Source organism: Arthrobacter sp. 10L424 (genome assembly GCF_056395325.1).
The window spans coordinates 1-57,671 of record NZ_JBFTJH010000014.1 but is presented as its reverse complement, the minus strand read 5'-3'; the positions used below and the strand labels follow the sequence as shown (position 1 = coordinate 57,671).

The following is a 57,671-nucleotide window of genomic DNA, read 5'->3' as shown; positions in this document are numbered from 1 at the left end:
TCCGAGGACCGTGACATCTGGCAGTACTTCGCCACCGCGTCCATGCCCTCGGAGGAAAAAGCCGGAGCTGTGCTGACGGCCCTCGCCGAAGCGGGAACCGCCGTGTCCACTGTGGCCCTGGAAGCCCGTGTGGATCTGCGCCGGACGCCGCTGGAACTGCTGCTGAAGGTCCTGGCGGTCGACGGCGCCGTGGAGCGGGTGGGCGGAGGCTGGCGTTCCACCGGCCAACCGTGGACGTACGACGCCGAGCGCTACAGCCGGATCGCGGAGGCCCGGGTGGACGAACAGGACTCCATGGTGATCTACCAGGACACCGCAGGCTGCCGGATGGAATACATCACCTCGGTCCTCGACGACGAAACCGCCCGCGCCTGCGGCCGCTGCGACAACTGCGCCGGAACGTGGTTCCCGGCCGACATTGCCGCCTCGGCCACCGAAGCCGCCGGCCAGACGCTGAGCCGCGCCGGTGTACCGCTGGAACCCCGGCTGCAGTGGCCCAGCGGCATGGACCGCCTCGGCGTGCCCGTGAAGGGCAAGATCAAGCCCGAAGAAAGCGTCGCCGGCGGCCGGGCCTTGGCACGGCTCACGGACCTGGGCTGGGGCGGCGCTCTGCGTGAAGCCTTCGCTGCCGGCGCCCCCGACCGCACGGTGGACCCGGGCATGCTGCAGGCCTGCGTCCAGGTGCTGCGCGAGTGGGGCGCCGGCGACACCAGGACTCCCGGCTGGAGCGGTGCAGGCCGCCCGGCTGCCATCATCAGCGTCCCGTCCCGCGGCAAACCCGCCCTGGTGGACTCGCTGGCCCGCGGCATCTCGGAGATCGGCCGGATCCGGTACCTGGGGCAGCTGCAGCTTGAGCACGGCGGACCGACCGGCGGGCGCGGCGGCAACAGCGCCTACCGGCTTGCCGGGGTCTGGGACCGCCTCGTGGTGGGACCCGAACTCGAAGCAGCCCTGGCCGGAATCCAGGGCCAGAGCGTGATGCTGATCGACGACCTGGTCGACAGCCGCTGGACGGTGACCGTCGCCGGCCGGGCCCTCAGGCTCGCGGGCGCCGGGGCCGTGCTGCCGCTGGTGCTTGGCCAGGCCGGCTGACCCCGGCTCCCGCGTGGCGGGGCAGCGTCAGGCTGTCCATGGCGCTCAGGAGCATGATCAGAGCAATCGCCAGGAACGCCGCCCGGTACGGCCCCGCCGGGTCCGCACCTGCGGCGCCGGCGTCGGCCAGCAGGGGGCCGCTGGCTTCGAAGACCCGGATCAGCAGCGCCCCGATCGCGATCCCGGCCGCCGTCGCGAGCTGCACCAGGGTCGCGGAAACGGCGTTGGCCGACGGCAGTTGGGCGGGATCGACGTCGGCGTACTGCACCGAGGCGTACGCCGAGAAACCGATGGACCGGAAGGCTCCGCTGGCGACGAGCAGCGCCAGGATCAGTGGTTCCGGGGTGCCGGCGTCGAGCAGGGCGCACAGCGCAAAGGTGGCCGCCGAAGCCAGGGACGCGAAGACCAGGACCGGTTTGAAACCGAAGCGGCGGATGAGCGGGGTCGTGGCCGGCTTGATCCCGATGTTGCCAACGAAGACCGCCGCCACGAGCACGCCGGCGCGCAGCGGATCCCAGCCGAATCCGTTCTGGAACATCAGCGGCAGCAGGAAGGGCACAGCGCTGATGGTCAGGCGGTAGATGAAGCCGCCTGTCGCCGTGGAGCGGAACGTCCGGGTGGAAAAGACGCCGAGATCGAACAACGGGGAGCGCGTCCGCCGCATCCACCAGGCTGCGGTGCTGAGGAACACGAGCCCCGCGGTGATGCCGATGGCCGCATAGGCGCCGGACTCACGGCCCCCGGCCAGTTCGAGGCCCACCATGACGGACCCCACGCCCAGGGTCGTGAGGGCCAGCCCCAGCCAATCCAGACGGCGTTGGCGGTCGCCCTTGGTGCTCGGGACCAACCGCAGCGCCGCGACGAACGCGGCGAGCCCCAGCGGGAGGTTGACCAGGAAGATCCAGTGCCAGGACAGGAATGTCGTGAGCGCGCCTCCCACCAGCGGGGCGAGGACCGGAGCCAGCAGGCCGGGCCACACCAGGTAGGCCGTGGCACGGAGCAGATCCTTCTTTGCCGTTCCGCGGAGCACCACGAGGGTGCCCACCGGGACCATCATGGCGCCGCCCGCACCCTGCAGCACCCGGCTTAGGGTCAGCATGGTGAGGTCCTGGCTAAGCGCGCACAGCAGCGAGGCCACCGTGAACACCGCAATGGCCAGGCAGAACACCCGCCGCGCGCCGAGACGCTCCGCCAGCCAGCCGCTGATCGGGATTCCCATCGCCACGGTCATCAGGTAAGCGGTCATCGTGATGTTGACGTCCGCCGACGGGACCGAGAAGTCCGCGGCGATACTGGGGATCGCCGTGGTCAGGACGGTGCCGTCCAGGAACTCCATAAAAAACGTGGCGGCGACGAGGAGGGCCAGGCGGGGACTCCACTTGTCCACGGATGCGCCGGCGGGCGGCGAGGGCTCACTCATGCAGGGATCACGACGCCGGGCTCAGCCCTGGGCGGCTGGCCCGGACCCGGCCGGCCCGGAGTCCAGCACGGCCATGGCCGCATTGTGCCCGCCGATGGCGCTGACGGCACCGCCGCGCCGGGCGCCCGACCCGCAGAGCAGGATCTGCGGGTCATCGGTCGCGACGCCCCAGCGCTGCGCCGGGGAGTCCCGCGGCGCGTTGTCCTCGACGAAGGGCCAGTCGAGGCCGCCGTGGAAGATGTTGCCCCGGGGCATGCCGACCGCCCGCTCGATGTCCAGGGTGGTCTTGGTTTCGATGCAGGGCTGTCCGTCCGGTCCCGTCAGCAGGAGTTCCTCAATGGGTTCGGCCAGAACCGAGTTCAGCGACTTCAGCACGGCCGCCTGCAGCTCCGCCCGGCGCTGGTCATTGTTCTCCGCCGTGATGAGCCGGTCCGGGACGTGCAGGCCGAACACGGTGAGGGTCTGCGCACCGGCGGCCTGCAGCTCCGGTGACAGGATGCTGGGGTCCGTGAGCGAATGGCAGTAGATCTCGCAGGGCAGCGGGTCGGGGACGGTTCCGGCCGCGGCGGCGAGGTAGGCGGCGTCGAGCTGCGACCAGGTCTCATTGATGTGGAACGTTCCGCCGAAGGCCGCTTCCGGGCTGACCGTCTCATCCAGGAGCCGGGGGAGCCGCTTCAGCAGCAGGTTCACCTTGACCTGGGCGCCCTCGCGGAGGTGGTTCGGGTTCCGGGTGGCGGGCTGTGTTGCCTGCTGTGCAGTGCCGCTGGAAGCGCCGGAGTTCCTGAGCCGGTCCAGCACCACCGGGGCCACGTTGGCGAGGACCCAGGAACCGGTGGCCGTGTGCTCTGCGCCGTCATGGAGGTAGCTGACCATGCCTCCCGGGCGGACCGCGGTGACGTCCGCGGACGTCAGGATGGTCGCCCCGGCCTCGCGGGCGGCACGTTCCAGCTCCCCGGACACGGCGCCCATCCCGCCGACGGGCACGTCCCAGTCGCCCGTTCCGCCGCCGACCAGGTGGTACAGGAAGCAGATGTTCTGCTGCAGGTCCTCGTCGTTTGCCCGGGCGAACGTGCCGATCAGGGCATCCGTGAGCACCACGCCGCGGACCAAATCGTGCTGGAGCGACTTCGCGATGGTGTCCCCGATGGGCCGTTCCGTCAGGGCTTCCCACTCAGCCTCCGCGCCGGCACGGGCTGCGAGGTCCCGAGCCTCGGACCGGGTCGGCAGCGGCGCGGTCATGGTGGGCCACAGGGCCTCGGTGAGCTGACGGAAGCCCGCGTAGAACTCGGTGAAGGCGTGGAACTCACTGTCGGGCGCGCCGACGGCGGCAAAGGATGCCGCGGTGGCCGCGGCATCGCCGTTGTCGACCAGCAGGGCGCGGCCGCCCGCGTGCGGGTCCGGGGTATAGGACGAGTACCGGCGCCTTGCCAGCCGGATGCGCAGGCCCAGGTCGTCAATGACCTGCTGCGGGAGGAGGCTCACGAGGTAGGAATAGCGCGAGAGGCGCGCGTCGACGCCGTCGAACGCCCGGGCGGATACCGCTGCGCCGCCGGGATGCTCAAGCTTTTCCAGCAGGAGGACCTTCCGGCCGGCCTTGGCCAGGTACGCGGCCGCGGCGAGGCCGTTGTGGCCGCCGCCGACAATGATCGCGTCAAACGCGCTGGTTTTCGACATGGGATTGCTCGGCATGAGCCCATCCTGCCATCGAGGCAGCCGGAAGGCGTCTGTTGTCCGGCCTCCGGACGCACCGTGGCGGTGGTCGGCCCCATGCCGGGGACGGGGAAGCCCGCCCCGGGTACGCAAAAGGCCCCGGTCCAGGGACCGGGGCCAAACGCGGAGACGGGGGGATTTGAACCCCCGGTGGAGTTGTGCCCCACACTTCATTAGCAGTGAAGCCCATTCGGCCGCTCTGGCACGTCTCCAATTGCTATTAACTAGCCAACCAAGGATACGCAGAAGGTGCCATGCAGTGCAAAACGGCCAACGCGGGGTCACTTCCGGCCCTTCCCGGGCCGCCGGATGGGCGCAGAGTGACCCCGCGTTGCTTTGTCCGGGGTCAGGCGCTCCGGCCTGCCAGCGCCCGCCAGAGGAAGTGCTGGCTGCGGCTCTGCAGGGCGGCGGCCTGGCGGTTGTCCGAGGCTCCCGCGTGGCCGCCCTCCAGCGCCTCGTGGAACCAGACGTTGGGGATGCCCATCGCCTGCATCCGGGCGGCCATCTTGCGCGCCTGGACCGGCCCCACCCGGTCATCCGAGGTGGCCGTCCAGATGAACGCCTCCGGGTAGTCCACCCCGTCCCGGAGCAGGTGGTAGGGCGAGAACGTCTTGATGAACTCCCACTGGTCCGGCACGTCCGGGTCCCCGTATTCGGCGATCCAGGAGTAGCCGGCGGACAGCTTGGTGTAGCGGCGCATGTCTAGCAGCGGGACCCCGCAGGAGACGGCGCCGAAGAGTTCCGGGTACTGGGTGAGCATGTTCCCCACCAGCAGGCCGCCGTTGGATCCGCCCACGCAGCCGAGCCGCGCCCGCGAGGTCACGCCGCGCGAGATCAGGTCCGCCGCCACCGCCGCGAAGTCCTCGTAGGCCCGGTGCCGCTTCTCCTGCAGGGCAGCGCGGTGCCACGAGGGCCCGTACTCGCCGCCGCCGCGGATGTTGGCCACCACGTAGACGCCGCCGCGGGTGTGCGGGGCGTCGCCCTCGTGGCCTGCGGATTCCTCGGTGCGGCGTTCCAGCCAGGCCCGGCCGATCGCGCCGCTGTAGGCGGGGGTCCGGGAGATTTCGAAGCCGCCGTAGCCGGAGAGCTGCGTGGGGTTCTGCCCGTCCAAGACCAGATCCTTGGACGCCACCTGGAAGTACGGCACCTTCGTGCCGTCCTTGGACACGGCAAAGTGCTGCTGGACCTCGTAGGCCTCTTCGTTGAAGAACGACGGCGACGTCCGGACCACCTCGTGCGTGCTGTCCACGCCGCCCCCGCCCGCCCGCCGCAGGGTGCCGCGGGTCAACGTGCTCGGCGTCGTGAAACCGGTGGCCACGAGCCAGAAGTCGTTCCCGGCTCCGGGCGCCTCGACCTCGGACACCGCTGTGGCGCCGTCGGTGCCGTCAGTGTCGAAGTCGTCATCCGAGCCGCTGGCGGTGTCCTCGTCGTCGACGGCGTAGGCATTGACGTCGTGCAGCGGCGGGCAGGCGTCCAGCACGGTCGAGGCCCAGGCGGTGTCCGTCCCGGGCTGTTGCGGATCGAGGACCCGGATCTCCGAGGAGACGTCGCGGAGCAGGTTCAGCAGCAGGAAGTCCCGCGTCCAGCTCCAGGACTGCAGGGACGTGTGCTCGTCCGGGGTGAACAGCACGGACAGGTCCCGGCTGCCGGCCAGGAAGGCCTCGAACCCCGCGGCGAGCAGGGAGCCCGCCGGGTAGGTCGTTGCGCCGACGGTCCAGTCCTTCTGGGGCCGGAAAAGCAGCCATTCGCGGTGCGAGCTGAGGTTCACGTCCACCGGGACGTCGAGCTGGACCCACTGCCCGTCGCGCAGCACCGAGGTGGTCCTCTCGAAGAAGCTGATCCAGTCCACTGCGAAGGTCCGCTCGAAGCCCGGGGTGGAGTCGTGCGCCACCAGGGCCATCATGTGGTCCTCGGGGATTTCGAACAGCCGTTCCGCCGCGGCCAGGGATTCGCCGCGGCGCAGCTTGACGCCGGTCCGGGCGTAGGAGGACGTCGTGCTGGGCAGCCCCTCGGCCGTGGAGGCGACCAGCAGAGTGTCGGCGTCGAGCCAGGAGGCGTTGCCCTTCGCTGTCGGCAGGTCGAAGCCGCCGGCCGCCGGGTCCACGAAACTGCGGGTCTCGACGTCGAACTCGCGGTAGCGGTTCGCGTCGCCGCCGTCGGGGGAGAGGGCAAGCAGCGCCAGCCGGTGCGGCTCGCCCTCGGCCGGGCGCAGGAAGCCGGCGCCGTGGAAGACCCATTCTTCGCCTTCCGCTGCGGCCAGGGCGTCTACGTCCAGCAGGACATCCCACTCCGGTGATCCGCCGCGGTAGCTGTCCCAGCTGGTCCGGCGCCACAGGCCCTTCGGGTTTTGCCGGTCCTTCCAGAAGTTGTAGTACCAGTCCCCGTGCTTGCCCACCATTGCGATCCGGTCGGTGGAGTCCAGCACCTCGAGGATGCTGCTTTCCAGTGCGGAGTACTCCGCGTCCTCCAGGAGCTCCTCGGTGCGGGCGTTCTGTTCCCGGACCCAGGCAAGCTGTTCAGCGCCGTAGATCTCCTCGAGCCAGACGTTCTCGTCGACGGGTTCGGGGGCGGTTCCATCAGTTGCGGCCCCGGCGGGACGGTCGGACGCGGGCGGGGGAGCGGCTTCAGTGGTGGTCATTTTTCCATCCAAGCAACATCGGCGCGCCGGTAGCAAGTCAAGCGGCGCCCGGCGCCCGCGGACCGCGTCCCGGGGCCGTCCGGCAGGCCGGGCACGTCAAGGCCGCGGGCCCGCAGCGGATACGCTGGATGCCGTGGGCATATCGCAGAGCATCCGGACGGCAGTGATTGGCGCCGGTCCCCGGGGCACGAGCGTGCTGGAGCGGCTGCTGGCCAACTGGGTGCCCGCCGGGCCGGACGACGCTCTGCACATCGACGTCATTGATCCATACCCCGCGGGTCCGGGGCATGTCTGGCAGCCCGGCCAGTCCCGGCTCTACCTGATGAACACCCAGTCGTTCTACCCCACGGTCATCCCCGAGGACCCGGACCTCGCGCCGCCGCTGGGCGGGCACACCTTCGACCGCTGGCGTGAACTGCAGCGGGAGCAGCCCCACCCCGCCCTCACTGCCCGGGAACGCGCCGAACTGTCCGGGCTTGCCTCGGAGGACTTCCCCAGCAGGGCCCTGTACGGCCGCTACCTCCGCTCGACCTTGGAGGAGCTGTTGTCCTGCCTCCCCGCCGGCGCCACGGTGGACTTCCACAGCACAACGGCGACGTCGGTCCGCCACACTGCCACCCTGGGGGCCGGCGACGGGGACAGCGGCCGGGTGACGTTCGACGTCGAACTCGCCGACGGCGGGGTCCTCACCGTCGATTCCGTGGTGCTGGCGCTCGGCCACCTCGAGTCGCGGCTCAGCCCCGAGCAGCGCGAACTGCAGGCGGCGGCGGAGGAGTTCGGGCTCCAGTACCTGCCTCCGGCCGCCCCGGCCGACGTCGACTGGTCGCTGGTGCCGGCCGTCAAACCGGTGCTGGTGCGCGGCATGGGCCTGAACTTCTTCGATGCCATGGGCCAGCTGACCGAAGGCCGCGGCGGCCGGTTCCTGCCCGGCGCGGACGGCCGGCTCGGCTACCTTCCCTCTGGCCGTGAACCGCTCATCATTGCGGCCTCTCGGCGCGGCACCCCGTACCGGGCCAAGGCCAACCTCGCCGGCTACTACCCCGACGCCGTGACGCTGAAGTACTGCACCGAGCACGCCCTGGCGAAATTCGCGGACGCGGGAATCCGGCCCGCCTTCGACCACGACCTCTGGCCGCTCCTGCACCGCGACGCCCTCTGGGCCTACTACTCGACGCTGGCGCGCTCGCAGCCGGGCGCCATCCTGACGGATCCGAAGGAGTTCCTGACGGCGCTGGAGGAGGCCCTCCGCCCGCATGCCCACTCCGCCGCTAAATGGGAAGACCTGGTGGACTCCGTCCTGGACGTCCACCTCCGTCCGGCCCACCGGCTGAACCTGCTCGGACTCGCGGCGCCGCTCGCCGGGCGGTCGTTCGCTTCCCGCGCGGAACTCGACGGCGCCGTCGTCGAGTATCTGCTCGACGACGCCCGGCGTTCCGCGCTGGGTGAGGACGACCCGGTGAAGATGACCATCGGCGCCCTGCACCACGGCCGGGCGGTCCTGAAGACAGCCGTCGCGGACGGCGGCATCACCGATGAATCGTGGGTTGCCGGGCTCCGCGGCTGGTTCGAATCGTTTGTGGAGGGCCTGGCCAGCGGGCCGCCCGCGCTGCGTGCCGAGCAGCTCGCGGCCCTGGTCAGCGCCGGCGTGGTCCGGTTCGTCGGGCCGGACCCGAAGTTCGGGGTGGACCGCAAAGCCCGGACGTTCACGGCGGTGTCGCCCTGGGTGGGGAACAGCGACGACGACGGCGGCGAAGTGGTGAATGCCGTGGCCATGATCGAGGCGCTGGCGCCGGCCAACAGGGTCGCGGTCAACGAGTCGCCCCTGCTGGAGCAGCTGCTTGCCGAAGGCCTGGCCCGCCCCCGGCTCATGATGACGGTGGAAGGGACTCCGGTGCCGACGTCGGGGCTGGACGTGGCCCCGCACCCGTACCGGCCGCTGGGCGCGAATGGCTCGGTGACCGAAGGCCTCTATGTCCTCGGACTGCAGTTGTCCGCCGTGCAGTGGGGAACGGCCATTGCGGCCGAGGCCCGGCAGAAGAGCGGGCCGGTGTACCGCAGCGGCCAGCGCACGCTGCGGGACGCCGACGAGATTGCCCGGGCCATCCTCGGGTCCTGACAGGCCTCGAAAGGCCCGCAAGGGTCCATGCAAAATGAGCATGCCCTCCGTCCGGGCTGCGCAGTGGACATATTGGCAATATGTCCGTTGCTGCGGCCCGGGGGAGGGCATGCTCACTGGGTCAGGGCCGGGAAACTAGCCCTTGAGGCACTTCAGGTACTGGACCCAGGCAATCGTGTACTTGATCCAGCCCTTGAAGTCGTACCACTTCGTCGGCGGAACCGGGACGGTGCACTTCGGCGGGACGGGTGTGGTGGCAGCGACCTGGACGCTCGCCTTCACCACGGTACCGGATTCGACGGCGGTGAGCACCAGCGTGCCCGTGCCGGCGGCTGCGCCGGCGGGAACCTTCAGATCCACCGTGGCGGCGCCGGCGGAAACCGGAACCGTGCCAAGGGCCGTTACGGTGCCCTTCGCATCCGTGAACTCGGCGCGCAGCGAGGCGTTGGCCGGGCTGCCCAGGGAGGTGAGGTCCAGCTTGGAGACAGCCAGGGTGATGGCTCCCCCGCCCTTGACCTCGGCTGCGGTGGTGTTCACCACGGCAACGGAGCGGCGCGCGAAGTCGGGTGCCACAGGGCTGTGTGCCTGCAGGTACTTGATCCACGCGTCGCGGTCCACCAGTCCGGAGTCCTTGGTGCCGGTGCCTTCCTTGAAGATTCGGAAGTTGTCGCCGCCCGTTGCCAGGAAGTTGAACGTTCCGATCCGGTAGGACTTCGCCGGGTCGATCAGCGCGCCGTTGACCCGGATCGAGGTGATCCGGTCACCGGCGGCGCGGGCGGCGTCGTAGGTGTAGTTGACGTTCTTGGACAGGCCCAGCTGCTGGTAGGCGCGGCTGGGAACCGTGCCGTCCGGGTTGGTCTGCCACTGCTGCTCCAGGAGCGTCTTGAACTGCCCGCCGGTCAGCGATGTGGTCCACAGGTTGTTCACGAACGGCAGGACCGCGTTGGCCTCGGCGTAGGTGACGGTCCCGTCCGGCGCGAAGTACAGCTCGTTGCGCAGGCCGCCCGGGTTGACGACGCCGATCTCGGCGCCGCCCAGTTCCGGAGCCTTGAGCGAATCCACGAGGGAATCGGCGACCAGGTTGCCCAGGGTGGACTCGTTCGCGCGGTCGTCACGCACGGCGGGGGAGCCGCCGAACGCGGTGGTGATATCCGCGGTCACCTTGCCGACAGGCTGGTTGCCCACCACTGCTGCGTCGGCCAGGGCCTTGTCAACGATGGTCTTGACGGCGGCGACCCGCGGGTAATCGCGGACCAGAACGTCGGCCGGCTGGTCAGCGGAGGTGGTCCGCTTGACGTTGCCGGCCTTGTAGCCGGTGACCGACATGGTCTTGGTGTCGATGGTGAGCTGGATCTGGCCGATGTACTCGCCGTAGTTGCCGGTCTGGACGATCGGGCGGGTCTTGCCCTCAACGCCCGGGACCGGAGCGTCCCAGGAGTACTGCTTGTGGGTGTGGCCGTTGAAGATCGCCGCAACATCCGGGGTGACCTCGGTGACCATCTTGGCGAAGGGGCCGCCGGCGGCGACTTCCTGAGCCAGGGTGGAACCTTCCGGCGCTCCGGAACCGGCGCCGTCGTGGTTCTCCACGATGATCACATCGGCGAGCTTCGCCGCCTTGATCTTCGCGGCGACGCGGTTGATCGCGTCGACGGCGTCGCCGAATTCGAGATCGGCGATGCCCGCGGGGGTGACCAGCGAGGGCACTTCCTGCGTGACAGTTCCGATCACGGCGACCTTGACGCCGTTCATGTCGAGGACCGTGTACTCCGGCAGCACCGGCTCGGTGGTGCCCTTCTTGTAGACGTTGGCGCCAAGGTACGGGAACTTGGCGTTGTTGCCGCCCGCGATGACGCGGTCGCGCAGGTCGGCCCAGCCGCCGTCGAACTCGTGGTTGCCCACGGCCGAGGTCCGCAGCTCAAGGGCGTTCAGCACATCGATGGTCGGCTGGTCCTTGGCAACGGCCGAGGCGAACAGCGAGGCGCCGATGTTGTCGCCCGCGGAGAGGAACGCCGTGGCGCCGGGGGCAGCCTGGGCCCGCAGCTTTTCGATGGTTCCCGCGAAGAACACGGTGTTGGAATCGATGCGGCCGTGGAAGTCGTTGATGCCGAGGAAGTTCAGCTCAACGCTCGCCGGGGTGACGGGAAGGTTCAGCCCGACCACCACCGGATCGTGGTCGCTCGCCCGGAACTGGTCCGCGGCGTAGTAGTCGGTCACGTTGTTGTTGTAGCGGCTGTACTCCAGGGCGACGGACTCCACGGAGTTGATGTTCCAGATGTCGGCGCCGGTGACGATGGCGTTGGCACCCGGGGAGGCGAGGATGTGGTCCAGCGAGCCCACCATGCCACCGAAGAGGTAGGAGTGCTTGGCGGAACTATCGGCGTTCTTGGCCTTGTCGTCCTGGTTGACGTATCCGGCGGCCGTGAAGACGTTGATCGGGTCTTCCTTGGCGTAGGAGTTGAAATCGCCGATCAGGAAGACCTTGTCGGTGCCCTTGGAGGCCTGCAGCTCGTTCGAGAACGCGAGCAGGGACTTGGCCTGTGCGGTGCGGGCGAGGTTTGAGGCGCCCTGGCCCTTGTCGGTGTCCTCCGGAGTGGCGGCTGAGCCCTTGGACTTGAAGTGGTTGGCGATCGCGATGAACTTCTTGTCATCGGAGGCGCCGACGGGCTTGAAGACCTGCGCCATGGGCTTGCGGGCACTGGCGAAGGCTGCGGTGTCGTTGAGGATGATCGACTCGCCCACCGGCTCCGCGACGGCCTTCTTGAAGATGAACGCGGTGCGGATCATGTCCTCGTCGGCCAGCGGAGGTGCGTTAGCCGGCGTGCGGACGTAGTCCCAGATCCCGGGGGTGGCGATGTTCAGCGCGTCAACCAGCTTGGCCAGGGCGTCGTCGCGGTTCTTGCCGAACTGCGCCGAGTTTTCAACCTCCATGAGCGTGACGACGTCGGCGCCGGACTTGGAGATGGCGGCGACGATCTTGTCCTGCTGGCGCTTGAGGTTCTCCGCGTTGGCGGCGCCGCGGACATTGCAGCCGCCGCTGACCGTGATGGGGTTGCCCGCCCGGTCGTTGTAGAACTTGCAACCGGCGATCGTGTCGCCGGTGGTCGGGAAGTAGTTCAGCACGTTGAACGAGGCGATCTTGAGGTTGCCGCCCACTGCTGCCGGAGCGTCTGTGCGGGTGGCGCCGAAGCTGACCGGCTGGACTGCCTCCGCGTTGGCGGGGGTCAGGTGGGTCAGGGGCTGGAACTTCCAGGAGTTGTTGGTGTAGCTCAGCACTACGTTGGTCTTGAAGCTCACCGGTGCACCGACGCGGACAGGATCCGCCGTGCTCAGGTACGGCAGTTCCAGGGCCTTGGTGGTGGCGTCTTTGAGGAAGTTGGTGGTGGCGCCGTCGTCGAGCTTGATGCCGCGGGAGGCATTCTCGGCGACGGTGGCGGTGTACGTGGCGGAACCGTACTCCGCGACGGCGGTGGGCTGCTCCAGCGGCGTGGTGCCGCCGGCCAGGCCGATTTCGCCGTACTGGTTCAGCGAATAGTTATCGCTCACGGTCACGGGACCCTGCGGGGCCAGCAGCATGCCCTCGAGTGATTCGCGGAAGGCTTCCTCCGCCGGGAGGGCAAAACCGGTGGCCTTGACCTCAGGGGCTGCCTCGGTGAGCTTCTTCAGGTCCGCCGCGGCGGCAACCGTCATCTGGGTCATGCCGAAGTATTCGCTGACGGTGCCGGACACCTCGACGTAGTCGCCGGCCTGGACGGAACCGGCCGTGGCCGACGAGAAGACAAAGATCGCGTCCGACGCCGTGTGGTTGGCCGGGGTCAGGTCGCCGCCGGTGCCGGGGGTCTGGATGTAGTAGCCGGCGAACCCGCCGGTGGGGAACGTGGCAGTGACCTTGCCGCGGGTGGTCACGGAGGTGCCTACGAGCGGGCTGGCGGTACCGTTGCCCTGGATCTCTGCGATGGTCTTGGTGGCCGGGGGAGTGACCGGGCCCGGATCGACCGGAGGATCAACGGGGGCGGCCGTACCGTTGACGGCCTTGGGGGTGATTGTCGCGTTCAGGGTAAAGTCCGCGGCGTTGCTGTTGCTGTCAACGCCGTTGCTGCGGTTCACGCTCTTGACGTCACCCGTGCCCGACGGCGCGGTGGCGGCCTGGGCCTCGAAGGTGTTGGACGAACCATAGCCGAGCAGGTCCGCGACGTTAGAGGGCTCGATGACCGAACCGGTTGCCAGCGGGTTCAGCGCGGCGGCCTGCTTGGCCAGCACGATGGTTCCGCCGCCGATGGCAGGGTTGAAACCGGTGGCGGTGACGTCAGCGGCGGGGAGTTCGGCGCCGGCGGCGGCGGTGCCGCCGTTGGCGCCGCCCTTAAGCAGGTAGTAGCCCTTGGCAGGGATGCTGCCGGTCAGTGGGGCGGCGAAGCTGGGCGCCGATGTACCCGTTGCGGCGCGGTACTGCAGCGACCAGCCCTCCAGGGAAACCGGGGCGTCCGAGGTGTTGTACAGCTCAACGAACTTGTTCTTGTAGGCTGCTCCGGCGCTGCCGCCGCTGAGGTATGCCTCGTTGATGATGACTGGCGAGGCGCCAGCAGCCGGGGAGACCTCCACGGCAAACGCCGGGACAGCGGCCAGCGGGGCTGCGATGAGCCCCACTGACAGCGCTGTGCCGAGCGCGGTTTTCCAAGGTATGCGTTTCATCCGCTCTAACTCTCATTAGGTGCCCGGGTAAGGGCTGGGTGGAATGTGTCCGCGTGATGCCAACGGACTGCCGGTCACTGCTCCTGGTCAAGCAGCTTCCGGCACAGCAAAACAGGGATGAATGAACACGATGTGTACGGCATGTGCATTCGGCGAGACGTCCCCCAGCGGAACGCGTCACAGCCTTCCCGGAACGGCTCGAACGCCCGGGGCAGGGTTTCTGGTGATGCCTGTGAGTGATGCCCGGGTGCCTCGGCCGGACTCTCCACAGCAGAATACCGGCCAGTAGCCCTTGGGAAAGGGGCTGGCCGGTATTTCTTACAACAATTTTGGTAATTAGGCGGGAACGGGCTGTCCGCGCTGCGCGTTTAGGCGTCCGCGGCGGCCTGGGCCCCCTGTTGGGTTTCGGCCACTATTTTGAACATTGCGCCGGTGGGGTCAGCGAGGGTGGCCAGCCGGCCGAAGGGACTGTCGTCGGGTCCGTCGATCACTTCGGCTCCCATTGCGACGGCCTTCTCGATGGCGGCGTCCGTGTCTTCGACGGCGAAGTAGATCTGCCAGCTGGCCGGGACTCCGGCGGGAAGGTAGCCCGAGGCATCCATGATTCCGGCTTTGGCGTCGTCTCCGGCTCCCAGCGTTGTGTAGCGGAATTCCGGACTGTCACTCAGGACTTCGGTTTCCCAGCCGAACACGTCCTGGTAGAACTTCACGGCCTTGGCGTAGTCCCGGGCATGGAGTTCGTGCCAGGCGGGGGTGCCCGGTTCGGCGGCGAGCTCGTAGCCCTTCATCTCGCCGGGCTGCCAGATACCAACAGACGCGCCGGTGGCGTCGCCCACCATGGCCATGCTGCCTTGTTCGGGCACGTCCATGGGTTCCATGTAGACCTGTCCGCCGTGCTCCGCCGCGCTCTTGACCGTGGCCCTGGCATCGTCAGTGCGCAGGTAGGTGGACCACACGTCCGGGAAGCCGGCCTGGGCTTCCTGCTTCTGCATCATTCCGGCGACGGACTTGCCGTTCTTCAGCGCTGTCATGTAGCCGCCGTATTTCTCCTGGTCGCCCGTCTCGAAAATCCAGCCGAAAAGCTCGCCATAGAACGCTTTGGCCTTTTCGGTATCGGAGGTCAGCAGGTCGATCCAGCAAGGCGCTCCGTTGGGGTGGTCTGGTGTTGGCATTGTGGGGTCCTGCTTTCTGTAGGAGGCAGTGAAGATGGCTCTGCCGGGCCAGTGCGTCTGGGGGTAGTGATGAAGACACAGTGAGACTATGCCCGGGGGCCGACGGTTTCAATGGCACCGCTGATCGGATCCGGCACAGCAGGGGCAGGGACTCCGCGGCCGGAAATCAGCACGCCCACGAACCCCGCCCGTAACGCAAAAATGCCCCTGGCTCGGCGGCAAAGCGCAGAACCAGGGGCATTATTCGCGGAAGGTAAGAGATTCGAACTCTTGGTACGGGGTCACCGCACACTGGTTTTCAAGACCAGCTCCATCGGCCGCTCGGACAACCTTCCCTAACGAGTAGTGTTTCATAGGCGGTCGGCAGCAACAAAAAACGCAGCTGCGCTCGCGGACAGGCGTAGCTCCTCCGCCTACTCTGGGAGAAGGCGCTTCGGACGTGGTGTGCCGCAGGCGCATCCCTGCAAAAAGGCTGCAAGAAGTCTGTTAGGAATCGGGAGTTCTCCATGAAGGCTGTCTATATCTCAGAGCCCGGCGGACCCGAGGCCCTGGAGGTCCGCGACGTCCCGGCCCCGGTGCCCGGCCCAGGCGAAGTGCTGATCGACGTCGTCGCCGCCGGGCTCAACCGCGCCGACGTCCAGCAACGCAAGGGCCACTACCCGCCCCCGCCCGGCGCTTCGGAAGTTCCCGGGCTGGAAGTCTCAGGCAGGATTGCCGGGTTCGGGCCCGGCGTGACCAAACCGTTCTCCGTGGGGGACAAGGTGGTAGCCCTGCTGGCCGGCGGCGGCTACGCCGAGCAGGTTGCCGTGCCGGCGGGACAGGTTCTGAGGATCCCCGACGGCGTCGACCTCGTCACCGCCGCAGCGTTGCCGGAAGTCGCGGCCACGGTCTACTCCAACCTGATCATGACGGCGCAGCTGCAACCGGGCGAGACCGTGCTCATCCACGGGGCAACCGGGGGCATCGGAACCATGGCCATCCAGCTCGCGAAGGCCATGGGTGCCGTGGTGGCCACCACGGCGGGCACAGCGGAGAAGGTCGGCACCGCCAAGGCCTTCCTCGGCGCGGACATCGCGATCAACTACTCCGAGGAAGACTTCCCGGCGAGCCTCCGCGCGCAAAACGGCGGTAAGGGCGCGGACGTCATCCTCGACGTCGTCGGAGCCAAATATCTCCAGCAGAACGTGGACGCACTGGCGGACTACGGGCGGCTGGTGGTGATCGGGCTGCAAGGCGGAGCCAAGGGCGAGCTGGACCTCGGCATGCTGCTGCGCAAGCGTGCCGCGATCATTGCGACGGCGTTGCGTCCACGGCCGGTGGAGGAGAAGTCCGTGATCATGGACGCCGTCCGCGACGCGGTCTGGCCGCTGCTGGCCGACGGCCGGATCCGGCCGCTTGTGGCAAAGACCTTCCCGCTGGGGCAGGTCGGTGACGCGCACCGGTACTTCGATACCGGGGACCACGTAGGAAAGATTCTGCTGGTCATGTAGCACATATGCCCGTTATGACATACACCGAATTGCTCTGTCACACCGAATGACTGTAATGTAATTCCATACGCGGTATACACGCGTCTTGGGGCGCGTGTATGCTGTCGTCCCGCTACCCTCCGGGAGCATTATGTCCATTCGTCACAGCCTCCTCGCCCTCCTGCAGGACCGCCCACGCTATGGCTACCAGCTCAGGATTGAATTCGAGGACCGCACCGGATCATCCTGGCCCCTCAACATCGGGCAGGTCTACACCACCCTCGACCGCCTGGAGCGCGACGGCCTTGTCCGCAAAGATGGTGCCGACGGTGAAGGCCACGTCATCTACAGCATCACTGCCGAGGGCCTCGCCGAGGTCCGCAACTGGTTCACGTCCCCTGTGCCGCGGGCGAGTCCTCCGCGGAACGAACTGGCCATCAAGCTCGCCCTCGCGCTGACACTTCCCGGCGTCGACGTCGGCGCCTCCATCCACGCCCAGCGCGCCGTATCGATCCGGGCGCTGCAGGACTACACCAAAGCCCGGCGTGACACGGCGTCCCAGCACCGGCCGGCGGATACCGCCCGGCTGCTGGTCCTGGATTCCCTGATCTTCCAGACCGAAGCCGAGGTGCGGTGGCTGGACCTCTGCGAGGCACGGCTGATGCAGCTGACCGGTCCGAACGCCTAGCCTCCCGGGGCCAGCGGTGCGAATATTAACGCCAGCCGGTAACACTCGCGCCGTTCAGCGCCTATGCCCAACCGTTCGCCGCCCCCACGGGGCCGCCTGGCGCAAGGGCATACCCAGGCATCCCCGCCGTTGGTAGGGTGCCTTGGGGCACATCTGTCGAGTGGATTTGCCCGGTTGGGGTTTCTCAAGGAGGAGACATGGGCACAATGCCAGATGGCACGCCAAAGAACTTACTGGTCGAGGACGGCATTACGCCGGACCCGGCACTGCCGCCCACAGCCGTGGACGCGTCCGTGCGCGAGGCGGAAGAACGCAAATGGACGCCAACCAAAATCGCGATCTGGGTGGCAATTTCCCTGCTGGGCGCCGTGGCCTGGTTCATGCTGGCGATCGTCCGCGGTGAAACGGTCAACGCCATTTGGTTCGTGTTCGCCGCGGTGTGCACCTACCTGATCGGCTACCGCTTCTACTCCAAGGTCATTGAGCGGTACCTGCTGAAGCCGAACGACCGCCGGGCCACGCCCGCGGAGTACAAGGCAGACGGCAAGGACTATGTCCGCACGGACCGCAACGTCCTCTTCGGCCACCACTTCGCCGCCATCGCCGGCGCCGGACCCCTGGTGGGCCCGATCCTCGCAGCCCAGATGGGCTACCTCCCGGGCACCATCTGGATCATCATCGGCGTCGTGTTCGCCGGTGCCGTTCAGGACTACGTCGTGATGTTCTTCTCCATGCGCCGCGGCGGACGTTCCCTGGGCCAGATGGCCCGCGAGGAACTCGGCGTCATCGGCGGCACCGCCGCGCTGATCGCCACCCTGCTGATCATGGTGATCATCGTCGCCATCCTTGCCCTCGTTGTCGTCAACGCCCTGGCCGAAAGCCCCTGGGGTGTCTTCTCCGTCGGCATGACCATCCCGATCGCCCTCTTTATGGGCGTCTACCTGCGGTTCATCCGCCCCGGCAAGATCATGGAAGTCTCCCTGATCGGCTTTGTGCTCCTCATGGCCGCCATCATCGGCGGCGGCGCCGTCGCGGCGACCGATTGGGGCCACGCCCTCTTCACGCTGGACAAGGTCACCATCGCCTGGGCCATCATCATCTACGGCTTCATCGCCGCGATCCTGCCGGTCTGGCTCCTCCTGGCTCCCCGCGACTACCTCTCCACCTTCATGAAGATCGGCGTCATCGTGATGCTGGCCCTCGCCGTCATCGTGGTCCGTCCGGAAATCTCGGTCCCGGCGTTCAGCGAATTCGCCAGCCGCGACAACGGGCCCGTCTTCCCGGGCGCGCTGTTCCCGTTCCTCTTCGTCACCATTGCCTGCGGCGCCTTGTCCGGATTCCACGCCCTGATTGCGTCCGGCACCACGCCGAAGCTGATCGAAAAGGAACGCCAGACCCGGTACATCGGCTACGGCGGCATGCTCATGGAGTCCTTCGTGGCCATCATGGCCCTGGTCGCGGCGATCTCCATCGACCGCGGGCTCTACTTCGCCATGAACGCCCCGGCTGCCCTGACCGGCGGCACGGTGGAATCCGCGGCTGCCTGGGTCAACAGCCTGGGACTGTCCGGCGTGAACATCAGCCCGAACATGCTGGCCGAGACGGCTGCCAACGTCGGCGAAGCCAGCATCGTTTCCCGCACCGGCGGCGCCCCGACCCTCGCCGTCGGGCTTGCCCACATCATGCAGCAGTTCATCGGCGGCACCGCCATGATGAGCTTCTGGTACCACTTCGCCATCATGTTCGAGGCCCTGTTTATCCTTACCGCGGTCGACGCCGGCACGCGCGTTGCCCGCTTCATGCTGCAGGACTCGATCGGCAACTTCGTCCCGAAGTTCAAGGAGCACTCCTGGCGTCCCGGCGCCTGGCTCGCCACCGCCGTCATGGTCGCTGCCTGGGGCGCCGTGCTGCTGATGGGCGTCACGGACCCGCTGGGCGGCATCAACACGCTGTTCCCGCTGTTCGGCATCGCCAACCAGCTGCTCGCCGCCATCGCCTTGTCCGTCTGCCTCGCGATCGCGGCGAAGAAGGGCTCCTTCAAGTTCCTCTGGATCGTGGCGGTCCCGATGGCTTTCGTGGCCGTCGTCACCATCACGGCGAGCTACCAGAAGATCTTCTCCTCCACCCCGGCCGTGGGCTACTTCGCCAACAACGCAGCCTTCTCCAAGGCGCTTGCGGAAGGCAAGACTTCCTTCGGTGCGGCCAAGACCGTCCCGGCCATGGAAGCCGTGATCCGCAACACCGCGATCCAGGGCTGGCTCTCGGTGATCTTCGTGGTGCTCAGCATCATCGTCATTACGGCGGCACTCATCGCCACCTACAGGGCGTTCCGAAACGCCAAGGCCGGGGTGATCAACACCGACAACGAGGATCCGGCGCTGCCGTCGCGGGTCTTCGCCCCGGCAGGACCGGCACCCACAGGGTCCGAGCGTGAGCTCATGGCCACGTGGAACCAACTGCCGGCGGACCGGCGGGCCGAAAAAGCCGGCCACCACTAAGGCGGAGTCAGACATGAACGCAATAGTTGCGGGCTTCCGGGGATTCTCCCGGTACCTGGGCGGCGTGATGGGTGCGGACGCGTACGCGAAGTACCTGGCGCACCACGCCGAAGCCGGTCACGGCTCGCCGCCGATGACCGAGCGGGAGTTCTGGCGGGACCAGACGGACCGCCAGGACGCCAACCCGCAGGGCCGGTGCTGCTGACCGGTTCCGGCCGATCAGCGTTGCCGCCCTCTGCTGTGTGTTGGGCTGTTTGCCTGGACCTTGCCCGGGCCCTTGTTGCGCCACATGATGCGCCGAAGAGTGCCGTCCGGGGCGGGGCGCCGGCGCGGCTCCGGGCTCGTGAGAGTATGAAGCCATGAGCGATCCGCACGACACTCAGCCCGCCGACGACGCCCCCATCGAAGGCGCCACTTTCCACCCCCGGCCGGCGGGCGACGACGGACCGACGTCACAGGAGCGTGACCAGCCCCGGCAGCCGGAACAGCCCGGGCAGCCCGACCAGCCACGGGGATCAGGACACCCTGGCCGGCCCGCGGTGCCCGCGCGGCCCAAACCGAGCCAGCTCCAGGATCTCGTAGACGAACCCGCGAAAGTGATGCGGATCGGCACGATGATGAAGCAGCTCCTGGACGAAGTTAAGTCCGCACCGCTTGACGACGCGGCGCGGGTGCGGCTGGCCGGCATTCACAAACGCTCCATCAAAGAACTCGAAGACGGTCTTGCGCCGGAACTGGTCGAGGAGCTGGAGCGGATCACCCTGCCCTTCCCCGCGGACGGAACGCCGTCGGACGCTGAGCTGAGAATCGCCCAGGCCCAGCTGGTCGGCTGGCTGGAGGGCCTCTTCCACGGCATCCAGACCGCACTCGCAGCCCAGCATGCGGCGCGGGACCACGCCGTCGCGCAGGCCCAGCTCCGCCAGCTGCCGCCCGGAACGGTGATCGCCCCGGGCGTCATTATTGGCGAGAACGGCGAGCCCCAGCGGGCCGCTGCGCGCAGGCCCGGCGAGGATCCCTCGCAGGCGCCCGTACCCGCGGACCCGGACCACGGCCCCGGCCAGTACCTGTAGGGCACCCTTGGGATTCTTCAGCACCGCCCGGCAGGGGCGGAAAGACGACGCCGAACTCGGCAAGGGCCTCTGGCGGCGGGCGAACGACCGCTTCACCCGTGGCCTCGACCGCTACCACCAGGTCCTTGAGGGCGTTGAGGACGAAGCCCTCTATGGCGAGCTCCTGGAGATCGCCAATGAGCTGTCCGCACTCTCCGGGCGGGTCCGGCAGGTCTGCGTGGAGGCGCAGCGCCGCGCGCCCAGCGATGGACTCGATATCCCGGGGACACTGGCCGGCGTCCACCGCGCCCTGTCCACGGCCGGTAATTCCCTGGCGACGACGGCCGAAGCAGCGGCGATGCTCCGCCTCGCCGTCGGTCCCGTCCCGGCCGGTGCGGAGTCGGTCCGCCGCCGCGCCGCATCGGTGCTGGAGCAGGTCAACGACGCCGAACGCCGGCTTGCCGAGGCGGCCGCGGCGGGCTGATGCGTCCGCGCTGTTGCTGCCTCCCGGCCGAAATTCCCGGTTAAGCGCCTAGCTTAGCTGCGCCCTTTGCGCTGGCGGTCCGGGGCTGGCGTTGGCAGGATGGCTGGATGACTTTCTCACCGGTACTGACTTTCAATGACGGCAACACCATTCCCCAGCTTGGCTACGGAGTGTGGCAGGTTGAAGACGACGTCGCCGAGAAGGTGGTGGCCCAGGCGTTCGAAGCCGGGTTCCGCCACATCGACACCGCCAAGATCTACGGCAACGAGGCAGGGGTCGGTCGTGCGATCGAGCGATCCGGCCTCACGCCCGAGGACATCTTCATCACCACCAAGCTGTGGAACGCCGACCAGGGTTACGAGTCCACGCTGAAGGCCTTCGAAGAATCCATGGAGCGCCTGGGCCTGGAAACGCTGGACCTGTACCTGATCCACTGGATGCAGCCCAAGCAGGACAAGTACGTGGACACCTGGAAGGCCCTCATCGAGCTGCAGAAGCAGGGCCGCGTCAAGACCATTGGCGTTTCCAACTTCACCAAGGAGGGCCTGCAGCGCCTCATTGACGAGACCGGCGTCGTGCCGGCCATCAACCAGGTCGAACTCCACCCCTTCTTCAACCAGGCCGAGCTGCGCGAGTTCAACGCCTCCAAGGGCATCCTCACCCAGGCCTGGTCACCGCTGGGCCAGGGCGGCGACCTGCTGGAGAGCGCCGTCATCGGCCAGATCGCGGCAAAGCACGGCGCCACCCCGGCGCAGGTGGTCATCGCCTGGCACCTGGCCATCGGTAACGTTGTCATCCCCAAGTCCGTGACCGAATCCCGCATCCGCGAGAACTACGCGGCGCTGGATGTCACCCTGGACGAGACCGATGTGCAGGCCATCAACGGCCTGGACAACTCGGCCGAGGGCGCGGGCCGCATCGGCCCGGACCCGGCAGTCTCCGACTTCGCCTAAGCCACCCGCTTAGCCGGAGCAGGGCCCTCACCCGCCAGGGTGGGGGCCTTTTTCCTGACTGGTGAAAATCGTGGATCCGGCTAGGCCGCCTGCCGGTTTTCCCGCACCGGCACCGCGTCGATGATGGCCCAGCCGTGCTCGTCGGCGGACTGGCGGCTGGCGAACCGTTCGGCATCCGCAACGTCATCGAAGGCCTCGGCGCGGATGCGGCCGCAGTCCGTGTCCAGATACGTGACTTCAAAGTACTGCTTGGTTTCCATGAATTAAGTGTGCAACCGGCCTCCGACACTATGTGCTCATGGGTCCGGCGTGTTGCCAAGCCGCAGCACCCGTTCCCTGGCACGGTCCGCGGCGCGCCTCGCCCTGTCCGCCGCCCGTGCTGCCTGCTGGGCTTCGGCAACGGCCAGTTCACGCCGTTTCCCGGCGGCTTTGAGTTCCTGTTCGCGCTGGGCCAGCTGCTCGCGCAGCCTGCGTACCGAGTCGGAGAGTTCCGCAGTCAGGGCAGTCAGCGAGGCGAGCTCCTCGTCACTCTGTCGGGCTTTCCCCGCGGCCGCGCCGGCGTCCTCTTCGGCGTCCCTGTGCAGTGTCCGTGCCCGTTCCAGGGCGGAGGGAGTGGTTCTCCGGGGTTCGGGGCGGACGGCCCGCAGGCGGGGCTGCTCAGCTTCTTTCGGGCGCGTGGTTCCGGGCGGTACCGCCCCGGATGAGCCGGGCGCGGGACCAAGAGTTGCCGGAACCACGAGGCCGGGCAGCGCAACCGCACCCGAAAGATCCACGACGTCGACGCCGTCGGCCGACAGCGCCCGGAGGAGGCGGCCGGACTGCACGGCAGCTGCGGCCCCCGCGTCGGCTGTCGCCGCACGCAGCGTTGCTTCCACTTCCGCCGCGATCGCCGCACTGATCTTCCGGCCCAGCTCTCCGGCGACTTCCTGTGCCGCCTTCACCGCGCCGCTCAGCAGCTGGCGTCGTTCCTGGCCGAGCCGGCGGAGTTCCGGGGCGTCGAGGGAGGACTGCGCGGCCCGCATCGACTGCCCCAGCCCGGCGAGTTCGCGGAGGGCCTCCGGGCGGCGGGCGGCAAGCATGTTTACCGTCCACGCGGCGACGGACGGTTTGGGGAGGGAGCGCACTTCAGCGGCGAGGGACCGCCGCTCGTTCGCGGCTGCCGCGCCTTTGGCGGCGGCAGTCCGCGCGGCGACGAAATCGTCGAACGGCAGGGCATAGAGCTGTGCCGCAACTTCCGCCAGCCCCTGCTCTCCCATGCAAGAATCATAGAAGCCTGGCCCAGGCAACGCCGCCGCCACCGGACCTTTCTCGGAGAGGAAAGGCAATCATGATCGAAATTGCCGGGCTCCCGGCCCACATCCTGCTCATCCATGCCGTTGTGGTGCTGGCGCCGATCGCCGGACTGGCCGCCATCGTGTTTGCCGCGGTGCCCCGCTGGCGTGGTCAGCTGGCCTGGCCGCTGGGGGTGCTGTCCCTGGGCCTGGTTCCCCTGTCCCTGCTCACGGCACAGGCAGGGGAGCAGCTGGAGGAGACCCGCCCCGCGTCCGCCCTGATCCGGGAACACACGGAGCAAGGGGACGTGCTCAAGGCCGTGTCCGTGGTCTTCTTCGTGGTGGTCGCCGCGGCGCTGATCGCGGGCTATGACCCCATTGGCCGGCACTTCTCCTTCCTGGGCCCCCTGCGGACAAACCCCGCTGTCCGGATGACCCTCCTGGTTCTCGCGGCGGTGGCCGGGGCCTTCTTCATCTACCAGAGCATCATCACTGGCCATTCCGGCGCTGCCTCGGTCTGGGCCCGTTAACACGGTTCCCATGGCCGTGCCGATCAGCGGCGCCGCGGACGGCTCGCACACGCCCGACGTCGACCCTGACCCTCCGGCCGGAGAACGACGCCGGACCCCGGCTTGACGGCTGCCGCTAGGGACTGCGCCTCCCGCGCAGGGCAGCAACCAGCACCACGACCGCCAGCAACTGCAGGACCGCCACCGACGCGATCAACAGCGGGCGGTTTTCATAGAGGGCGCCATACAAGACGCCACCTGCCAGAGCCCCGGCCCCTTGAAACGCAGCGAAGACGCCGTACGCCGCTCCCTGGCGGTGTGCCGGCACCAGGTCCGCGAGCAGTGCCTTGACGGTCGAGTCCTGGATGCCCAGTGCGATGCCCCAGGCGAGGACCCCGGTGACCGCCAGCCCGGCCGCCGGAGACAGAGCCAGCACCGGCACCGCGGCGGTCAGCACGGGAATCGACAGGAGCACCCAAGCCCCGGACCGGTCGTAGAGGACGCCGCTGGCAAGGGCGCCCACGGCACCCGCCGCCATCGCCGCCGCGTAAAACAGCGCGACCACGGACACCGGAACGGCCGCCGCCGTCGTGAGGTGGAAGGAGATGACACCGAACGCAACCAGGCCGGCGCTCCAGCAAAACGCGGCGGCAGCGAACAGGACAAAGCTTCCGGTGAACAACGACGCCGGACGGCCTGCCACGTGCGGGGCGGCCGGATCGACGGCGGTTTCCCGAGTTTGGCTGGCCGGGGCCGCCGCCGGCAGGCTGGTGCCGGGATCGGGGATGCGGCGGCGCAGCCAGAACAGCAGGAACATGGCCGCCGCCGCAGGAATGGACAGCACCGCGAACGCGGCCGAGAGGTTCCCGGTGGCCGTGAGGATCGCGGCGACCAGGAGTGGCCCGAGCAGGGCACCGACCAGGTCGAGGGACTTGTGGACTGCGAAGCCGCGACCCCGGCCGACCGGTTTGGCGACCGCGGCCAGCAGCACCGTCTTGGCCGGGCTGCGGACAGCTTTTCCGATCCGGTCCCCGATGATCAGGACGGAAGCCAGAACCAGCCCGGACGTTCCGGCCAGAGGTGCGACGGCGAGCAGGGGCACACAGACCGCGGTGAGGGCATAGCCGGCAAGCGTGAACGTCCAGTATTTGCGGGTGCGGTCGGCCCAGGGTCCGAACACCAGCCGGAGTCCCTGCGCCGCAGCCTCGGCGGCGCCCGTCACCAGACCGACCACCAGCGCGGAGGCACCCAGCTGGGCGAGCAGGGGACCAGCCAGCGGCCGGGCGCCGTCGGAGACGACGTCGGCGGCCAGGCTGACAAGTCCCAGCCCGATCACCGGGCCCCACAGCACGCGCCGGTGCGCCTTGGCAGGTGCAGTCCGTGTGGCCCGCCCGCGGGCTGAGGAACTTTGGTGGGGCCGGTTCATTTCCCAAGGCTCGCGGACGAAGCACGGCAGGACAAGGGCCCCGGGAGGCGGGCTTGCTGTCAGGCGGACGTTCGGATGTCCAGGAAAACCCAGGCGATGACCAGCAGGCCGCCGAGCGCCAGCAGGAGTGCGCCGGCGACGCTGCGGCCATCCAGATCCCCTGAGGCCGGCGACTCTGCAGCCAGGGAACGCGCAGTCTCGGAAGGGGCGGGGGCTGACGGGGCTGTCACCGTCGGAGCCGGGGTGGCCGTGCTGTGATCGGAGGGGGAGGCTGTGGCAGCCGGATCGCCGGCCGGCGGTGGGGTGCCGGGGCCGGCGGTGGGCGCTGCGGCCTGGGTGCCCGTTGGAGCAGGAACTGCCGGGAGGCGCGGCGCCGGTGCCGTTCCGGGCGGGGCCTTGGGGGAGACCGGCGCCCCGGTGGCGCTTGCTGTCGGGACAGGAGTTGCCGTGGGATCCGGACGGTCGGTGGGCTGCGGGCAGATCAGCCCCGGCACGATTCCTCCGACGGGGCCGCAGGGGGCGCCGGTCGCCGGCAATGCGAGGATCAGGGGCGCGGATGCCAGCATCAGCGCGGCCATGATGGTGTAGCTGGCCCCTTTTGTGGTCTTCACCCGATCCATCGTAGGGGCGCGGAGAGCGCCGGGCGGGGACCCTGGCGGGGAGCGTTGGCGCCAGACCGGCCGGGCGCCAGCCGAAATCGCCGCGGTGGGGAGCCTCCGCAGCGGGTTGACGCGGGAGTGTTGGGCCCGGTCCTGGCGCGGCTTTCCTGCTGCTGCCCGGCCCTGCCAACCCCGCATCGAAGGAAGCTCCGGACACTACAGCTCGCCGTCCGGGGCGACTTTGGCCACGATTTCAGCCCTCGGGCCGGGCGTTCGCGGCGTGTCCGTGTCAAAGTGCCCCCGGACCGCAGCCACGGGCCCAAACCGGGCAAAAAGGAACGGCCCCGACGATTACGCCGGGGCCGTTCCTTGGAGATCTGAGCTTCCTGCCAGAATCGAACTGGCGACCTTCTCATTACGAGTGAGACGCTCTACCAACTGAGCTAAGGAAGCAACCGCATGGAATGTCCGGATGACCCGGGCGATTCATGCCAGAGATAACTGTAGTTGAGTCCTCCGGCCCGGGTCAAAATGAGTGGCGGACGCCTCAGCAGACGGTGTTGTCAGCCGGGGTTTTGCCGTCCACCAGGTAACTGTCCACGGCATTGCCGATGCAGTCGTTGGAGCGGCCGTAGGCCGTGTGGCCCTCGCCCTTCCACGTCAGCAGCGCGGCTGTTCCCAGCTGCTTGCGCAGCTCGCCGGCCCATTCCACCGGGGTGGCCGGGTCGCCCGTCGTGCCGATGACGACGATATCGGTGGAACCCGTGTAGTTTGCCGGTGCCGGGGTCCGGACGCTTTGGTACGGCCAGTCCTTGCAGTTGGTGCCACCGTAGGCGAAGTAGTAGCCAAGAGTGGGGGAGGCCTGGCGGAGTTTCTGCTCATCCGCGCGCATCCCGGCCGGATCCGTCACCATGGGGTAGTCCAGGCAGTTGATGGCGCCGAAGGCAAAGGTCGAATTCGCGGTGTACTTGCCGTTCGGCTCCCGGTCCGCGCCGAAGTCGGCGAGCCGGAGCATCGGCGACACGTCACCCTTGAGCGCGCTGCCCAAGGCCTGCGTCAGCAAGGGCCAGTTGTCATCGTTGTAGAACGGCAGGATGAAGCCGCTGACGAACATGGAGGCGTTGACTATCCGCCCGTCCTTCGCGGACCTCGGGTCCGCCTCCACGGCCTTGATGACTTCCTGGATCTGGCCGACGGCTTCCTCCGGGGTGCCGCTGAGCGGGCAGCCGCTGTTGTCGAGGCAATGCGTTACGTAGGCCATGATGGCCTTCTCGAATGCCTTCGCCTGTCCGCTAGTCAGCTCCTCGTAGCTCAGCGACGGATCCATCGCGCCGTCGAGGACCATCCGGCCAACGTTGTCCGGGAACAGCGAGGCGTAGGTGGAGCCGAGGAAGGTGCCGTAGGAGTAGCCGAGGTAGTTGAGTTTGCTGTCATTCAGCACGCCGCGCAGAATGTCGAGATCCTTTGCCGCGCTGGCAGTGTCGATGTGGCCGAGCACGGGGCCGGTCTTTTCCGCGCACTTCGCGGCGATGGCTTTGTTGTCCGCGAGGGCAGCGGCCAGCCCGGCGTCCGTGTCAAGGGCATAGGCCTTCGCCCGGGAGGCGTCGCGCTCCTGGTCGGTGAGGCACGTGACCGGGGCGGAGCGATTCACGCCGCGCGGATCGAAACCGACGATGTCGTAGTTGGAGCGGACCTTTTCCGAGATGTTGGTGGAGCCGGCGTCGCGGACGAAGTCATAGCCGGAGCCGCCGGGGCCGCCGGGGTTGACCAGCAGGCTGCCCTTCTTACTGTTGCCCTTGGTGGACAGTTTGAGCGCCGCGAGTTCGATGCTGTCGCCGTCCGGTTTGCTGTAGTCCAGCGGGACCTTGATCTTGGCGCACGTGAAGTCTGACTCGCACGGGACCCACTCGACCTGCTGCGTGTAGTAGCTGCGGAGCTCTGCGGGTGCGGCGTCGGCGATCTCAGGATTCGGTGTGCTGGCGCTCTTCGCCCCGCTGTCCCCACCGAAGAGGGTGCACGAGGAGAGCACCAGGGCCAGGACCATGGCACCGGCTGCCCGCAGGCCGATCGTTACGGATCGGGATCTTGCAGACACTGCTCGTGCAGACTTCATACGGTTCTCCTTGGAGGATCGGAGCGGAGGGGCTGCCTCTTCCCGCCGGGCGGGCGGACGGGGCGGGGCTGAGGGGCGGTTCACCGGGGAGGGGGTCACGGGATGGTTTCTCAGATGAGGCTGGCGGCCATGGACTCGATGGTCAGCAGCGGGGCCACGTTGGAGGTCGTGATCCGTTTGCGGGCCTTGTTGATGGCATCCATGCGGGCAAGGGTGGTTTCTGCGGAGGAGTGGCGGGCAAACTCAACGAGTTCGCTCCTGAGTTCAACGTTGACCAGTTCCACGGCGTTCCCCATCTGGATGATGAGCACATCCCGGTAGAAAGACAGCAGGTCAGTCAGCGTGCGGTCGAGGGAGTCAGTCACCGAACGCTTGGCGCGGCGCTTCTGATCGTCCTCGAGCTGCTTGACCTGGCCGCGCATGGCCGGCGGCAGCGTGTCGGTTTCGGGCGCTCCGAGGGTGGCGAGCAAGGCGGCTTTCTCGGCGGCGTCGCGCTCATCGTTGGAGCTGTTGGCTTCCTCGGTGGCGATCTTGACGAGTTTGTCGGCCATCAGCACCGCGGCGGTGACGCCCCGCAGGCCCAGGGGGAACCGTACTGTTTCGAGCCGCCGCTCGCGGGCTTCGGGATCGCGGGCCAGGCGGCGGGCGATCCCGACATGGCTTTGCGCGGCCCGGGCAGCTCGTTCGGCGACGGCCGGGTCGATGCCGTCGCGCTTGACCAGCAGGGCCGCGACGTCGGCCGCGGGCGGAAGCCGCAACGCTACCGGGCGGCAGCGGGAGCGGATGGTGACCAGGACGTCGGCCGGGGAGGGTGCGCAGAGCATCCAGATGGTCCGGGGGGTCGGTTCCTCGATCGCCTTGAGCAGCACATTGGTGGTGCGTTCCGCCATCCGGTCCGCGTCCTCCACCACGATGATGCGCCAGCGCGCCGAGGAGGGCCGGTTCCCGGCAGTGGAGACCAGGTCGCGGGCCTCATCAATGGTGATGGTGACCTTTTCGGTGCGCACAAAAGCCACATCGGAGTGGGTCTCGCCCACGATCGTCAGGCACGCCGCGCATTCGCCGCAGCCGCGCAGGCGGACGTCGTCCTGGTCGCAGTTCAACGCGGCAGCAAAGGCCTTCGCCGCGTTGGACCGGCCGGACCCCGGCGGGCCGGTGAAAAGCCAGGCATGGGTCAGGCCCTCACCCTGGGCCGCCTGCCGCAATTGATCGACGACGGCGGGCTGGCCCTGGAGGTCGTCCCAGACGCTCATGATTTCACTCCGCGGTGAAGGGGCAGCAGGGATTCCACCCGCTCGAGGATCCGGGCGGCCAGCTGATCGACCGGGAGGTGAGCTGGGAGGACGAGGTACTGCTCGGGCCGGGCGGCGGCGAGATTGAGGAACGCGGTCCGGATTCTGGCGTGGAATTCGTCGGCCTCTGATTCCAGCCGGTCCTCGGCCGCGTCGCCCGCCGTGCGGCGGCGGCGGCCGACTACGGGGTCGACGTCGAGCAGCACGGTAAGGTCCGGCTGCAGACCGGAGGTGGCCCAGTGGTTGATGTCCCGGACGGCGTCGGTGCCGAGGTCGCGGCCGGCGCCCTGGTAGGCGACCGAGGAGTCGATGTAGCGGTCGGTGAGGACAATCTCGCCGCGTTCGAGGGCGGGGCGGATGACCTGGCTGGCGTGGGCGGCGCGGGACGCCGCGAAGATCAGGGCTTCGGTGTGCGCGTCGATGTGGCCGTGGCCGTGATCCAGGACCAGGGAGCGCAGCTTCTCGCCGATCGGGGTGCCGCCCGGCTCCCGGGTCCGCCGCACTGTGAGGCCGCGCGACTCGAGGGCCGCGGCCAGCTCGGCTGCCTGCGTGGACTTGCCTGCGCCGTCGCCGCCTTCGAAGGCAATAAACAGTCCGGGGTTCTGGGTGGTCACCCTTCTAGCCTACCGACAATCCCTGACAGGAACGTGCCCCGACGTAACGCCTTGGGTGCCCTGCCGGGCGCCGAAGTACCCTGTGACCATGAGTCTTTCCGAAGAACAGGCAGCCGCGCTCTCCGCAGAAACAGTCGTTGTGGCGGCGGGCCGGCCGCCGCGTGAACGCGATGCGCCGGTCAACCCTCCGCTGGTGCTCTCCTCGACCTACTTCGGCACGGGACCGCTGGGCGACGGCGACCGCGGCTACGGGCGGTATTCCAACCCCACCTGGGACCCGTTCGAGGAAGCCCTCAGCCAGCTCGAAAGCGCCACGCTCCCGGGCCTGCTCTACTCCTCCGGCCTCGCCGCCGTCAGTTCGGCCCTGTCCCTGGTTCCCGCCGGGGGAGTCCTGGTCATGCCGTCCCACAGCTACGCAGGTTCCCTGGTCATGGCCACGGAACTTGCCGAGAAAGGCTTCCTGGAACTGCGGACGGTGGACATTGCGGACACCGACGCGGTCCTGGCGCAGCTCGCGCCGACGGACGGGCGGCCCGCCAGCATGCTCTGGCTGGAAAGTCCCACCAACCCGATGCTTGGCGTCGCGGACATCCGTGCGTTGACGGCCGCCGCGCACGCGGCCGGCGCCGTCGTCGTCACCGACAACACCTTCTCCACCCCTCTGGTGCAGCAGCCGCTGGCGCTGGGTTCCGACGTCGTCCTGCATTCGGTGACGAAGTACCTCTCCGGCCACTCCGACGTCGTGCTGGGCGCCCTGGTGACGTCCGACGCCGGACTCCGCGCCTCGCTGCTGCACCACCGCACCATCCACGGCGGCATCGCGGGACCCTTCGAGGCCTGGCTGGCGCTGCGCGGACTGCGCACCCTGGCCCTTCGGGTCGAACGGTCGCAGGCCTCGGCGGCGGTGCTGGCCGAGCGGCTGAGCGCGCACCCGCGGGTAGGCAGCATCCGGTTCCCGGGCCTCCCCTCGGACCCCGGCCACGAGCGGGCGAAAAGCCAGATGAAGGGCTTCGGCTCGGTGCTGTGCATTGAAATGGCCCCGGTCGCCAGCAGCGGAAACGACGGCGGCGGCACCGGCACGGGCAGCCTCAGCGGGGCCGACGCGGCGGATCGGATGATCCGGGCCCTGAAGCTGTGGCTGCCTGCCACCTCACTGGGCGGCGTGGAGTCGTTGATCGAAAGGCGGCGCCGCCACGCGGCCGAGCCGGTCAGTGTGCCGGACAACCTGGTCCGAATGAGCGTCGGGATCGAAAACGTCGAGGACCTTTGGGCCGATTTGGAGCAGGCCCTGGCCACGTTGGGCAGTTAGGCTGGGGGGATGGACGGAAGAGCGCTTATTTACTATGTCGAAACAGGGATCTATTTTCTCCTGGCCCTCGTAGCCCTCGCCCTTGAGGTGTGGGCGTTCTTTGACTGCCTGCGGCACAAGGCGAACGCCTTCGAAGCCGTGTCCAAGCGCACCAAGACGTTCTGGCTGGCCGTCACCGGCGGCGCCATGGCCGTTGGTCTGCTGTCCCTCCTGGGCGGCGGAGGCGGAGGCCTCCTGGGCCCGCTGGGACTGTTCGGCCTCGTCGCCGTGACGGCAGCATCCGTCTACCTCGCCGACGTCCGGCCGGCCGTCAAAGACGCCGGCCGCGGCGGGAGCCGCAACATGGGCCCCTACGGCCCCTGGTGACCATTTCCGGATAAGCAGGCACCCTAGCCCGGCGCGACCGCGTCCCAGCTGACCGTCAGTTCGCCCAGCCGCCACCGGGAGGGGCCGTCCAAGACCGGCCAGCCGCCGTCGCGCAGTGCCCGGCACATGGCCGTCCAGCGCTGCCGGTTCCCGAAGGAGGCCAGCGGCGCCGCCTCCAGCCAGGCCCTGTCCATGGCTTGCAGGAAGGCGTGGATGTTCTCGCCCGGCATGTTCCGGTGGATAAGCGCCTTCGGCAGCCGTTCGGCCACGTCGGACGGCAACGCGAAACTGCCGAACCGCATGGACAGGCTCAGGCTCAGAGGCCGCTCGGCGTCCAGCGCCACCCACGTCACCCGGCGGCCGATCTCGTCGCACGTGCCGTCAATGAACAGCCCGCCCGGCACCAGCCGGCCCTGCACCAGCCGCCAGATCGCCGCGACGTCGGCTTCCTCGTACTGCCGCAGCACATTGAACGCCCGCACCAGGACGGGACGGCCGGCAACCGGCAGTTCGAAACCGCCCAGCTGGAAGCTCAGTCCGGGCCGTTCCAGTTCCTTGGCCAGCCGGACCCGCTCGGGCTCGATTTCGACGCCGACCACCCGCACATCGGGCCTGACCACGGACAGCCGTTCAAAGAGTTCGACGGCGGTGGCCGGCGACGCGCCGTAGCCCAGGTCCACCACCAAGGGATCGGCCGCCGCGCGCAGCCGCCAGGCCTGCGGCCCGGTCAGCCAGCGGTCCAGCCGCCGCATCCGGTTTGGGTTGGTGGTACCGCGGGTAATGTTGCCCACCGGCCTGCCGGCGCGGGGTCCGCTTTTCGCCACGCCGCCTGTTGCCCCGCTGCGTTTTTCCATGCCGCGTTTGTCCACTACGTGGGTATGCGGGGGCGCCACCCGCTCAGCCTTCTGCACCACCAGCCCACCCTATCCTCCAATGCATCCTCCGACGCGGCGTCAGCTCCGGCCCATCCGGCGTCCCGCCATCGGCGCGGAGTGACCCCGCGTTGCGGTCGGGGCACCGTGATGTAACGCACGGCACCGCCCGGGACTGCTCGGCTAGGATAAAAACCATGACTTATAAGCTGATTCTGCTGCGCCACGGCCACAGCGAATGGAACGCCAAGAACCTGTTCACCGGCTGGGTGGACGTTGACCTCAACGACCAGGGCCGGGCCGAGGCGATCCGCGGCGGCGAGCTTCTCGTGGAGAACAACATCCTCCCGGACATCCTGTACACGTCGCTGCTGAAGCGGGCCATCAACACCGCCAACATGACCCTCGACAAGGCCGACCGCGGCTGGATCCCGGTCAAGCGCGACTGGCGGCTCAACGAGCGCCACTACGGCGCCCTGCAGGGCAAGGACAAGGCCCAGACCCTCGCCGAATACGGCGAAGAGCAGTTCATGACCTGGCGCCGGTCCTACGACACCCCGCCGCCACCCCTGGCCGACGACTCCGAGTTCTCCCAGGCCCACGATCCGCGCTACGCGGACCTCGGCGACGCGCTGCCCCGCACCGAATGCCTCAAGGACGTACTGGTCCGCCTGCTGCCTTACTGGGAATCGGACATCAAGGAAGACCTCAAGGCCGGCAAGACCGTCCTGGTCACGGCCCACGGCAACTCGTTGCGCGCCCTCGTCAAGCACCTCGACGGCATCAGCGACGAAGCCATCGCCGGGCTGAACATCCCCACCGGCATCCCGCTGGTCTACGACCTGGATGAGAACTTCAAGCCGTTGAATCCCGGCGGCACCTACCTCGATCCCGAGGCCGCGGCCGAGGCCATCCTGGCCGTCGCGAACCAGGGCAAGAAGTAACCCGCCTCCACCCGGAATTAGCGACGCCGGCCGGTCACCCCCCAAGGTGACCGGCCGGCGTCGTACGTTCTTATGGACCGGCACTCAGGGCCGGAGAGTTTGCGCCTAGCTGTGCTCGATGCCGTTCGGCTGCCAGGCGCCGGTGACCAGGTAGGTGACCTTCTGCGCGACGGAGACGCCGTGGTCCGCGAAGCGCTCGAAGTAGCGGCTGGCCAGTGCGACGTCGACGGTCGTGGCGGGGGATTCCTGCCAGTCGCTGCGGGCGATCGCCTGGAACACGCTCAGGTGCAGGTCGTTCACTGCGGTGTTGGCCTTCATGATGTCCCGGGCCACTGCAAGATCCCGGGTTTCCAGCAGCACGGTGAGCTTCTCGGCGATCAGCAGGTCGTACGCGGCGAAGCTCTTGAAGGTCTCGTGCAGCTGGGCCGGAACCACGGTTGCGGGGTAGCGGAGGCGCGCGAGCTGGGCGAGATGGCGGGCGAGGTCGCCCATCCGCTCCAGCGATGCGCTCATCCGGAGGGAGCCCACGATCATCCGCAGATCGCTGGCCACGGGACCCTGCAGGGCGAGGATGTCGATAGCACGCTCGTCCAGGCTATTCTGCAGGAAGTCGATCCGCGCGTCGGCCGCGATGACATCCTCGGCCAGATCGATGTCCGCGCCCTCGAAGGCAGTCGTAGCTTTCCCGATGGCCTCACTGACCAGCTTCGAGATTTCGACGAGCTGTTCCCCCACTTGGGCGAGCTCTTCCTGAAAAACCTTGCGCACGTGTGCGTCCTTTCCTCGGAAATACTGCCAGCCACCAGCAGTGGCGGGCCCATTTCGGTCACCTCTCGGCGCTCCAACTGTCAAGTGTTCCAGCGTCCGGTGAACTGTTACGCCCCAATAGGTGAACGTTAGCTGAACCGAAGCGCGAATAGCGGGAGATTTCAGTTTCTGACGCAGGCCAGAGCATAAGCTGGAGCCGTGGATCCAATGCTCATCGGCGTGATCGCCGGCCTGATCGGCCTGTCGCTTGGCGTCTTCGGCGTGCTCGCGTTCCGGGTCAGCGAGCAACAGCGCAAACTCGTCGACGTGGAGTTCGAGGATCCCTCCCTTCCCGACGGAGCCGCCGAGGTGCTCGCCGCCGTCGGGAGAGCCTTCGTGGTGGTGGACGCGATCGACGGCGTCGTCCGGGCCAGCCCAGCCGCCTACGCCTACGGCCTGGTGCGCGGCCACACCCTCGTCCACCAGCAGCTGCTGGAGATGACGGCCAAGGTGCGGCGTGACGGCGTCATCCTCGAACGGCTCCTCGAACTGCCGCGTGGTCCGCTGGGCCAGGGCACCATCGTGGTCCAGGTGCGGGCGGCCGTGATCGCGGAGGAATACATCCTCCTGCTCGCCGACGACCGGACCGAGGTCACCCGCACCGAGGAAGTCCGGAACGACTTCGTTGCCAACGTCTCCCACGAACTGAAAACCCCGGTCGGGGCTATCTCGCTGCTGGCGGAGGCGCTTGAGTCCTCTGCGGACGACCCGGAGGCCGTGCGCCGCTTCGCCAAACGCACCCACAAGGAGTCCGCCCGGCTGGCCGCCCTGGTGCAGGACATCATCGAACTCTCCCGGCTGCAGGGCGCCAACGTCGCGCAGCAGGGACGGGCGGTGGACATCAATACTGTCGTCACCGAGGCGGTGGACCGGTCCCAGCTGCCGGCGGAAAGCAAAGCCATCGACCTCGTCGTCGGCGGGCATGCGGACGCCATGGTCTACGGCGACCAGGACCAGCTGGTGACGGCGCTGCGCAACCTGATCGACAACGCCATCCGCTACTCCCCGGAAAACACCCGCGTCGGGATCGGCATCCGGTCCAAGGACGGCCTCGTGGCCGTGTCCGTGACGGACCAGGGCGGAGGGCTCAGCCCGGAGGACCAGGAACGCGTCTTTGAACGCTTCTACCGCGTGGACGCCGCACGGTCCCGCCATACCGGCGGCACCGGTCTCGGCCTGAGCATCGTCAAGCACGTGGTCGCCAATCACGGCGGCGAGGTGACCCTCTGGTCGCAGCCCGGCCAGGGCTCCACCTTCACCATCCGGCTTCCGGAGCTGGAAGGCCAGGACGACGGCGTTGCCGAGGCGCGCGGCCCGGCGGCCCGTGTGGCCGCCCCTCCCGCGGACCACAGCCCGTCCCAGAACCAACGACCCATACGACATGACGCCGCAGGCGCCCATGAGCAAGGAGCTACCGCTTGAGCAGGATTCTAGTTGTCGAGGACGAAGAGTCGTTCAGCGACCCTTTGTCCTATCTGTTGGGCAAGGAAGGGTTCGAGGTGGAGGTGGTGGACAACGGAATCGACGCCATCACCGAATTCGACCGCAACGGCGCCGACCTGGTGCTGCTGGACCTGCAGCTGCCCGGACAGTCGGGCACCGAGGTCTGCCGGCAACTGCGGCAGCGCTCATCTGTCCCGGTCATCATGTTGACGGCGAAGGACGCGGAGATCGACAAAGTGGTGGGGCTGGAACTCGGCGCCGACGACTACGTCACCAAGCCCTACTCGTCCCGGGAACTGGTAGCACGTGTCCGGGCCGTGCTGCGCCGCCAGGGCGAGCCCGAGGAACTGGTGTCCAGCACCGTGCAGGCGGGCCCGGTCCGGATGGACATTGAGCGGCATGTGGTCACTGTCGGCGGCGAACCGGTCTCCCTCCCGCTGAAGGAATTCGAGCTGCTGGAAATGCTGCTCCGGAACTCCGGCCGGGTCCTGACCCGCGGGCAGCTGATCGACCGCGTCTGGGGATCGGACTATGTGGGGGACACCAAGACCCTGGACGTCCACGTCAAACGGCTGCGCAGCAAGGTCGAGCCGGACCCCTCTGCGCCCCGGCACCTGATCACGGTCCGCGGCCTGGGCTACAAGTTCGACCCCTAAACCGGGAGGACCAGCAACCGGCCGGCGGCGCACAGCCGGCCCACGCCGGCGCCAACAAAGTCGACACAGACAAAAGGAGGGGCACCCGAACCGGGTGCCCCTCCTTTTGTGTGGAAACTAGTGGTTTGCGCTGCTCGTCGGCGACGGGGTCGACGTCGGCGTGGCCGAGCCTGTGGGCTCGCTGCCTGCCGGCAGGTACTGCTTGTAGTCGGAGATCGTCCCGTCCAGTACCGGAACCTTGAACTTGGCGTTCTGGTTGGTGCCGTCCTCGGTGATGCTCACTTCGACGAGGGACCCGGGAGCGCCGCCGGTGGTGCTCAGGATGGCCTCGTCCGTGGAATCGTTGAGCAGCGTGTACGAGTTCTGCTTGACCGGAACCCGGGTCTGGGAGCCGGCGGCGCCGACGATGGTCAGCGTCACGTCCTCGGAGGACGAGTTGTAGACAGCGCCGATCACACGGCCGGGCTTGTCCTCACCCCCGGAGATGATCATCATGTTGCGGAGCTGCAGCGGGCCTACGTTGGCCTGCGTTCCGTCCGAAGCAGCGTAATGCTCGGTGGTCTGCTGGGGGTTGATGTAGCCGCAGCCTGTTACGGACAGCAGGCCGATGGCCAGTGCAGCCGTTGCCATTGCCAGCTTGCCGCGCTGGCCCCGGTTCATCGCAGTGAAACCCACGTCACGCACTCCTTGAGAGTCTTGGAACATTCTTCAGCCATAGCCTATCGGCAATCGACGCCAAACGATGATTCGGGCCTTACACATAACCGTGCACATGGCCGCCGGATCCGGCGTCGGGAGGGCCTCTCGCGGGGAAGCAGCGCGCCCTTGGCAAAGGGAGGGCAATGCACTAATATCCGCTTTCGTCAAGGGGTCTGGAGGGGCCGTTTAGGCCATTTTCCCCGTATTCATGCGGTTCTTGGGTGCGTTCCATGGCAGACGTATGCCTTAAACGTGATAAACTGGTCTGCGGGAAAGGGGAATGTCCACATGGTTTTTGAGGTCGGCGAGACAGTAGTTTACCCTCACCACGGTGCAGCAAAAATTGAAGAAATCAAGATGCGCACTGTCAAGGGCGAAGAGAAGATGTATCTCAAGCTCAAGGTGGCTCAGGGTGATCTGACCATTGAAGTTCCAGCAGAAAACGTTGACCTGGTTGGGGTCCGGGACGTAGTGGGCAAAGAAGGTCTGGAGCACGTGTTTGAAGTGCTGCGGGCCGAGTTCACTGAAGAGCCCACCAACTGGTCACGTCGATACAAGGCAAACCTGGAGAAGCTTGCTTCCGGTGACGTCATCAAGGTGGCAGAGGTCGTCCGCGACTTGTGGCGCCGCGATCACGATCGGGGTCTCTCCGCAGGAGAGAAGCGCATGCTGGCCAAGGCCCGCCAGATTCTGATTTCAGAACTGGCACTGGCTGAGAAGACTGATGAAGAGAAGGCTGCAAGCGTTCTCGACGAGGTCCTGGCTTCCTAAGCAACAGTCGAAAGACAAGAATCGAACCCCGGTGGCGTAACAGCTGCCGGGGTTTCTTCTTGCCCTCTTTCGGCCGCCGCCACCCTGGTTGCTCTGTCACTTGTGGTCGCTCTGAGCGCCCCGGAAGCACCAGAACTGATAGCTCAACGGGATGTTCCTTGGCGCGGGGACGTAGTCTTGTGCGCATGGACTCTGCACCGAGAAACCCCGTCACCGCGGTCATCGTCGTGGCCGCAGGCTCCGGCCAGCGCCTGGGCTACGGGATGCCCAAGGCCAAGGTTCCCCTGGGCGGCGACACCATCCTCACCCACGCCCTGCGCGGCGTCGCGGCGGCCGGCATCGCGCAACAGATCTGCGTCGCCATTCCGCCCGGCGACCAGGAGCTGCTCGCGCTCTGCGACGACTTCGCCCAGGCCCTCAAAGCCGAACACCCGGGCACGCCTGGCACCGGGGGCGCCGGTCAGCCCCCCATCGTGACCATTGTCGACGGCGGCGCCACCCGCGCAGAGTCAGTCCGCGCCGCGTTGGCAGCCCTCCTGCCGGCCACGGAAGCAGTCCTGGTCCACGACGCCGCCCGCGCACTGACGCCCGCGGCCGTCTTCCACCGGGTGTCCCACGCCCTCGCGGCCGGCGCCCTGGCCGTCATCCCGGCCATCCCCGTCGTGGACACCGTCAAGACAGTGGAACCGACCACCGGCGACGGCGCCGCGATCGCCCCCGAGCTTGTCACCGGCACCGCAGCCCGGGAGACGCTGCGGGCCGTACAGACCCCGCAAGGCTTCGACCTTGCCACCCTCCGGCGCGCCCACGAGGCCGCGGCCTCCTTCGATGACGGCCAGGCGGCCGCTGTCACGGACGACGCCATGCTGGTCGAGCTCCTCGGCGTCCCCGTCCACGCGGTCCGCGGCGCCAGCCAGTCGCTGAAGATCACCACGCCGCTGGACCTGATCATTGCCGAGGGCCTCCTCGAAGGCCCGCTGGGTGCCCGTTGGGTGGAAGGCTGACCATGTCCGGACCCCAGAACGCCCCGCTGCCCGTCATCCCGCGGACCGGCATCGGCATCGACGTCCATGCCTACGCCCCCGCGGACGCGCCCCAGCCACTCTGGCTCGGCGGGCTGTTCTGGGACGGGGAGCGCGGACTGTCCGGCCACTCCGACGGCGACCCCGTCGCCCACGCCGCAGCCGACGCCCTGTTCTCCGCCTCCGGCGTCGGGGACCTCGGAACGCATTTCGGCACCGACCGCCCGGAGTACGCCGGGGCCTCCGGCGTGACCCTGCTGGCCGAGGCCGCGCGGATCGTCCGCGCGGCGGGCTTCGAGATCGGGAACATCGCCGTGCAGTTCGTGGCCAACAGGCCCAAGTTCGGCCCCCGCCGGGAGGAATCCCAGCGGGTCCTGAGCGAGGCCGCTGGAGCTCCCGTGAGTGTCTCGGCCACCACCAGCGACGGCCTGGGCTTCACCGGCCGCGGCGAAGGCATCGCGGCCACGGCCACGGCACTGGTCTACCCGGCCGGCTCGGCGTCTTCGGAGCCCGTCGCCTAGGCTTGAGTGCAGATCCTTTCCGCACAACACCAGGAGACTCCCCGTGAAAAAGCTGCTGCCCGCCGTCGTGCTTGTGGCCGGACTGCTGCTGCCCGGCTGCGCCGGAACGCCGAAGATGAGCATCCCGGACAGCTGCGCGTTCCTCAACAAGGACACCTTCGTTCCCACCGGCAACCAGCAGCAGCAGGCGGAACAGATCTCCAAGCATTACCAGGAGGTCGCGGACAAGGTGGCTCCCGAGGTGGCGGCCCCCATCCAGAAGATGGCCGACGTCATGAAGGAGGTCTCCGGTTCGTCCCTCGGCGCCAAAAGCGATGAACAGACCAAACAGCTCGCGGAACAGATGAACAAGATCGGCGAGTACTGCAAGTAGGAGCCCGGCGCGGTCCGGACCCCGGGGCGCGAACGCCATCGGCTAATCTGGAGCGGTGACCCTGCGCTTCTATGACACTGCATCCGCCGAAGTCCGCGACTTCGTCCCCCTGGTTCCGGGCAAAGTGAGCCTCTACTACTGCGGCGCCACGGTGCAGGGCATGCCGCACGTCGGGCACATCCGCTCCGCCATCGCCTTCGACCAGCTCACCCGCTGGCTGCAGTACCGCGGATTCCGCGTCACCTCGGTCCGCAACGTCACCGACATCGACGACAAGATCCTCGCCAAGTCCGCGGATTCCTTCGCCCCCGACTTTGAGGACGAGCCGGGCTCCGTCCGCGAGGAGGAGTGGTGGGCACTGGCCTACCGCTACGAGCAGGAATTCCTCAAGGCCTACGACACCCTGGGCGTCTCCCGCCCCACCTATGAGCCGCGCGCCACCGGACACATCCCGGAAATGCACGCCCTCATCCAGCAGCTGATCGACCGCGGCCACGCCTACCCGGCCCTCGACGGCTCCGGCGACGTGTACTTCGACGTGCGCTCCTGGGACAAATACGGCACGCTGACGCGCCAAAAACTCGACGACATGCAGGGGGCTCCCGATGCCGACCCCCGGGGGAAGAAGGACCCGCGCGACTTCGCCCTCTGGAAGGGCCACAAGGACGGGGAACCGACGACGGCCAGCTGGGCCTCGCCCTGGGGCGCCGGCCGTCCGGGCTGGCACCTCGAATGCTCCGCGATGGTCACCAAGTACCTCGGCACCGAGTTCGACATCCACGGCGGCGGGCTGGACCTGAGGTTCCCGCACCACGAAAACGAGATGGCCCAGTCCCAGGCCGCGGGCCACGGCTTCGCCAACTTCTGGATGCACAACGGCATGGTCACCTACGCCGGCGAAAAGATGTCCAAGTCCATCGGCAACACGGTCAGCCCGGCCGAAATGCTGGAACTCGCGCCGCCCCGGGTGGTCCGGTACTACCTCGGCCAGGCGCAGTACCGCTCGGTGCTGGACTACCAGCCGACGTCCCTGCAGGAAGCTGCAGCAGCCATGGAGCGCATCGATGGCTTCATCAGCCGCGCCGTCCGGACCCTCGCCGGGGTCGACGGCGGCACCCCCGTCAGCGTCGGCTTCGCCAGCTACGGCACCGTCCCGGCCGCCTTTGCGGCCGCGATGGATGACGACCTCAACGTCCCGCAGGCCCTCGCGGCCCTGCACGACACCGTCCGGGCGGGCAACACCGCGCTGACTGCCGGAGAGCTCGACGCCGCCCGGGAGGCACTCGCCAGCGTTATTGACATGCTGCGTGTCCTTGGTCTCAATGACACCGCCACGCCGGCCGTGGACGAACAGGGCAACACCGCCCTTGGCGTCCTCGTTGAGGCGCAGCTCTCGGCCAGGGCTCAGGCCCGCGCCAGCAAGGACTGGGCCGCCTCGGACGCCATCCGCGATACCCTCGCCGCCGCCGGCGTCGTCGTCGAGGACGGCCCCGACGGCGCAAACTGGGCCCTCAAACGCGGCTGATCCGGGGCCGTTCCCGGCGCTGAACCATGGCACCGCCAACCCCCGCGGTCGAGGATTTAAGTCGAGTCAGTAGACTGGAGTTCAGACTTATCAACAAATCGCGTAGTTAAAAGGGTGAAACTCATGGCCAACAACGGTCGCCGCTCGGTCAAACTGAAGAAGGGCCCCACCGTCGGAACCGGCGGCCACGGCCGCAAGGCTCTTGAGGGCAAGGGGCCGACGCCCAAGGCGGAGGACCGCCCGTACCACAAGGCCCACAAGAACAAGCAGCTCTCGGAACGCTCCGCCGCCAAGCGCCCGGGAGCCCCGCGCAACGCCGGTGCCCGCTCCGGCCCCAAGGGCCGCGCCACCGAGGAAGTCGTCACCGGACGCAACTCCGTCGTCGAGGCACTGCGCGCCGGCATCCCGGCCAAGGCCCTGCACGTTGCCATCCGCATCGAGATGGACGACCGCGTCAAGGAGTCCCTTAAGCTCGCGGCCGAGCGTGGCATCCCGCTGCTCGAGACCGGCAAGCCGGAACTGGACCGGATGACGGATGACGCCATCCACCAGGGCCTCGTGCTGCAGATCCCGCCGTACGAGTATCAGGACGCCTACGAGCTCGCGGAAGAGACCATCGATGCCTGGAAGAAGGGCCACGTCGCCAACGCGCCGCTCTTCGTTGCGCTCGACGGCATCACCGACCCGCGCAACCTTGGCGCGATCATCCGCTCCGTCTCGGCGTTCAGTGGCCACGGCGTCATCGTCCCGGAGCGCCGCTCCGTAGGCGTCACCGCCTCGGCCTGGAAGACCAGCGCCGGCGCCGCCGTCCGCGTCCCCGTGGCCCGCGCCGCCAACCTGAACAACACGCTGAAAGCCTTCAAGAACATGGGTATCTATGTACTGGGGCTCGACGGCGACGGCGACGTCTCGCTTCCCGACCTCGCCCTGGCCACCGAGCCGGTCTGCATCGTCGTCGGTTCCGAGGGCAAGGGCCTCAGCCGCCTGGTCCGCGAAAACTGCGACCAGATCGTCTCCATCCCGATCGACTCCGCCATGGAATCGCTCAACGCCTCCATGGCCGTCGGCATCTCCCTCTACGAAATCTCCCGCCAGCGCGCCGCCAAGTAACCTTCGCGGGTTTCTGCGGTTGGTCCGTCGCCGCCGGAGCTTTGCCGTCGCCTGAGTTGTGGTTGGGTCCGCCGGAACCGGAGCTTTGCCGTCGCTTAGACACCTCCCGACGCTCCGTTCGGCCGCTGGCGGCCTCACCCCGCTCTGGTCGGCGATGCGCTCCTTTGCAAAACTCCGGTACCGGCTCTGACGCTCCCTCACCTTTGGCGCGTGGACAGCGGAAGCTCCCGCACGTTTGGCGGGCGGACGGCGGACGCTCCCGCACGTTTGGCGGGCGGACGGCGGACGCTCCCGCACTTTTGGCGGGCGGACGGCAGACGCTCCCGCACGTCTGGCGACAATTCGGGCAACGCTCTCTCACGTCTCGTGAGGGAGCGTTTCCAGTTAAACGGCGAAAGGTGAGGGAGCGTCGTTTTCCCGGAGTACCTCGACAAAAGTGAGTTGAAATCGAGCGGGCGGCGGGGTCTTGCAAAGGAGCGCATCGCCGACCAGAGCCGGATGAGGCCGCCCAGCGGCCGAAGTAGGCGTCGGGAGGTGTCTAAGCGACGGCAAGGCGCCGGTGTCCGCGGAACGTGACCACAGCGAGGGTGACCACGGCGAAAGTGCCCACGGGCGAACCCGCGGCCAGCCTAGAACTTGTGGCGGTTGGCGAGGACCGGGAGTTTGGTGCGGGCTTCTTTGACGACGGCGGGGTCCAGGTCGGCGAACAGCAAGCCGGGGGCGCCGTCGAGCTCTTCGAGGACTTCTCCGAACGGGGAGACGACTACGGAGTGCCCGACGCCGGTGGGCGCCGCGCCCTTGGGCTCGATGCCCTGGCTGGCGGGGTCGCCCTGGCCGCAGGCGAGGACCAGGGTGGTGGAGTCCGCGGCGCGGGCCCGGGCCAGGAGCTTCCACTGGTCGGCCTTGCCGGGGCCGGAGCCCCAGGATGCGCACACGATGTTGACCTCGGCGCCCCGGTCCGCGTTTTCGGTGAACAGTGCCGGAAAACGGATGTCATAGCAGGTGGCCAGGCCAAAGGTCACGCCGTCGAACTCGAAGGTGACGGGCGAGGTGCCGGCGTCGACAGTGTCTGATTCCGCGAAGCCAAAGGCGTCGAAGAGGTGGATCTTGTCGTAGCTGGTCTCGATGCCGCGGCCCGTGACCAGCAGGGTATTGCGCACCTTGCCGCTGTCGCCCCCGGCGCCCGGGGTGAACATGCCTGCGACGATCACGATGTCCTGGTCCGCGGCGATGGCGCGCAGCCGTGATGCCCACGGTCCGTCCAGCGGCTCCGCGATGTCCAGGAGCGAGTTGCCGAAGGCACGCATCGTGGCCTCGGGGAACACCACGAGCTCGGCGCCGCCGGCTTTGGCCCGGGCCGCGTAGTCCGCCACGAGGGCCAGATTTTCGGCCAGATCGCGTCCGGTGATGATTTGAGCGAGTGCAATCCGCACTGTTACCTCCAATTTCGGCGCTTGTTCCAGTATGCAACGCCGTTATTCCGTACACTGCACTTCGTCAGGAAAAGCAGGAACCGGGGTTATTTGTTCGGCCCCGCTAAACTTTAAGCAATGGTTATGCCCTACGTAGACACAGCTTCCACGGTAGACGCCTCTCGCGCGTTTCCGTTGGGAATCAGCGTTCCGGTCACCGGGTCGCCCGCAACGGACGACCCTCGGGGTGCCTTCGCGAATGTCGCTGTCTACGCGCCCGGGGTGACCACCCTCGAGATCGCCTACCAGGCGCCCGGCGGCATCTGGCAACTCAAAACGCTGCCGAACGTGACCGACGGCGTGCACCACGGCATCGTCGAAGGCATCCCGGCCGGCTCGAGGTACGGGTTCCGGGCCTCCCCGGACCATGAGGCGCTCCCGCTGTCCATGCCCGCCACTGATTTCGATGCAATCGGCGAGCAGCCGCTGCTGCTGGATCCCTATGGCCGGGCCGTGGATGAGCGCGACGATTTCATCACGAGCGTCCGGATGGAAAGCGGCTTCGATTGGGGCAATGACCGCGGTCCCAGGGTCCCGTGGCGCAACACGATCATCTACGAGGCGCACGTCCGGGGCCAGACCAAGCTCCACCCGGACATCCCCGAAGACCTCCAGGGCACGTACGCCGGGCTGGCCCACCCGGCCATGATCGAGCACCTGATCGCGTTGGGGGTCACCGCCGTCCAGCTCCTTCCGGTGCACTTCCACGTGGACGAACCGCACCTGCAAAACCTCGGCATGACGAATTACTGGGGCTACAACACCGCCGCGTTCTTCGCCCCGCACCCCGGCTACGCCACGGCGGCGGCGCAGGCGGCCGGCCCGCAGGCCGTCCAGGACGAGTTCAAGGGCATGGTCAAGCTCTTGCACGCCGCCGGGCTCGAGGTGATCCTCGACGTCGTCTATAACCACACTGCCGAGGGTGGCCCGGACGGCCGGACGCTCAGCTTCCGCGGACTGGGCGAGATGACGTATTACCGCAATGACGGCCAAGGCAAGTACGTGGACACCACCGGATGCGGCAACAGCCTGAACTTCGGCGAGCCCCGCGTGGTGCAGCTGGTCCTGGATTCACTGCGCTATTGGGTGACCGAGTTCCACATCGACGGCTTCCGCTTCGACCTCGCGGTGACGCTGGCCCGCAATGCCGCCAACGAATTCGATCCCCGGCACCCGTTCCTCGTCGCGATCGGCGCCGACCCGGTGCTGTCGGCCACGAAACTCATCGCCGAACCCTGGGACATCGGCTACGGCGGCTGGCAGACCGGCCGTTTTCCGGCCGGCTGGGTGGACTGGAACGATCATTTCCGCGACGCCGTCCGCAGCTTCTGGCTCGCCGACCGCGCCGCGATCGACGGCGGCGGGCAGGGCGGCTCCGTGGCCCGCCTCGCCGACGCACTCTCTGGCTCCGCGCGGCTGTTCGAGCCGTCCGGCCGGTCCCGGCTCGCCTCGGTCAACCTCATCACAGCTCACGACGGTTTCACCCTGGCCGATCTCGTGTCCTACGACCGCAAGCACAACGAGGCCAACGGCGAGCAAAACCGTGACGGCCACGGCGACAACCGCAGCTACAACCACGGCTTCGAGGGCCCCACGGAGGATGAGGACATCCTCGCCCGGCGTGCGCAGTCCAGCCGCAACCTGATGGCGTCGCTCATGATTTCCCAGGGCGTGCCCATGATCACCGCCGGCGACGAGCTCGGCCGCACCCAGCAGGGCAACAACAACGCCTACTGCCAGGACAACCCGATGACCTGGATCGACTGGACCAGCACTCCCGAATCACACTCGATGCTGCGCACCACCAAACGCGTGATCCGACTCCGCAAGGAATTCCTCGCCGGGCAGCCGCACGACTACCCGACCCGCGATAAGCAGTCCTACTTCCACTGGTTCGACGAGCGCGGCGAGCCGATGGCCGGAGACAGCTGGCAGGATCCGGGGCACCGTGTGGTGCAGCTCCTGCTCGGTTCCGACGACGGCCACGTGGACGGACTCGTGGTGGTCAACGGCGGAGTCCAGGACGTCAAGGTCACGCTGCCGCCGCTCAGCAACGAGGACGGCACCGGCCACCGGCTCTTCGAACTGCGCCTGACCACGTCCGGGCTCCATGACCGGCGCCAGGGCGTCCGGGTCGCCTCGGGGGAGCGCGACGTCGTGCAGGCCAATTCCATCAACATCTACCGCACGTAATAACGGGCAAAATAGCGGGCAAACGCAGTCCGGCCCTCGATCCAGGCATAGGGGAACCACAAGTGAAGCTCCAGCGGCTGACGGCCCTGCTTGCCCTGCTGGCCGGGCTGGTGGTGTTGGCGTTTGTGCTGGCCGGCATGCCGCAGCAGGGAACGGCGCCGCCCGACGCCGGCCAGCCTGCCAGCACCAAGCCAGCCACCAGCCCGCCTGCGGCGCCGGCATCGTCCGCCGTCGTGAACCCGCCCGCGACGCCGGCCGTCGCAAACACGTCCGGCCTGCCGGAAGTGCTGGCCTCGGAACTTCCCGACGAAGCCCGCCGGACGCTGGCGCTCATTGCCCGGGGCGGCCCCTATCCGTACACCCGCGATGACGTCACTTTCGGCAATTTCGAGCGCGTTCTTCCGCGGAAGTCCTCCGGCTATTACAAGGAATACACGGTCCCGACGCCGGGCGAATCGGACCGCGGCGCCCGCCGGATCGTGGCCGGAAAAGCGGGCGAGAAGTATTACACCGCGGACCATTACAACTCGTTCAAATTCATCATCGAAGGAAAATAAAGGAACCCATGAAGATTTACTCCGCAGACACCTGGACCATCGAGGAACTGCAGGCCCTGGTGGCCGACGCCGGCCGGCGCACGGTGCTGATTCCCGCCGCTGACACCAAGCGAACCGTCCTCGAGACGTTCGCGGAGACGCTGGACTTCCCGGAGGACTACGGCGTGAACCTCGACGCCCTCAACGATTCCCTGCACGACTTCGCCGATGCAATCTCCGACGACGACCAGGCCCCGATCACGTTCATCTGGGAAGTCCCTTCAGCCTTCCGCGCGGACCGTTCCTTCGGCGTCATCTGCGAAATCCTGCAGGACGCGGAACGTTACGCCGGAAAGAACCTGGCCGTCATCGCCGTCTGCCTCTAAATCCGCAACAGACAGCAGCGCCGCACCCCGGACATCCGGGGTGCGGCGCTGCTGTTCGGGAAGCAACCCGCGGGTCAGGCGTTGACGATCAGGCCCAGTTCCGCCTTGGACGCGAGGGCCGTGTTCTTCGGGAGCACCCGGACCGTGTAACCGAAGGAACCGGACCGGTCGATCACCACCGTGCCGCTGAAAAGATGCCGGCCCTTGCCGAGGTCTTCAATCGCCTTCAGCTCCGCCACCGTGACGTCGGCCAGCTCGTCGCTGTCCTCCGCCTTGCCGTACGCCACCTCGACGGACACATCATCCGGGGTGAGATCGCGCAGGCCCACGTAGGCATTGACCTGGAGCATGTCGCCGATCTGCGGGTCCTCCGACACACCCACCGAGTCCACATGCTCCACCTGGATCTGGGGCCAGGCGGCCCGGACCCGTGAGGTCCAGGCCGCGAGGGCCTTCGCCTCGGCAAAATTGTCCGCCACGGCACGGCGGCCGGCGACGGCGGCAGGGCGGTACAGCACGTTGACGTAGTCCTTCAGCATCCGGTCCGCCGAGACCGCCGGGCCCAGGTGGGACATGGTGTGCTTGATCATCGAGACCCAGTGCGTGGGGACAGCCTGCGGCCCCGACGTCGAAGGCCCGGCAGCGCCGGCGCCGTCGGACACCGTGAGCCCGTAGAAGCGCGGGGCGACCTGCGTCTCCAGCAGCTCGTACAGCGCAGCGGCCTCGATGTCGTCGCGTTCCTCGGGGGACGCGTCGTTGTTGGCGGTCGGGATCGCCCAGCCGTTCTCGCCGTCGTACATCTCGTCCCACCAGCCGTCCAGGACGGAGAGGTTGAGCGAGCCGTTCAGGGCGGCCTTCATCCCGGAGGTGCCGCACGCCTCCAGCGGACGCAGCGGGTTGTTCAGCCACACATCGCAGCCCGGGAACAGGGTCCGGGCCATGGCGATGTCGTAATTGGGCAGGAACGCGATCCGGTGCCGCACGGCGGGGTCGTCGGTGAACCGGACCAGGTCCTGGATCATCTTCTTGCCCGCGTCGTCGGCCGGGTGCGACTTGCCCGCGATGACCAGCTGGATCGGGTGGGTCTTGTGCAGCAGCAGCGCCTTGAGCCGCTCGGGCTCGCGCAGCATCAGGGTGAGCCGCTTGTAGGTGGGCACGCGCCGGGCGAAACCGATGGTCAGGATGTCCGGGTCCAGCACGGAATCCGTCCAGGCGAGCTCGGCGTCGGCCGCACCGCGCTTCTTCCAGGCGGCCCGGAGGCGGCGCCGGACGTCCTCCACGAGGGACACGCGCATCTCGCGGCGGAGGGCCCACACGTCCTCGTCGCTGACGTTGTAGGCGAGGTCCCAGCGGCCCTGCTCTTCCGCGTCGGAGCCGAACTGGTCACGGGCCAGGGCAGAGACGCGCGGATCCACCCACGTGGGCACGTGCACGCCGTTGGTGACAGACGTGATGGGCACCTCGGAGTGGTCGAATCCGGGCCACAGCGCGGAGAACATGCCGCGGGACACTACACCGTGCAGCTTGGCCACACCGTTGGCGCGCTGGGCCAGCCGCAGGCCCATGACGGCCATGTTGAACACGAACGGGTTGCCGTCGGTGTAGTCCTCGCGGCCGAGGTTCAGGATTTTGGCCACCGGAACGTCGGGAGCCAGCCCGGCGTCGAAGAAGTGCTGGATCTGCGAGACCTCGAACCGGTCAATGCCGGCCGGGACCGGGGTGTGGGTCGTGAACACGGTGGAGGCGCGTCCGGCGGCCAGTGCTTCGTCCCAGGTCAGCGGTTCCGCGGCGGACATCATTTCCTGGATCCGCTCCACCCCGAGGAAACCGGCGTGGCCCTCGTTGGTGTGGAATACTTCCGGCGCGGGGCTGCCGGTGAGCTGCTGGAAAGCGCGCAGGGCTTTGACACCGCCCATGCCGAGCAGGAGTTCCTGCTGGAGGCGGTGGTCGCCGCCGCCGCCGTACAGGCGGTCGGTGATGCCGCGCGCGGCCTCGTCGTTGCCCGGCACGTTGGAGTCCAGGAGCAGGAGCGGGACACGCCCGACGTCGGCCCGCCAGACGTGCGCCAGCAGGCGGCGGCCGTTGGGGAGCGGCAGTGAGATCTGGATGGGCTTGCCGTTGCCGTCGGCGGAAGCTTCGCGCAGCAGGGTCAGCGGCAGCCCGTCGGGATCCAGGACAGGATACGTTTCCTGCTGCCAGGCGTCACGGGACAGGGACTGCTTGAAGTAGCCGGCCTGGTAGAGCAGGCCGACGCCGATCAGCGGCACGCCAAGGTCCGAGGCTGCCTTCAGGTGGTCGCCGGCGAGGATGCCGAGGCCGCCGGAGTACTGGGGCAGCACCTCGGTGATGCCGAACTCGGGGGAGAAGTAGGCGATGCACGCCGGCGCACCGTCGCCGAGGCTCTGGTACCAGCGGGGCTGCTCGAGGTACTGGTCGAGGTCCTCGGCGGCGGCGTGGACCCGCTGCACCACGTCCTGGTCTGCGGCGAGGCGCTGCAGCTCCTCCCTGCTGACCAGGCCGAGGAAGCGCACCGGATCGTGGGAGCTCTCGGCCCAGATTTTCGGGTTCAGGCCCTCGAAAAGCTGCCGGGTGGGCCGGTGCCACGACCACCGAAGATTCGTGGCCAGGCGGGCAAGCGGCCGGATCGGCTCGGGAAGAACGGTTCGGACGGTAAATCTGCGGATTGCCTTCACCAGCGAAACACTAACCGACAAGTCGGGGGCCCGGAACCGCTTTAAGTCTCTTTTGTATAAATGACGGACCGGCTTCCGGAAAACCTCCGGAAAAACTGAGCAGGCTTAGCAATCTGGCCGATTTGTCGATAACGTCGAGCCTGTGACGACTAACTCGCGAACCAGTGCCGTGTCCAAGCAAAAGCCGAAGGCCCTGATCACGGAAGGCCTTCGTTTTGGCCGTTTTCCGATCACCGCTGTACAGCCTGCGGTCGAAGGCGGAAAATTCCCTGCCAAGGCAGTCGTCGGAGAAACCCTGGTGGTGGGCGCCACCGCTTTCCGCGAAGGCCACGACCTGCTCGGCGTCAGCGCTGTCCTGCTGGATCCCCGCGGAAAAGAACGACAGCGCGTCCGTCTCGCCCCGCCCCGCGGCAACCGCGGGAAGGGAACCGACCGCTGGGAAGGCCTGCTGACCCCGACCGCCACGGGCAACTGGTCCTTCGTCATCGAGGCCTGGCACGACCGCTACGGCACCTGGCACCACAACGCCGAGGTTAAGGTCGAAGCCGGCATCGACGTCGAGCTGATGCTGGCCGAGGGCGCCGCGCTGCTCTCCGAAGCCTCCGAGGACTCATCCCGCCCGTCCGCGGACCGGCGGACCCTGCGGATGGCCGTCGTCGGGCTCAACGACGCCGGCAAGACGCCCGAGGAGCGCCTCGCCGCCGGATTCGGCCCCGAGGTGGCCGCCGTCGTCGACCGCCAGCCGATCCGCGAACTGGTGACCGTCTCCGAGAACTACCCCCTGCTGGTGGAGCGCGAGCTCGCGGGCCGGGGCTCCTGGTACGAATTCTTCCCGCGGTCCGAAGGCGCCGTCCGCGACCCCGGCACGGGTGAATGGACCTCCGGCACCTTCCGCACGGCCGCCCAGCGGCTCGACGCCGTCGCGGCCATGGGGTTCGACATCATCTACATGCCGCCGATCCACCCGATCGGCATCCAGCACCGCAAGGGCCCGAACAACACGCTGCTCGCCGGGCCGCACGATCCGGGCTCCCCTTGGGCCATCGGTGCCAAGGAGGGCGGCCACGACGCCATCCATCCGGAGCTCGGCACGTTTGAAGACTTCGACGCCTTCGTGGCGCGGGCCGGGGAACTGGGGCTGGAAGTCGCCCTGGATCTCGCGCTGCAGGCCGCGCCGGACCACCCCTGGGTCCAAAGCCACCCCGAGTGGTTCACCACCCGCGTTGACGGCAGCATCGCCTACGCGGAGAACCCGCCGAAGAAGTACCAGGACATTTTCCCGCTCAACTTCGACAACGACCCCGCCGGCCTCTCCAACGAGATCCTGCGCATCGTTTTCCTGTGGGTGAGCCACGGCGTCAAGATCTTCCGCGTCGACAACCCGCACACCAAGCCGGTGTGGTTCTGGGAATGGCTGATCGCCAAGGTCAACAAGAAGCACCCCGACGTCGTCTTCCTCGCCGAGGCGTTCACCCGCCCGGCCATGATGCACGCGCTGGGGCGGGCCGGCTTCCAGCAGTCCTACACCTACTTCACCTGGCGGAACACCAAGGAGGAACTGGAGGAGTACTTCCAGGAGGTCAGCCACGAATCGCCGGCATTCTTCCGGCCGAACTTCTTCGTCAACACCCCGGACATCCTGACCGAATTCCTGCAGTATGGCGGGCCGCCCGCGTTCAAAATCCGGGCCGCACTGGCTGCCACTGCCAGTCCCATCTGGGGCGTCTACGCCGGCTTCGAACTCTACGAGCACGTGGCCCGGCCCGGCGCCGAGGAGTACATCGACAACGAGAAATTCGAGTACAAGGACCGTGACTGGGACGCCGCGGCCGAATCCGGCCGGACGCTGGCCCCATACCTCACCCGGCTCAACGCGATCCGCCGGGCACACCCCGCCCTCGGGGACCTGCAGAACCTGACGGTGCACGCAAGCACGGACAACGCCACAGTCGTCTACTCGAAGCACAAGACCCTTCCCGACGGCACCAAGGACACGCTCATCGTCGTCGTAAACGTAGACCCGCACGGCATCCGGGAAAGCACGGTGACCCTGGACCTGGCGGCACTGGAGCTGGACCCGGAGAACCTGACGCACAACGGCCGCTTCCTGGTGGATGATCTGGTGACCGGCGAGAGCTGGGAATGGGGCGAGTACAACTACGTTCGCCTGGACGCCCACGTGGAACCCGCGCACATTCTTAGCATCCGGAGGTAGCACGAGTGAGTTTCAGCGCGACGAACCCCAGCCAGCACTTCAGCCCGAAGGGCACCTTTGAATTGAACGCGCCCGGCCTCCAGCATGATCCCCACTGGTACCGCAAGGCGGTCTTCTACGAAGTGCTGGTCCGGGGGTTCGCGGACGGAAACGGCGACGGGTCCGGTGACTTCCACGGGCTGATCGAGAAACTGGACTACCTGCAGTGGCTCGGCGTCGACTGCCTCTGGCTCCCGCCGTTCTTCCAGTCACCGCTCCGGGACGGCGGCTACGACATCTCGGATTACAACTCCGTCCTCGACGAATTCGGCACCATCAGCGATTTCAAGCGCCTCGTCGCGGAGGCCCATGCCCGCGGCGTGCGCGTGATCATCGACCTCCCGCTGAACCACACCTCGGACCAGCACCCGTGGTTCCAGGAATCCCGCAAGGATCCGGAGGGGCCGTTCGGCGACTTCTACGTCTGGAGCGACACGGACGAGAAGTACGAAGACGCCCGCATCATCTTCGTGGACACGGAGGAATCCAACTGGACCTTCGACCCGATCCGCCGCCAGTTCTTCTGGCACCGCTTCTTCAGCCACCAGCCCGACCTCAACTTTGAGAACCCCAAAGTCATCGACGCGCTCTTCGACGTCGTGAGGTTCTGGCTGGACCAGGGCATCGACGGATTCCGTGCGGACGCCATCCCGTACCTCTTCGAGGAAGAGGGCACCAACTGCGAGAACCTGCCGCAGACCCACGAGTTCCTGCGAAAATTGCGCAAGATGGTCGACGAAAGTTACCCGGGCCGCGTGATCATCGCCGAGGCCAACCAGCCGCCGGCCGAAGTGGTGGAGTACTTCGGCAGCCAGGAAGAACCGGAATGCCACATGGCATTCCACTTCCCGATCATGCCGCGGCTCTACTACGCGCTGCGGGACCAGAAGGCAGCGCCCATCATCGAAACGATGAAGGACACACCGAACATCCCCGAAGGCGCCCAGTGGGGCACCTTCCTGCGGAACCACGACGAGCTAACGCTGGAAATGGTCACCGCCGACGAGCGGGCCGCCATGCTCGGCTGGTATGCCCCGGACCCGCGCATGCGCGCCAACATCGGGATCCGGCGCCGGCTCGCGCCGCTGCTGGACAACTCCCGCTCCGAGATCGAACTCATCAACGCCCTGCTGCTCTCCCTGCCCGGCAGCCCGTTCCTCTACTACGGGGACGAGATCGGCATGGGCGACAACATCTGGCTCGAGGACCGCGACGCGGTCCGCACGCCGATGCAATGGAACCCGGACCGCAACGCCGGGTTCTCCAATGCCGACCCGGGCAAGCTCTACCTCCCGGTGATCCAGTCGCTGGTTTACAACTACAGCATGGCCAATGTGGAGGCCGAGGCGGCACATTCCGGTTCGCTGCTGCGCTGGACCCGCCAAATCCTCAGTGTCCGGAAGAACCACCCGGCCTTCGGGCTGGGCGGCTTCGAGCACGTCGAAGCGGACCACGACGTCGTCCTCGCCTACCTGCGCGAACTGCCGGCCGGCAACGCCGCCGGTGAGGAGCCGGAGACTGTCCTGTGCGCCTTCAACCTGTCCCAGCACCCGGTGGCCACCACTTTGCGGGTTCCGAGGTTCGCCGGCCGCGGCCTGCGGGACGTGTTCGGCGGGCAGGCGTTCCCGGCGATCTCCGACGACGGAACCCTGACGCTGACCCTGGGCAGCCACGATTTCTTCTGGCTGCGGATCCGTTCGGCCGCTTCCAACCCGGCGTCGCCCCACACGCAGGCCATGCCGATCCTGTCCATCGAAGGCTGAGATGACCTGGCCGACCCTTACCCCTGCCCTGAGCGGACTGCTCGGCGGCTGGCTTCCGCGCCAGCGCTGGTTCCCCGTGAAGAGCGCGGCGTTCAGCTTCGAACCGGCCGGGGGCCTGAGCCTCGCCGGCGGCCCGGACGCACCTGGCAGCGCCGCCGGACCTGGCGGCGCCACCGCTGCCGGACTCGAGGTGCTGCTGCTGGCCGTGAGCTACCCGACGCCGGACGGCTCCCGTACCGACGTCGTCCAGGTCCCGCTCAGCATCCGCAGCACGCCCCTGGCGGGGGCGGAATCAGCGCTGATCGGTCAGATTTCCGGGCCGGGTCCCGCCGGAACCTCGGGCCCGGCCGGATCCGCCGGGGCGGAGACTTCCGCCGGAGCGCCCGGTGCCCGGTGGATCTACGACGGCGTCCACGATCCGGCGTTCATCGCGGCATGGCTGGAACTGATGCGCGGCGGCGGCAGCACTCCGTCCGGGAATGCGACCGGCCACCTCGTTGCGTCGGGCTACGTCCTGCCCCGGGCCACCGGGGTCGTGAAAGTCCTCTCCGGGGAGCAGTCCAACAGTTCGGTGATCGTCGACGACGGAGAATCCGCCGCGATCCTGAAGTTTTTCCGGGTACTGTCCGAAGGCCAGAACCCGGAGGTGGAAATCGGTGCTGCCCTGACCGCCGGACACACCGTTGAAGTGCCGGCCACCCTCGGCTGGGTGACCGGGGAGTGGGAGCCCCCGTCCGGGCAGGACGGAGTCGGATCCGCGGTCGGCGAACTGGCAGTGGCGCACGAGTTTCTTGCGGGCGGACTGGATGCCTGGCGGCTCGCCGTCGATGCGGCGAGCGGCGGGCGGGGTTTCACCGGCGAGGCCCACGCGCTGGGCGCCGCCACCGCAGCAGTGCACCGCCGGTTGGCCGAGGCCCTCGGCGTCGCCTCCGAATCCGTTCCCGGCGGCGACATTGCGCCCGGCGTGGCCGAGCGCGTGCGGCAATCCTGGGCGCAGGCCGGGACCGCCGTCGGCCCCTATGGTGAAGCGCTGGACCGGCTCCTCGTGCGGCTCGAAGGCAGCGGCGCCGGGCCCCTGCAACGGATCCACGGGGATCTCCACCTCGGGCAGATCCTCCAGGTTCCGGGCGGTGCCGGGCAGGCGCCGCGCTGGGCCATCCTCGATTTTGAGGGGGAGCCCCTCCGGCCGATTTCTGAGCGCAATTTCCCGGATGTCCCGCTGCGCGACGTTGTGGGAATGCTGCGGTCCTTTGACTACGCCGCCGGCGCGGCCGTCCGGGAGCACCCGGACGCGGACGTCCCGGAATCCTGGGTCGATGACTGCGCCGAGGCCTTCCTGGCCGGCTACGCGGAAGTCATCCCCGGCAGCATCGACCGGGATTCGCCCCTCTTCGTGGCGCTTTGGCTCGACAAAGCGCTCTACGAAGTCATCTACGAACTACGGAACAGACCGGACTGGCTCCCCATTCCGGTCCACGCATCACGTCGTCTCCTCGGCAGTACTGGCTCCGGCGTCCCGGCCGAAGCCGCAGCGGAAGGTATCAAAATGACAGGTTCAGCACGTATCGATCGTCCAGGAAGTCCCATGCCGGTGGATGCGGACACCCTGGCGCGGGTCGCCTCCGGCGAACACCATGCGCCGCACTCGGTCCTGGGCGCCCACCTCGATGACCACGGGCACGTCACCATCCGCACGGTCAAGCACCTCGCCGAAGCCGTCTCCGTTGTGACCGCTGCCGGCACTTTCCCGATGACACACGAGTCCGGCGGAGTATGGGTTGCCGTGCTGGAGCCGGTGGACTCGGGGCACGTGCCGGACTACCGGTTGGAAGTAATCTACGAGGGCCAGGCACCGCAGGCGGCCGATGACCCCTACCGCTACCTGCCCACCATCGGTGAACTGGACCTGCACCTGATCGGTGAAGGCCGCCACGAGCGCCTCTGGGATGTGCTCGGCGCACATGTCCAGCACTACAAGTCCACCATGGGTGACGTCGACGGCGTTTCTTTCGCCGTGTGGGCGCCGAACGCCCAGGCGGTGCGCGTCAAGGGCGACTTCAACGGCTGGGACGGGCGGCAGCACTCGATGCGGTCCCTCGGCTCCTCCGGGGTCTGGGAACTCTTTATCCCGGGCGTTGTAGCAGGGGCGTGCTACAAATTTGAGCTCCGGACCAAGCACGGCTACTGGGTGGAGAAGGCGGATCCGCTCGCGTTCGGCACCGAGGTCCCGCCGCTGACGGCGTCGCGCGTCGTCGAGCCCTCCTACGCCTTCAAGGACACAGAGTGGATGGAGGCCCGGGCCGGGCAGGACCCGCACAACTCGCCAATGAGTGTCTATGAAGTGCACCTCGGCTCCTGGCGGGTCGGTCTCAGCTACCGGGAACTGGCCAAGGAGCTGGTCGACTACGTCAAATGGCTTGGCTTCACCCACGTGGAATTCATGCCGGTGGCAGAGCACCCCTTCGGCGGATCCTGGGGCTACCAGGTCACGTCCTACTTCGCCCCGACGTCGCGCTTCGGCCACCCCGACGAATTCCGGTACCTCGTGGACGAACTCCACCAGGCCGGCATCGGCGTGCTGCTGGACTGGGTGCCGGCTCACTTTCCCAAGGATGAATGGGCGCTGGCCCGGTTCGACGGCGAGGCGCTGTACGAGCACGCCGACCCGAACCTTGGCGAACACCCGGACTGGGGAACGCTGATCTTTGACTTCGGCCGCCGCGAGGTCCGCAACTTCCTCGTCGCCAACGCGCTGTACTGGCTCGACGAATTCCACATCGACGGCCTGCGCGTGGACGCCGTCGCCTCGATGCTCTACCTCGACTACTCCCGTGAGGAGGGGCAATGGCAACCGAACCGGTTCGGCGGACGGGAAAACCTCGAGGCCATCTCCTTCCTGCAGGAAGTCAACGCCACGGTCTACAAGACGCACCCCGGCGCGGTGATGATCGCCGAGGAATCAACCGCGTTCCCTGGCGTCACAGCGCCCACCAGCCAGGGCGGCCTGGGCTTCGGCATCAAATGGAACATGGGCTGGATGCACGACTCGCTCAAGTACATTTCCGAGGATCCGTTCAACCGCAAGTGGCACCACGGCACCGTCACCTTCTCCATGGTCTACGCCTACACGGAGAACTTCCTGCTGCCCATCAGCCACGACGAGGTTGTGCACGGCAAGGGATCGATGCTGCGCAAAATGCCCGGAGACCGCTGGCAGCAGCTGGCCAACCTGCGCACCTTCCTGGGATACCAGTGGGCGCACCCGGGCAAACAGCTGATCTTCATGGGCACAGAATTCGGCCAGGAAGCCGAATGGTCCGAGCAGCACGGCCTGGACTGGTGGCTGGCCGAAATTCCGGCGCACCGGGGCATGCAGCTCCTGACCAAGGACCTGAATGAGCTCTACAGCGCCACGCCGGCGCTCTACGAACAGGACAACGACCCCGCCGGCTTCCAGTGGATCAACGGCGGAGATTCGGACCGCAACGTCCTGACCTTCATCCGCCGGGATGCCGCGGGCAACCCGCTGGTGTGCGCCTTCAACTTCTCGGGCGGGCCGCACACCGACTTCCTCCTCGGCGTCCCCGCGGTGGGGGAGTGGCAGGAAGTGCTGAACACCGACGCCGACACGTATGGAGGATCCGGCGTCCTGAACAAGGGCACCCTGACGGCAACGGACGTGGACATCGACGGTCAGCCGGCCACCCTCACTGTCACGCTGCCTCCCCTGGGTGCCGCGTACTTCAAACCCGTGAGCTGACGCCGGGCCCGCTGCCCCGGCAGCGGGCAGGCTGACCTTCGCCGAAGAGCCCGGAATCCCCGTGATTCCGGGCTTTTTTGGCGCCCTGCAGGAGGGCGCAGCGGCGCCCCTTTGTCACCAGGGCGAAGTGGTGGTAGAGTTTATTTCCGCGCTGCTCCCCGGAGTTGATCGGCCAACAAGACCCAGATGCCTCACGGCGAGACTGAGTCGGGATGCCGATTTGACAAGGGTGAAGCGGCCCGGTAAACTAGATAAGTTGCTCCGGAGCGATCCACGGCTGAGGTTGTGGTGGTGCCGGGTGTGTCTGTTGTTTGAGAACTCAATAGTGTGCCAAGTTTGTTGATACCAATTTATTGTATTGAATTGGTTGAATTGACCAGGTTGCGCCACCCCGTGG

Annotated in this window: 44 protein-coding genes and 3 tRNA genes (1 of these 47 running past the window's edge); 27 read left to right on the top strand and 20 right to left on the bottom strand. The window is 67.8% G+C overall.

Annotated features, from left to right (window positions below):
* On the top strand, positions 1-1,092 hold the 3' end of the coding sequence (locus AC1DC5_RS18495; protein WP_476866117.1) for a RecQ family ATP-dependent DNA helicase. 1,098 nt of this gene lie to the left of the window's left edge; the window shows 1,092 of its 2,190 coding nt (coding positions 1,099-2,190); the start codon falls outside the window, past its left edge; the stop codon is at positions 1,090-1,092.
* On the opposite strand, the gene AC1DC5_RS18490 is transcribed toward AC1DC5_RS18495, so the two are convergent.
* The 4 genes from AC1DC5_RS18490 to AC1DC5_RS18475 form a co-directional block, all read right to left on the bottom strand.
* Positions 1,037-2,512, bottom strand: coding sequence for an MFS transporter (locus AC1DC5_RS18490; RefSeq protein ID WP_441407278.1), 1,476 nt, complete (start codon positions 2,510-2,512; stop codon positions 1,037-1,039). The two genes, AC1DC5_RS18495 and AC1DC5_RS18490, sit on opposite strands and share 56 nt — an antisense overlap.
* A gap of 21 nt (positions 2,513-2,533) precedes the next feature.
* The gene (locus AC1DC5_RS18485; protein WP_476866116.1) at positions 2,534-4,201 is read right to left on the bottom strand and encodes a phytoene desaturase family protein; all 1,668 of its coding nucleotides are present in this window, start codon (positions 4,199-4,201) and stop codon (positions 2,534-2,536) included.
* Between the two features lie 145 nt (positions 4,202-4,346).
* Positions 4,347-4,434, bottom strand: a tRNA-Ser gene (locus AC1DC5_RS18480).
* Positions 4,435-4,568: 134 nt separating this feature from the next.
* On the bottom strand, positions 4,569-6,860 hold the full coding sequence (locus AC1DC5_RS18475) for a prolyl oligopeptidase family serine peptidase (RefSeq protein WP_476866115.1): 2,292 nt from the start codon (positions 6,858-6,860) through the stop codon (positions 4,569-4,571).
* A 133-nt stretch (positions 6,861-6,993) separates the two neighbouring features.
* Between AC1DC5_RS18475 and AC1DC5_RS18470 the strand changes: the two genes are divergently transcribed.
* Complete coding sequence (locus AC1DC5_RS18470; RefSeq protein ID WP_476866114.1) at positions 6,994-8,976, top strand: FAD/NAD(P)-binding protein; 1,983 nt, start codon at positions 6,994-6,996, stop codon at positions 8,974-8,976.
* Between the two features lie 135 nt (positions 8,977-9,111).
* Here the strand turns inward: AC1DC5_RS18470 and AC1DC5_RS18465 are convergent, their stop codons facing one another.
* The 3 genes from AC1DC5_RS18465 to AC1DC5_RS18455 all read right to left on the bottom strand — a co-directional run bounded on the left by AC1DC5_RS18465 (position 9,112) and on the right by AC1DC5_RS18455 (position 15,169).
* A complete protein-coding gene (locus tag AC1DC5_RS18465) occupies positions 9,112-13,662 on the bottom strand; it encodes an ExeM/NucH family extracellular endonuclease (protein WP_476866113.1) in 4,551 nt (1,516 codons plus the stop codon).
* 368 nt (positions 13,663-14,030) lie between these two features.
* A complete protein-coding gene (locus AC1DC5_RS18460; protein WP_476866112.1) occupies positions 14,031-14,834 on the bottom strand; it encodes a VOC family protein in 804 nt (267 codons plus the stop codon).
* Positions 14,835-15,081: 247 nt separating this feature from the next.
* Positions 15,082-15,169, bottom strand: a tRNA-Ser gene (locus AC1DC5_RS18455).
* 171 nt (positions 15,170-15,340) lie between these two features.
* Between AC1DC5_RS18455 and AC1DC5_RS18450 the strand changes: the two genes are divergently transcribed.
* The 7 genes from AC1DC5_RS18450 to AC1DC5_RS18420 all read left to right on the top strand — a co-directional run bounded on the left by AC1DC5_RS18450 (position 15,341) and on the right by AC1DC5_RS18420 (position 21,975).
* Positions 15,341-16,324: an NAD(P)H-quinone oxidoreductase gene (locus AC1DC5_RS18450; protein ID WP_441406802.1), complete on the top strand. Its 984-nt coding sequence runs from the start codon at positions 15,341-15,343 to the stop codon at positions 16,322-16,324.
* 130 nt (positions 16,325-16,454) lie between these two features.
* A complete protein-coding gene (locus tag AC1DC5_RS18445) occupies positions 16,455-16,991 on the top strand; it encodes a PadR family transcriptional regulator (RefSeq protein ID WP_441406801.1) in 537 nt (178 codons plus the stop codon).
* A gap of 197 nt (positions 16,992-17,188) precedes the next feature.
* Positions 17,189-19,489 carry a carbon starvation CstA family protein gene (locus tag AC1DC5_RS18440; protein WP_441406800.1) on the top strand — a complete coding sequence of 767 codons (2,301 nt, stop codon included), beginning with the start codon at positions 17,189-17,191 and terminating at the stop codon, positions 19,487-19,489.
* 13 nt (positions 19,490-19,502) lie between these two features.
* Positions 19,503-19,694 (top strand): YbdD/YjiX family protein, encoded by a 192-nt coding sequence (locus tag AC1DC5_RS18435; RefSeq protein WP_441406799.1) that lies wholly within the window; start codon positions 19,503-19,505, stop codon positions 19,692-19,694.
* Between the two features lie 154 nt (positions 19,695-19,848).
* Positions 19,849-20,559, top strand: a complete 711-nt coding sequence (locus AC1DC5_RS18430) for a bacterial proteasome activator family protein (protein ID WP_476866111.1) — start codon at positions 19,849-19,851, stop codon at positions 20,557-20,559.
* A gap of 7 nt (positions 20,560-20,566) precedes the next feature.
* Complete coding sequence (locus AC1DC5_RS18425; RefSeq protein ID WP_441406797.1) at positions 20,567-21,022, top strand: hypothetical protein; 456 nt, start codon at positions 20,567-20,569, stop codon at positions 21,020-21,022.
* Positions 21,023-21,129: 107 nt separating this feature from the next.
* Positions 21,130-21,975, top strand: a complete 846-nt coding sequence (locus AC1DC5_RS18420; protein ID WP_441406796.1) for an aldo/keto reductase — start codon at positions 21,130-21,132, stop codon at positions 21,973-21,975.
* A gap of 80 nt (positions 21,976-22,055) precedes the next feature.
* Here AC1DC5_RS18420 and AC1DC5_RS18415 read toward each other — a convergent pair whose 3' ends face one another.
* Together AC1DC5_RS18415 and AC1DC5_RS18410 are read right to left on the bottom strand one after the other, a co-directional pair.
* Positions 22,056-22,235: a hypothetical protein gene (locus AC1DC5_RS18415; RefSeq protein WP_441406795.1), complete on the bottom strand. Its 180-nt coding sequence runs from the start codon at positions 22,233-22,235 to the stop codon at positions 22,056-22,058.
* 36 nt (positions 22,236-22,271) lie between these two features.
* Positions 22,272-23,231, bottom strand: a complete 960-nt coding sequence (locus tag AC1DC5_RS18410) for a hypothetical protein (RefSeq protein WP_476866110.1) — start codon at positions 23,229-23,231, stop codon at positions 22,272-22,274.
* A gap of 71 nt (positions 23,232-23,302) precedes the next feature.
* Here AC1DC5_RS18410 and AC1DC5_RS18405 point away from each other — a divergent pair, with 71 nt between their 5' ends.
* Entirely contained in the window at positions 23,303-23,776 is a 474-nt protein-coding gene (locus AC1DC5_RS18405) for a hypothetical protein (RefSeq protein ID WP_476866109.1), read from the top strand.
* 115 nt (positions 23,777-23,891) lie between these two features.
* Here AC1DC5_RS18405 and AC1DC5_RS18400 read toward each other — a convergent pair whose 3' ends face one another.
* From AC1DC5_RS18400 to tmk, 6 genes are all read right to left on the bottom strand, one after another.
* Positions 23,892-25,106: an MFS transporter gene (locus tag AC1DC5_RS18400; RefSeq protein WP_476866108.1), complete on the bottom strand. Its 1,215-nt coding sequence runs from the start codon at positions 25,104-25,106 to the stop codon at positions 23,892-23,894.
* A gap of 134 nt (positions 25,107-25,240) precedes the next feature.
* Complete coding sequence (locus tag AC1DC5_RS18395) at positions 25,241-25,792, bottom strand: hypothetical protein (RefSeq protein WP_441406791.1); 552 nt, start codon at positions 25,790-25,792, stop codon at positions 25,241-25,243.
* A 368-nt stretch (positions 25,793-26,160) separates the two neighbouring features.
* A tRNA-Thr gene (locus tag AC1DC5_RS18390) sits at positions 26,161-26,233 on the bottom strand.
* Between the two features lie 94 nt (positions 26,234-26,327).
* Positions 26,328-27,893, bottom strand: coding sequence for an alpha/beta hydrolase (locus AC1DC5_RS18385; protein ID WP_441406790.1), 1,566 nt, complete (start codon positions 27,891-27,893; stop codon positions 26,328-26,330).
* A gap of 110 nt (positions 27,894-28,003) precedes the next feature.
* A complete protein-coding gene (locus tag AC1DC5_RS18380) occupies positions 28,004-29,146 on the bottom strand; it encodes a DNA polymerase III subunit delta' (protein WP_441406789.1) in 1,143 nt (380 codons plus the stop codon).
* Positions 29,143-29,799 (bottom strand): dTMP kinase, encoded by a 657-nt coding sequence (gene tmk / locus AC1DC5_RS18375; RefSeq protein ID WP_476866107.1) that lies wholly within the window; start codon positions 29,797-29,799, stop codon positions 29,143-29,145. The genes AC1DC5_RS18380 and tmk overlap by 4 nt, the downstream gene beginning before the upstream one ends.
* An 88-nt stretch (positions 29,800-29,887) precedes the next feature.
* Between tmk and AC1DC5_RS18370 the strand changes: the two genes are divergently transcribed.
* Positions 29,888-31,108, top strand: a complete 1,221-nt coding sequence (locus AC1DC5_RS18370) for a trans-sulfuration enzyme family protein (protein WP_476866106.1) — start codon at positions 29,888-29,890, stop codon at positions 31,106-31,108.
* 9 nt (positions 31,109-31,117) lie between these two features.
* Positions 31,118-31,474 (top strand): DUF2516 family protein, encoded by a 357-nt coding sequence (locus tag AC1DC5_RS18365; protein ID WP_346927364.1) that lies wholly within the window; start codon positions 31,118-31,120, stop codon positions 31,472-31,474.
* A 23-nt stretch (positions 31,475-31,497) separates the two neighbouring features.
* Here the strand turns inward: AC1DC5_RS18365 and AC1DC5_RS18360 are convergent, their stop codons facing one another.
* A complete protein-coding gene (locus tag AC1DC5_RS18360) occupies positions 31,498-32,328 on the bottom strand; it encodes a class I SAM-dependent methyltransferase (RefSeq protein ID WP_476866132.1) in 831 nt (276 codons plus the stop codon).
* 215 nt (positions 32,329-32,543) lie between these two features.
* Here AC1DC5_RS18360 and AC1DC5_RS18355 point away from each other — a divergent pair, with 215 nt between their 5' ends.
* On the top strand, positions 32,544-33,290 hold the full coding sequence (locus AC1DC5_RS18355; RefSeq protein ID WP_441406786.1) for a phosphoglyceromutase: 747 nt from the start codon (positions 32,544-32,546) through the stop codon (positions 33,288-33,290).
* Positions 33,291-33,395: 105 nt separating this feature from the next.
* On the opposite strand, the gene phoU is transcribed toward AC1DC5_RS18355, so the two are convergent.
* Positions 33,396-34,058, bottom strand: a complete 663-nt coding sequence (gene phoU, locus AC1DC5_RS18350; protein WP_441406785.1) for a phosphate signaling complex protein PhoU — start codon at positions 34,056-34,058, stop codon at positions 33,396-33,398.
* Positions 34,059-34,265: 207 nt separating this feature from the next.
* Between phoU and AC1DC5_RS18345 the strand changes: the two genes are divergently transcribed.
* Positions 34,266-35,519 carry a sensor histidine kinase gene (locus tag AC1DC5_RS18345; RefSeq protein WP_476866131.1) on the top strand — a complete coding sequence of 418 codons (1,254 nt, stop codon included), beginning with the start codon at positions 34,266-34,268 and terminating at the stop codon, positions 35,517-35,519.
* Positions 35,516-36,196: a winged helix-turn-helix domain-containing protein gene (locus AC1DC5_RS18340; RefSeq protein WP_441406784.1), complete on the top strand. Its 681-nt coding sequence runs from the start codon at positions 35,516-35,518 to the stop codon at positions 36,194-36,196. Before AC1DC5_RS18345 ends, AC1DC5_RS18340 begins: the two co-directional genes overlap by 4 nt.
* Positions 36,197-36,313: 117 nt before the next feature.
* Here the strand turns inward: AC1DC5_RS18340 and AC1DC5_RS18335 are convergent, their stop codons facing one another.
* Complete coding sequence (locus AC1DC5_RS18335; protein WP_476866130.1) at positions 36,314-36,856, bottom strand: hypothetical protein; 543 nt, start codon at positions 36,854-36,856, stop codon at positions 36,314-36,316.
* A gap of 327 nt (positions 36,857-37,183) precedes the next feature.
* On the opposite strand from AC1DC5_RS18335, the gene AC1DC5_RS18330 reads away from it, so the two are divergent.
* From AC1DC5_RS18330 to rlmB, 6 genes are all read left to right on the top strand, one after another.
* Positions 37,184-37,666, top strand: coding sequence for a CarD family transcriptional regulator (locus AC1DC5_RS18330; protein WP_024367191.1), 483 nt, complete (start codon positions 37,184-37,186; stop codon positions 37,664-37,666).
* Between the two features lie 185 nt (positions 37,667-37,851).
* Entirely contained in the window at positions 37,852-38,670 is an 819-nt protein-coding gene (gene ispD, locus AC1DC5_RS18325; protein WP_476866105.1) for a 2-C-methyl-D-erythritol 4-phosphate cytidylyltransferase, read from the top strand.
* Between the two features lie 2 nt (positions 38,671-38,672).
* Positions 38,673-39,209, top strand: coding sequence for a 2-C-methyl-D-erythritol 2,4-cyclodiphosphate synthase (gene ispF, locus AC1DC5_RS18320; RefSeq protein ID WP_476866104.1), 537 nt, complete (start codon positions 38,673-38,675; stop codon positions 39,207-39,209).
* A 43-nt stretch (positions 39,210-39,252) separates the two neighbouring features.
* Complete coding sequence (locus AC1DC5_RS18315) at positions 39,253-39,582, top strand: hypothetical protein (protein ID WP_476866103.1); 330 nt, start codon at positions 39,253-39,255, stop codon at positions 39,580-39,582.
* Between the two features lie 55 nt (positions 39,583-39,637).
* Positions 39,638-41,107, top strand: a complete 1,470-nt coding sequence (cysS, locus tag AC1DC5_RS18310) for a cysteine--tRNA ligase (protein WP_476866102.1) — start codon at positions 39,638-39,640, stop codon at positions 41,105-41,107.
* Positions 41,108-41,230: 123 nt separating this feature from the next.
* A complete protein-coding gene (gene rlmB, locus AC1DC5_RS18305; RefSeq protein ID WP_441406779.1) occupies positions 41,231-42,217 on the top strand; it encodes a 23S rRNA (guanosine(2251)-2'-O)-methyltransferase RlmB in 987 nt (328 codons plus the stop codon).
* 629 nt (positions 42,218-42,846) lie between these two features.
* Here rlmB and AC1DC5_RS18300 read toward each other — a convergent pair.
* Entirely contained in the window at positions 42,847-43,650 is an 804-nt protein-coding gene (locus AC1DC5_RS18300; RefSeq protein WP_476866101.1) for a carbon-nitrogen hydrolase family protein, read from the bottom strand.
* Between the two features lie 117 nt (positions 43,651-43,767).
* On the opposite strand from AC1DC5_RS18300, the gene glgX reads away from it, so the two are divergent.
* The 3 genes from glgX to AC1DC5_RS18285 all read left to right on the top strand — a co-directional run bounded on the left by glgX (position 43,768) and on the right by AC1DC5_RS18285 (position 46,804).
* Positions 43,768-45,882, top strand: a complete 2,115-nt coding sequence (gene glgX / locus AC1DC5_RS18295; protein ID WP_476866100.1) for a glycogen debranching protein GlgX — start codon at positions 43,768-43,770, stop codon at positions 45,880-45,882.
* A gap of 62 nt (positions 45,883-45,944) precedes the next feature.
* Entirely contained in the window at positions 45,945-46,439 is a 495-nt protein-coding gene (locus tag AC1DC5_RS18290; RefSeq protein WP_441406776.1) for a guanyl-specific ribonuclease, read from the top strand.
* Positions 46,440-46,447: 8 nt separating this feature from the next.
* Positions 46,448-46,804, top strand: a complete 357-nt coding sequence (locus tag AC1DC5_RS18285; protein WP_476866099.1) for a barstar family protein — start codon at positions 46,448-46,450, stop codon at positions 46,802-46,804.
* A gap of 74 nt (positions 46,805-46,878) precedes the next feature.
* Here AC1DC5_RS18285 and glgP read toward each other — a convergent pair whose 3' ends face one another.
* Complete coding sequence (gene glgP, locus AC1DC5_RS18280; protein ID WP_476866098.1) at positions 46,879-49,497, bottom strand: alpha-glucan family phosphorylase; 2,619 nt, start codon at positions 49,495-49,497, stop codon at positions 46,879-46,881.
* Positions 49,498-49,639: 142 nt separating this feature from the next.
* Between glgP and AC1DC5_RS18275 the strand changes: the two genes are divergently transcribed.
* The 3 genes from AC1DC5_RS18275 to AC1DC5_RS18265 are packed head-to-tail and all read left to right on the top strand — an operon-like array spanning position 49,640 to position 57,274.
* Entirely contained in the window at positions 49,640-51,712 is a 2,073-nt protein-coding gene (locus AC1DC5_RS18275) for an alpha-1,4-glucan--maltose-1-phosphate maltosyltransferase (RefSeq protein ID WP_441406773.1), read from the top strand.
* A 5-nt stretch (positions 51,713-51,717) separates the two neighbouring features.
* Positions 51,718-53,514: a maltose alpha-D-glucosyltransferase gene (treS, locus tag AC1DC5_RS18270; RefSeq protein WP_441406772.1), complete on the top strand. Its 1,797-nt coding sequence runs from the start codon at positions 51,718-51,720 to the stop codon at positions 53,512-53,514.
* Between the two features lies 1 nt (position 53,515).
* Positions 53,516-57,274, top strand: a complete 3,759-nt coding sequence (locus tag AC1DC5_RS18265) for a 1,4-alpha-glucan branching enzyme (protein WP_476866097.1) — start codon at positions 53,516-53,518, stop codon at positions 57,272-57,274.
* Positions 57,275-57,671 lie beyond the last annotated feature (397 nt).

Excerpts from the sequence above, each read along its gene's own strand:
- AC1DC5_RS18490 (WP_441407278.1), bottom strand. The coding sequence starts at position 2,512 with ATGAGTGAGCCCTCGCCGCCCGCCGGCGCATCCGTGGACAAGTGGAGT.
- AC1DC5_RS18485 (WP_476866116.1), bottom strand. The coding sequence starts at position 4,201 with ATGCCGAGCAATCCCATGTCGAAAACCAGCGCGTTTGACGCGATCATT.
- AC1DC5_RS18475 (WP_476866115.1), bottom strand. The coding sequence starts at position 6,860 with ATGACCACCACTGAAGCCGCTCCCCCGCCCGCGTCCGACCGTCCCGCC.
- AC1DC5_RS18465 (WP_476866113.1), bottom strand. The coding sequence starts at position 13,662 with ATGAAACGCATACCTTGGAAAACCGCGCTCGGCACAGCGCTGTCAGTG.
- AC1DC5_RS18460 (WP_476866112.1), bottom strand. The coding sequence starts at position 14,834 with ATGCCAACACCAGACCACCCCAACGGAGCGCCTTGCTGGATCGACCTG.
- AC1DC5_RS18450 (WP_441406802.1), top strand. The coding sequence starts at position 15,341 with ATGAAGGCTGTCTATATCTCAGAGCCCGGCGGACCCGAGGCCCTGGAG.
- AC1DC5_RS18445 (WP_441406801.1), top strand. The coding sequence starts at position 16,455 with ATGTCCATTCGTCACAGCCTCCTCGCCCTCCTGCAGGACCGCCCACGC.
- AC1DC5_RS18440 (WP_441406800.1), top strand. The coding sequence starts at position 17,189 with ATGGGCACAATGCCAGATGGCACGCCAAAGAACTTACTGGTCGAGGAC.
- AC1DC5_RS18435 (WP_441406799.1), top strand. The coding sequence starts at position 19,503 with ATGAACGCAATAGTTGCGGGCTTCCGGGGATTCTCCCGGTACCTGGGC.
- AC1DC5_RS18430 (WP_476866111.1), top strand. The coding sequence starts at position 19,849 with ATGAGCGATCCGCACGACACTCAGCCCGCCGACGACGCCCCCATCGAA.
- AC1DC5_RS18420 (WP_441406796.1), top strand. The coding sequence starts at position 21,130 with ATGACTTTCTCACCGGTACTGACTTTCAATGACGGCAACACCATTCCC.
- AC1DC5_RS18415 (WP_441406795.1), bottom strand. The coding sequence starts at position 22,235 with ATGGAAACCAAGCAGTACTTTGAAGTCACGTATCTGGACACGGACTGC.
- AC1DC5_RS18410 (WP_476866110.1), bottom strand. The coding sequence starts at position 23,231 with ATGGGAGAGCAGGGGCTGGCGGAAGTTGCGGCACAGCTCTATGCCCTG.
- AC1DC5_RS18405 (WP_476866109.1), top strand. The coding sequence starts at position 23,303 with ATGATCGAAATTGCCGGGCTCCCGGCCCACATCCTGCTCATCCATGCC.
- AC1DC5_RS18385 (WP_441406790.1), bottom strand. The coding sequence starts at position 27,893 with ATGAAGTCTGCACGAGCAGTGTCTGCAAGATCCCGATCCGTAACGATC.
- AC1DC5_RS18380 (WP_441406789.1), bottom strand. The coding sequence starts at position 29,146 with ATGAGCGTCTGGGACGACCTCCAGGGCCAGCCCGCCGTCGTCGATCAA.
- AC1DC5_RS18370 (WP_476866106.1), top strand. The coding sequence starts at position 29,888 with ATGAGTCTTTCCGAAGAACAGGCAGCCGCGCTCTCCGCAGAAACAGTC.
- AC1DC5_RS18365 (WP_346927364.1), top strand. The coding sequence starts at position 31,118 with ATGGACGGAAGAGCGCTTATTTACTATGTCGAAACAGGGATCTATTTT.
- AC1DC5_RS18360 (WP_476866132.1), bottom strand. The coding sequence starts at position 32,328 with ATGGAAAAACGCAGCGGGGCAACAGGCGGCGTGGCGAAAAGCGGACCC.
- AC1DC5_RS18355 (WP_441406786.1), top strand. The coding sequence starts at position 32,544 with ATGACTTATAAGCTGATTCTGCTGCGCCACGGCCACAGCGAATGGAAC.
- AC1DC5_RS18345 (WP_476866131.1), top strand. The coding sequence starts at position 34,266 with ATGCTCATCGGCGTGATCGCCGGCCTGATCGGCCTGTCGCTTGGCGTC.
- AC1DC5_RS18335 (WP_476866130.1), bottom strand. The coding sequence starts at position 36,856 with ATGAACCGGGGCCAGCGCGGCAAGCTGGCAATGGCAACGGCTGCACTG.
- AC1DC5_RS18330 (WP_024367191.1), top strand. The coding sequence starts at position 37,184 with ATGGTTTTTGAGGTCGGCGAGACAGTAGTTTACCCTCACCACGGTGCA.
- ispD (WP_476866105.1), top strand. The coding sequence starts at position 37,852 with ATGGACTCTGCACCGAGAAACCCCGTCACCGCGGTCATCGTCGTGGCC.
- ispF (WP_476866104.1), top strand. The coding sequence starts at position 38,673 with ATGTCCGGACCCCAGAACGCCCCGCTGCCCGTCATCCCGCGGACCGGC.
- rlmB (WP_441406779.1), top strand. The coding sequence starts at position 41,231 with ATGGCCAACAACGGTCGCCGCTCGGTCAAACTGAAGAAGGGCCCCACC.
- glgX (WP_476866100.1), top strand. The coding sequence starts at position 43,768 with ATGGTTATGCCCTACGTAGACACAGCTTCCACGGTAGACGCCTCTCGC.
- AC1DC5_RS18285 (WP_476866099.1), top strand. The coding sequence starts at position 46,448 with ATGAAGATTTACTCCGCAGACACCTGGACCATCGAGGAACTGCAGGCC.
- AC1DC5_RS18265 (WP_476866097.1), top strand. The coding sequence starts at position 53,516 with ATGACCTGGCCGACCCTTACCCCTGCCCTGAGCGGACTGCTCGGCGGC.